This is a genomic window from Micromonospora sp. HUAS YX12, from assembly GCF_040215685.1.
Taxonomy (GTDB): domain Bacteria; phylum Actinomycetota; class Actinomycetes; order Mycobacteriales; family Micromonosporaceae; genus Micromonospora; species Micromonospora tulbaghiae.
This window is the reverse complement of record NZ_CP157974.1, coordinates 1972815-2030167: the sequence shown is the minus strand read 5'-3', so window position 1 is coordinate 2030167 and position 57353 is coordinate 1972815. Positions and strand designations below refer to the sequence as shown.

Sequence of the window (57353 nt, the reverse complement as noted above, 5' to 3'; positions counted from 1 at the left end):
GGGCGCGAACACCACGTCCACCCCGGCGCGGCGGCAGATCTCCAGGTCGGAGTCGAGCGTGCGCGGGTAGCGGTCGAAGTCCTCGTTCGGGCCGAACTGCAGCGGGTTCACGAAGATCGTGACGATGACGTGGCCGGCGCGCTCGCGGGCGGCCCGCAGCAGCGACTCGTGCCCGGCGTGCAGCGCGCCCATGGTCATCACCACGCCGACCGGGCCGGCCATCGCCTCGCGGGCCGCCGCCAGTTCCTTGCGCGTGTGCAGCACCTCGGCCATCAGGCCGCCACCTCGATTCCGTCGAGCACGTTCCGCAGCGCGGCCGCGTCCGCCGGGCGAAGGCGGCCGACCGCGACGGCGCGGTCCGCCGTCCGTCGTGCCAGCGCCAGATACGCGGGTACGGATTCCGGCGCGGTCCGCGCCAGCCGGTCCAGATGCCGGCGTACGGTGCCCGCGTCGCCGCGCGACACCGGGCCGGTCAACGCGTCGTCGCCGAGCCGCAGCGCGTTCTCCAGCGCGGCCCGCAGCAGCGGGGCGAGCACCTTCTCCGGCCGCTCCACGCCAGCGTCACGCAGCCGGTCGGCCGCCTCGTTGACGAGCGTCACGAGGTGGTTCGCGCCGTGCGCGAGCGCCGCGTGGTAGAGCGGCCGGTCGTTCTCACCGACCCACTCCGGTACGCCGCCCAGGTCGGCCACCAGCCGGGCCGCGAACGGGCGCAGCTCGGCCGGGGCGGTCACCCCGTAGGAGATGCCGGGCAGGCGGGACAGGTCGTCCGGCGTACCGGTGAAGGTCATCGCCGGGTGCAGCGCGAGCGGCCGCGCGCCCGCGTCGACGGCCGGGGCCAGCGCGGCGAGCCCGTGCGCGCCGGACGTGTGCGCCACCACTTGGCCGGGGCGCAGCGCGCCGCTCGCGGCCAGGTCCGCGACCACGCCCGCGAGCGCGTCGTCCGGGACCGCGACGATCAGCAGGTCGGTTGCGGCGCGCGCCACGGCGGGCGCGGAGCGGTGCGGGGTCTGCGGCAGCAGCAGCGCCAGCCGGGCCCCTGTCGCGCCCGAGGCGCCGGACGCGGCGACCACCCGGTGACCGGCGGCGGCGAGGGCCGCGCCCAGCACGGCGCCGACCCGGCCGGCGCCGAGGACGCCGACGGTGAGGGTACGCGGGAAGACGAGCGGGGCAGCGGTGGCCCGGGGGCGCAGCGGTGCGCTCATGGCAGCGATCCAGTCCTCGAAGGGGGTACCGGTCGATGGCAAGTATGCGCCCGGGTGACAGACCCGAAACAAGAAGGTGTGAAAACCTTCACCGACCGCCCGGAGCGGCCGCTGCGGTGGCGGGCAAACCGCCCGTTCGGGTACGTCCCGTAGGGTCGGCACGGTGACCTCCCCGCTGCGCTGGCGCGACGCGATGGAGCGGGCGCTGTACGGGCCGGACGGCTTCTTCGTCTCCGGCGCCGGGCCCGCCGCGCACTTCCGGACGAGCGTGCACGCCTCGCCCGTCTTCGCCGCCTGCCTGGTGCGGCAACTCGAGACGGTGGACGCGGCGCTGGGGCACCCGGCCCGGCTGGACGTGGTGGACGTGGGCGCGGGCCGGGGCGAACTGCTCCGGGCGCTGCTGGCACAGGCCGCACCCGAGCTGGCCGCCCGGCTCCACCCGGTAGCCGTGGAACGGTCGACCCGCCCACCGGACCTGCCGCCGGAGATCGACTGGCGGCCCGACATCCCCGAGGGCATCACCGGCCTGCTCCTGGCCACGGAATGGCTGGACAACGTCCCCGTCGACGTGGCGGTCCACATCCCCGAGGGATGGCGCCTGCTCCTGGTGGACCCGAAAACCGGCGAGGAGACAGTCGGACCGCCCCCTTCCCCCACCGACACCACCTGGCTGACCCACTGGTGGCCCCCGGCTCCCTCCCCGGTGATCAAGGAGTTTGCGGCCGCGGAGGGCCCGGATCAGGACACGAACTCCTTGATCACCGACGTCAGTCGGGGCGGTGGGAGGGCGGAGATCGGGGTGGGACGGGATCTGGCCTGGGCGGAGGCTGTGAGGAAGGTGGCGCGCGGGCTGGCGCTCGCCGTGGACTACGGGCATCTGCGGGACTCGCGTCCTCTCGACGGGACGCTGACCGGGTACCGGGGTGGACGGCAGGTGCCGCCGGTCCCGGACGGGTCCTGCGACGTGACGGCGCACGTCGCCATGGACTCGGTCGCCTCGGCCGGTGAGCGGGTCGCGCGGTGCGCGTACTCCCTGGTCTCTCAGCGGGAGGCGCTGCGGGCGCTCGGGGCCGACGGCGGGCGACCGCCGCTGAGCCTGGCCTCCCGCGACCCGGCCGGCTACCTGCGGGCGCTCGCAGCGGCGTCGGCGGCGGCCGAGCTGACCGACCCGGCCGGGCTCGGCGGGCACCTGTGGCTGCGGCAGCCGGTCGGCGTCGCGCTCGGCGCGGTCGTGGCACGATGACGGGCATGACCACGGACGCCGCCGACCTCCGCGAGCTCACAGTCGGTACCGGCGCCGGCGGTGAGCAGCTCGGCACCGACATGGTGCTCAACATCGGGCCGCAGCACCCCTCGACGCACGGCGTGCTGCGGCTGAAGCTGGTGCTCGACGGCGAGCGGGTGGTCGCCGCCGAGCCGATCGTCGGCTACATGCACCGGGGTGCGGAGAAGCTCTTCGAGGTACGCGACTACCGGCAGATCATCGTGCTGGCGAACCGGCACGACTGGCTGTCGGCGTTCTCGAACGAGCTGGGCGTGGTGCTCGCCGTCGAGCGGCTGATGGGCATGGAGGTGCCGGAGCGCGCCACCTGGCTGCGGATGGCGCTGGCCGAGCTGAACCGGGTGCTCAACCACCTGATGTTCCTCGGCTCGTACCCGCTGGAGATCGGCGCGATCACGCCGATGTTCTACGCGTTCCGGGAACGGGAGACCATCCAGGCGGTGATGGAGGAGGTCTCCGGCGGCCGGATCCACTACATGTTCAACCGGGTCGGCGGCCTGAAGGAGGAGGTGCCGGCCGGCTGGACCGGGCGCGCCCGCGCCGCCATCGCCGAGGTACGCCGCCGGATGCCGGACCTGGACAACCTGATCCGGCGCAACGAGATCTTCCTGGCCCGTACCGTCGGGGTCGGTGTGCTGTCCGCCGCCGACGCCGCCGCGTTCGGCGCGTCCGGGCCGGTCGCCCGCGCCTCCGGGCTCGACCTCGACCTGCGCCGCGACGAGCCGTACCTGGCCTACGACCAGCTCGACGTGCCCGTGGTGACGAAGACCGCCGGTGACTGTCACGCCCGTTTCGAGGTGCTGCTCGACCAGGTGTACGTCTCGCTCGACCTCGCCGAGCAGTGCCTGGACCGGGTGGACCGGATCAGCGGGCCGGTGAACACGCGGCTGCCGAAGGTGCTGAAGGCGCCCGAGGGGCACACGTACGCCTGGACCGAGAACCCGCTCGGCATCAACGGCTACTACCTGGTGTCCCGGGGCGAGAAGACGCCGTGGCGGCTCAAGCTGCGCACCGCCTCGTACGCGAACGTGCAGGCGCTGTCGTCGCTGCTGCCCGGCTGTCTGGTGCCGGACCTGATCGCCATTCTCGGCTCGATGTTCTTCGTGGTGGGCGACATCGACAAGTGATCGTGGGGGCTCAGCGCCAGCGGTCTGCGGTGTCCCGGTGTGGCCGACCGTGTCCACCGTGCTCCGGGCTGCGCCACTCCGGTTCCGCCGGCCGCCACTCCGGCTCGGGCCGACGCCACTGCTCCGGCTCGGGCTGACGCCATTCCGGCTCGGCCTGGCGCCACTCCGGCTCCGGCTGACGCCATTCCGGTTCGGGCTGACGCCATTCCGGGGGTGGCTGGCGCCATTCCGGCTGGCCGCTGCGCTGCGTCGGTGGCCGCCACTCGTCCGGCACCGGCACCCCACCGGCCGGCAGCGCCGGGTGGCTCTCCCCGGACCAGCGGGCGTCCGGTCCGTCCGGCCCGCTCGTGTCCGGCCCGCCGCCGCGTACCGAGGCCCACCGGTCCTCGACCCGGTACTCCGTGCCGCCACCGTCGGCATGCACGGCGGCCCGTCGTTCCCCGAGCCGGATCTCCCGGCCCGCACCGTCGTCGCGGACCGCGGCCCACCGGTTGCCGGCACGCATCTCGGACCACTGGTCGCCGTCGGTGCTCGCCCTGCCGGCCGGGGCGTCCGGTACGCCCGCCGCGGCCGAGGGCCAGGCGCTCGCCGCCCGGCCGGCCCGGTCGTCGCCGCCGGACCAGGGCCCCTGCTCCTCCTCCGCCGCCGTCCGGCTCTGGTCGCTCGACCAGCCGCCCTCAGACGTACGCCCCGACCAGCCCTGTTCCCCGGCGGTACGCCCCGACCAGCCCTGTTCCCCGTCGGCGGCCCGGCCGACACCCGCCCACGGATGCTCGGCACCAGGGCGCCCGGGGTCGGCCCACGAGTGCCCGTCGTCGCCCGGCCCGGCACCCCAGCCACCGTCGTCCGACCCGCCGCGGCGGCCTGACCGGTCGCCCGGGTCGCGGTGTCCCGCGCGCCAGTGGTCGGCCGCGTCCGCGCCCCGGGACCGGTCCTCGTCCGGCCAGCCGCCGGGGAATCCCCCGTACCGGGTGCCGGTCGGCTCACCACCGCCGACGATCGTGTGCCGCGTGGTGACGTGCACCGTCTCGGTGTGGTGGACCACGCCGACCGGGCGGCTCTCCGGCCGGGCGGCATGCTCGGACACCCGCGCCGCGCCGTACACCCCGCTCGCCGGCCGGTCCGGACGTACGGTGGCCCGCGCCGGCTCGGCGTCGTGCCGACCGGTCCACGCCGGTTCGGAGTCGTAGCGGCCGGTCCGGGACGGTTCGGCCTCGTAGTGGCCCGCCCGCGACGGCTCTGCGTCATAGCGGCCGGCCCGAGGCGGCTCGGAGTCGTAGCGGCCGGCCCGGGACGGCTCGGCCTCGTAGCGCCCCGTCCGGGGCGGGTCGGCGTCGTGGTGGCCGGCCCGAGGCGGGTCCGCGTCGTAGTCGGTTCCGTAGCGGCCGCCGGAGTACGCCGGCCGGGCCGGTTCGTCGTCGTCCCGTCCGGCCGGATGCGCCCGGCCGACGTCGGGCGTGCCGGTGACCGGCACCCGGGCCGCACCGCTCGGACGCTCCGGAGCGGACGCGAGGACGGGGGCGGGCGCGGGCGCGGAGGCCAGTCCGGCGGCGGCCGCGTCGAGCCGGTGCCGTACCGCCCCGGCCACCTCCTCGGCCCGTCGTGCCTGGTCGAGCGCCTGGTTGCCGCGCTGGGCGGCGGCCACGATCTCGGCCCGCAGCTCCCGCCGGAGCTGCGCCAACTCCTCGCGCATCTCCTCGGCGGCCGCGCCCCCGGAACCGCTCTCCGGCCGCAGCGCGATGGACAGACCGATGAACACGACGGCGAGGATCGCCAGGACGGCACCGAACCGGAGCGAGCCGTTGCCGTCGGCGATCAGCAGGATGAGCGCGGCCAGGGGCGCCAGCCCCACACCGACCCAGAACAGGACGGTGAGCAGGGTGGGCGTGCTCTTGTCGGCGGGCGCGACCGGGGCGGGCATGGCTGAGCAGAGTACCGAGAGTTCCACCGAAGGGGAACGGGTCGGCACCACTCGATGAGCGGCCCGTCGAACAGGGCAGCCGTGCCGCCGGCCGGCACGCGTGGCGCCGGCCGGCGGCAGTGCGTCAGCTCGTGGCCAGCGCGGCGTCGGAGGAGAAGACCAGGCCGACGCTCGCCGAGCCGGTCTTCAGCGCGTTCTTGGTCTGCGGGCCGCCCGCGTCCAGCGAGCTGAACGAGCCGGCCTTGAAGTCGTAGACCTCGACCAGACCGGCCTGGCACTTCGGCCGCTGCGGGCACTCCGGCGGCCCGGCGAGCACGGTGGCCTGCCCGGAGCACTTGGCGGCCAGCTCGGAGAGCGTGGACACGCCGTACTTGTCGGCGAACGCCTTGGTCACCGCGAACGCGTTCTGGTCCTGCGCCTGGGACGGCTGGCCGAAGACCAGGCCGGCCTTGTCACCCTCGGTCTTCAGCGCCGCGACCGTCTTGTCCAGCTCCGGCGAGGAGACGGGCTGGGCGTCCTTGCCGTTGGCCTTGGTGTTGAGGAACTCCGCCATGGTGGCGGCGTACTCCGGGACGACCTGGATCTGCCCCTTCTCCAGGGCCGGCTCGTAGAGCTCCCGGTTACCGATGGTCTGCACCTTGACCTGGTAGCCCGCCGCGGTGAGCGCGATCTTGTAGAGCTCGGCGATGGTCTGGCTCTCGCTGAAGTTGCCGGCGCCGACGGTGATCTGGCCGCCCGGGCCCTTCTCGATCCCGTCGGTCACGCCGTTGGCGGAGGCGAACTCCTGCGCCGCGACCTGAGGCGTCTTGCGGTCGACGTCGACCGCCCGGTTGAGCTGGATCAGCTTCGGGGTGTCGAGCTTCGCGGAGACCTTGTCCAGCGCGGCGACGAGCTGCGGCGTGGCCGCCTTCGCGTTGATCGCGGGAATGACGTTGTCGGTGTTCTGGAGCTTCTTGTCGTCGGTCAGGACGACGAGCTGGTCGCCCGCCACCGGAGCGCAGCCCGCCCCCGAGGCGCCCTGCTCCGGCGCGTCGGTGCCGGACGAGCCGGCGTCGCCGCAGCCGGTGAGGAGAACAGCCGCGGTGAGTGCGCCGAGCGCCCCCGCGGCCAGTGTCGTACGCGCGCGCATCAGTGCCCGCCTTCCGTGTCCCGGCGCGGCCCCCTCGGGCCGGCCGCGTGTCCGACGGGCGATCCAGACGGCCACCCGCGACTCCAGCCAATATCTTCCGGACCCGACCGACAAACTCGGAGCGGTTTTCGTCATCCGATCGTCACCGACGGCTCAACCGCCGGTCGTGGCAGCCGCCGCGCGGCGGTTCGCCCGCCGGCGTACGCGGCGCAGCGGGCGCGGCGTGACCATCCGCTCCACCAGCGCGAGCACCCCCTCGACGAGCAGCGCCAACCCGGCCACCAGCACCCCGCCGGCGATGATCTGGCCCCCGCCGGCGGCGATGTCGAGCCCGAACCCGGCCCGGATGATCTGGCCCAGCCCGCCGCCGTTGACGAAGGAGGCGAGCGCGGCGGTGGCCACCACCTGCACCGCCGCGGTGCGGAAGCCGGCCGCCAGGTAGGGCACCGCGAGCGGCAGCTCCACCCGGCGCAGCACCTGCCCGCCGGACAGGCCCATCCCCCGGGCCGCGTCCCGGGCCTCCGGATCGGCCTGCCGCACCCCGGTGTACGCGTTCGCCAGCAGCGGCGGCACCGCGAAGACGGCGAGCGCCACCACCACGGCCGGCCGGCCGAAGCCGAGGAACGTCAGCGGCAGGATGGTCAGCAGCGCCAGCGTCGGGATCGCCAGGGTGACGTTGGAGACCAGCAGGACCAGCCCGCCGCCCCGGCCGCTGTGCCCGAGCCAGAGCCCGATCGGCCAGGCCACCAGACAGCCCAGCAGCACCGCCAGCGCGGACATGCTCAGGTGCTCGCCGAGGCGGTCCAGCACGCCGCCGGGGTTGGTCCAGTTCAGCGGGTCGTTCAGCCAGACCACTGCCTGCTCGACGGGGTTCACCGGGCGGACCTCCCGCGCAGCCAGGGGGTGAGCAGGCGGCCCACGCCCGCGAGCACCAGGTCGAGCACCAGCGCCAGCAGCACGCACAGCACCGTGCCGGTCATGATCTGCGCCTTGTAGAAGTTGTTCTGGAAGCCCGCGAAGATGAGCTGGCCGAGCCCGCCCCGGCCGACCACCACCCCGACGGTGACGAGCGCGACAGTGGACACGGTCGCCAGCCGTACGCCGGTGAGGATGCCGGGTAGCGCCAGCGGCAGCTCGATCCGGAACAGCCGGCCCCACCTGCCGTACCCCATGCCCTCGGCGGCCTCGCGCACCTCGGGCGGCACCTGGGTCAGCCCGGCCAGCGCGTTGCGCACGATGACCAGCAACGCGTACAGCGCGACCACGGTGAGCACTGTGATCGCGCCGATGCCCAGGTACGGCGCCAGGAACGCGAACAACGCCAGCGACGGGACGGTGTAGAGCACGCCGGTCACCGCCAGGATGGGGGCCGACAGCGACCGGAACCAGTACGCGAGCACCGCGAGCGGCAGCGCCACCAGCGCGGCGATCACCACGGCTCGGGCGGTCAGCCAGGTGTGCTCCCGCAGCGCGGCGAGGATCGTGTCAGAGTTGTCCCGCACGTACTGCCAGGAGAACCACGGATTACCCGGGTCGGCCCGGTAGCTCAGGTGGAGGGACACAGGTGGACGGTACCCCGGGAGGCACCGCCGTAGGCGGCGCGGCGTCGATCACGCTGGAGCGCATCCGCAAGCGCTACCCGGACGGCACCGAAGCGGTACGCGAGCTGAGCCTGGAGGTCGCGGCCGGTGAGCTGGTGGTGCTGATCGGCCCGTCCGGCTGCGGCAAGTCGACGGTGCTGCGGATGATCAACCGGCTGATCGAGCCGACCGACGGGCGGATCCTGCTCGGCGACGACGACGTCACCCGGGTCGATCCGGTGGCGTTGCGCCGCCGTATCGGCTACGTCATCCAGAACGTCGGCCTGTTCCCGCACCAGACCGTCGCCGCGAACGTGGCGACCGTGCCGGGGCTGCTGGGCTGGCCGAAGCAGCGGACCCGGGACCGGGTCGGCGAGCTGCTGGAACTCGTCGGTCTCGACCCGGCGCAGTTCGGCGGGCGGTACCCGCACGAGCTGTCCGGCGGGCAGCGGCAGCGGGTGGGCGTGGCCCGGGCGCTCGCCGCCGATCCGGTGGTGCTGCTGATGGACGAGCCGTTCTCGGCCGTGGACCCGATCGTCCGGACCCGCCTGCAGGAGGAGTTCCTGCGGTTGCAGGCCGAGGTCCGCAAGACGATCGTGCTGGTCACCCACGACCTCGACGAGGCGGTCCGGCTGGGTGACCGGATCGCGGTGCTGTCCGAGGGCGGCCGGCTGGAGCAGTACGACACGCCCGCCGCGCTGCTCGGCTCGCCCGCCTCGGACTTCGTCCGCGAGTTCGTCGGCGCCGACCGGGGCATCCGGCGGCTCGCTGTCACCCCGGTGACCCGCGCGGTGCTCGACCCGCTCCCGGCCGACGGCGGCACCGGCCTGCCCACCGTGGCGCTCGGCGACTCGGCGTACGACGCGCTCGGCGCGCTGCTCACCTCCGGCGCGGAGCACGCGGTGGTGACCGAGGAGGGCCGGGCGGTGGGGCTGCTCGCCCGGAGCCGGGTGCTGACGCTGGGCGCCGTGGACTGAGCTCAGGCCCGGCCGCCGAGGCTGGCCAGTCCGACGATCCAGCCGGCGAAGAAGCCGTACGTGACGCCGGTGCTGGCCGCCTGGAACGCGGCGAACAGCGAGCCGTGCGGGCCGAGGAGCGTGGCGAGCAGGGCACTGAGCCCGCCCGCGAGCGCGTACGCGCCCCAGCCGGAGAGGAACTGGCTGCCCGAGGAGGTCACGCGGTCGACCTGCGGGCCGGGCAGCAGGTACAGCAGCACCGCGGCCAGCACGATCAGCAGGATCGCCCGCAGGTTGGTGGCGAACACGCCCTCGTCGGCGTGCCACCGCCAGGACGGCCAGGCGAGCAGCCGCAGGAACCAGCCACCGGCCCCGGTCGGGTCGGTGCCCCGCTGCGCCCAGTCCACGTACATCGGACTGCCGCCAACGGCGACGAGCAGGAACGCGGCGAGCGAGCCGGTGCCGGCGGCCGTGCCGTACCGGGAGACGGTGCGGGGGCGGTTGCTCAGAGCCATGCGGCGGTCAGTTCCCGGCCGGTCCCGCCGGGCAAACCTGCGCAACCGGTCGGCCGCCGTCGGCCGGCGGGCCGTCATCGACCTCAGTGCTTCATCAGGTAGTCGATGAAGGCGGCGCGCAGCAGCGGCGCGGTCTCCTCGTAGCCGTGCCCGGTCAGCTCACGCCAGAGCGCGTTCGCCTCGTCGATGGTCGGGCCGACCGAGTTCGGCGCGCCGTCCAGCGCGGCGGCCTCGTCCGCGTTCGGCAGGTGCCGCAGGACCGACCAGAAGAACCCCACGTCGCGGCGCTCGCGCGCCAGGTGGAACGCCTGCTCGCGCAGCTCCTCGGTGGAGAGCTTGTCGAGCTCGTCGAAGGTGCGGCCGCCGGGGGCGGGAGTATCGGTCATGCCGCCGAGCCTAACCGGAGAGATCAGTCCCGGCGCGCCGGACGCACGGCCGCCGCCGGGTCAGCGGTCGTCGGCGTCCCAGCGCCGGGGCTCGCTGTCCCAGCGCGGGGCCTCCCACGCCTCCACCGGGGTGTCGTGCTGGCGTACCGGCAGCACCGACGGCCAGGCGTCGGCCGGCTCGGGCGCCGGGGTCATCGTCCAGCCGCCGCTCAACGCGCCGTCCCGTGGCGGCCGGACCGGACCGGTCCCGGCCGTCGCCGCCGGGCGCGGCCGGCCGAACGTCTCGACCAGCCGGGTGACGAGCAGGCCCACGCCGAGCACGGCGCCGCCGAGCGCCCACCGGCTGACCGTCCAGCCGTACGGCACGGTCCAGGCCAGGAACACCACCACCAGGCAGACCGCGAACAGCGTGCCGAAGATGCCGCCGCGCCGCCCGTACGCGCTGGTGCCGGCGAGCATCACGGTGCCCACCGCCAGCACGGTCCAGTCCAGTCCGGTGCCGGGCGCGACCTGGCCGTCCCCGTTCGCCGCGATCAGCACGCCGCCGAGCATCGCCAGCACCGTGGACCCGACGAGCGCCAGCGCGGTCACCGTGGCGGCCACCGCGCCGCGCCGCCGGGCCGGGTCGGCGACCGGGCGGAAGCGGCCGATCAGCCGGCGTACGGGTTTCATCGCGGCGAACAGGCCACCGAGGACGGCCACCGCGGCGAAGCCGACGAAGAAGTAGAGCGCGCTGCGGCGGGGGTCGTAGTCACCCTGCACCGTCACCGGGCCGGTCCGCCGTTCCAGGTAGACGATCACGCCGGCCGCCCCGGCCAGGCTCGCCGCCCATCCGGGCACGTGCAGCACCACCACGGCCAGGGCGAGCGCCAGCCCGGCCGCCGCCGCCACCGCCAGCGCCGGCAGCAGCGCCTCCCGCATGCCCCGGTCGCCCTGCTCGGCGAAGTGCAGCGCGGCGGCCAGCGCGACCGGGCCGATCGCCAGGTTCACCGCGCCGGCCCGCAGACTCAGGCCGGCGGCGAGCGTGAGCAGGCCGAGCGCTGCGACGTCGACGAGCAGCGTCTTCAGCGCGCCGCCGCGCAGCGCGTCCGCGTCCTCCCGCCAGAGCAGCCAGGCCATCGCCACCAGCCCGGCGAGCAGCACGAACTCCCAGAGCACGTGCACCGCGATCCGGTCCCGGCCGGGTTCGCCGTGCACCGGATCGTCGAAGATGTTCTCCAGGACGGCAGCGGGCACCCCGGACGACGTCTCCGGCGGCGCTGTCCGGCCCGCATCGTCGTACGCCATTGGCTCGCGCCTCCCCAGGTGGCCGCGTCCAGCCCTCGGGCGGGCGGACCGGTGGCGGCCGTCGCTCTCCGGTCGCCAGGGACGGTACCTCCGGGCCGGGGTGTGGGGAACCCTCAGAGACGCCCGCGGGGCGTCTCCCGGTCACCCGGCTCGCGGTCCTCGTCGTCCTCCTGCTCCGGGACGCGGCAGGAGCGTTCCAGCCAGAGCGCGGCCGCGACCAGCGCCAGCGCGGCGATCAGGCCGCCGAGCGCGGCGGGCCGATCGTTCATGGCCGCGTTGGTCTGTTCCACGAAGAGCCAGCCGGTCAGGCCGGCGTAGAAGCCGGCGAAGATGGCCCCGGCCAGCGCGGACGCCTTGGCCAGCACCACGAACCGGGCGACCAGCAGCGGGTTCACCGGCTCCCGGCCGGGCCGCCGCTCGATCCGGCCCCGGGTGTTCACCGCCGCGTAGCCCTCCAGCACGGCCAGCCCGGCCAGCGTGATCACCGGCAGCCAGGGCAGGTCAGAACCGAGGTCTCCGTAGAAGCTGCTGATCAGCAGCCAGGCCACCGCGGCGGCGGCCAGGCCGGCCACCACGAGCGTGGAGGCCCGGGTCGGACCCATCCGGAAGCGGTCGGGCCCCTGCGGGGAGCGGGCGGTGCTCACCGCACCTCCTCAGCTCGCGACTGCGGGGCCAGGGTCCAGCGGGTCATGTGTCCGACTCTAGCGCCAGATCGGGTCGCGGGCTCAGTTCCAGGGCGTCCCCGGCGAGTGGCTCGGCGTTGAGCAGGTCGGTCAGCCAGCCGTGCCCGGGCAGCCGGCCGTGCGGCTCGATGTCGATCCACGGGCGCAGCACGAAGGCGCGCAGGTGGGCCCGGGGGTGCGGCAGGGTCAGCTCGGGATCCTCGCGGAGCACCGGCTCACCGGCGTCGTCCCAGACCGCGATCACGTCCACGTCCAGCGTGCGCGGCCCGTACCGTCGCTGCGGGTCGCGGGCGCGCCCGGCCGCCGCCTCCGCGGCCCGGGCGCGGGCCAGCCAGTCCTCCGGCGTCGCCGCCGGGTCCACGACCATCACCGCCGCGTTCAGGTACGCGGGCTGGTCGGCGTCCCCCCACGGTGGAGTCTCGTAGACACCGGAGACCAGCAGCACCCGGTCGCCGAGCGCGGCCACCGCGCCGCGCAGGTGGCCGAGGCGGTCGCCCAGGTTGCTGCCGACCGACAGCACGGCCCGGGTCATCGGGTACGCCGCATCGTGACGGCCACGTCCCGGAAGGCGTGCGGGATCGGGGCTTCCGGCTTGTGCACGGTCACCGTCGCGGCGGCCACCAGCGGTTCGGCCAGGCAGACCGCGAGCAGCCGGTCGGCGAGCGTCTCGATCAGGTTCACCGGCTCGCCGGTGACCACCGCGACCAGGCGTTCGGCCAGCTCGCCGTAGTGCACGGTGTCGGTCACCTCGTCCGAGCGCGCGGCCGGGCCCAGGTCCAGTTCGAGCACCGCGTCGACCACGAACTCCTGCCCCTGTGCGCGCTCGAAGTCGTAGACGCCGTGGCGGCCGTGCGCGCGCAGGCCGGTCAGCTCGATCCGGTCGGTCATCGGTCGCCTCCGCTCGTGCCGGTGGCCGCTTCCGCCGGCCGCCTGTCGATGGCCGTTTCCGTCGGGGACGTGCTCGCCCGCCGCGCGCCGGTCGCGGTGGCGAGCCGGGGGCTGCCGGTGGCACGCCAGACGGCGAGCGCGTCGGCGGTCGCGCGGACCTCGTGCACGCGTACCCCCCAGGCGCCGGCCGCGACGGCGAGCAGGCTCGTCGCGACGGTCGCGGCCTCCCGGGCGGCGGTGGGCCGGGGCTCGCCGGCCGCGTCGGCGAGCAGCCGGCCGAGGTAGGACTTGCGGCTGGCCCCGAACAGCACCGGGTAGCCCAGGTCGACCAGCTCGGGCAGGCGGGCGCTCAGTGCCCAGTTGTGGGCGGCGGTCTTCGCGAAGCCCAGGCCCGGGTCGATGATGATCCGGTCGGCGGCCACCCCGGCGGCGAGCGCGGCGTCGACGCGCCGGCTCAGCTCGTCCCGGACCTCGGTCACCACGTCGGTGTACGTGGCCAGCTCGCGCATCCCCCGGGAGTGTCCCCGCCAGTGCATGAGCACCCAGGGGCAGCCGGCGTCGCGGACCACGCGGGCCATGTCCGGGTCGGCGAGGCCGCCGGAGACGTCGTTGACCATGTACGCGCCGGCGGCGAGGACCGCCTCGGCGACCCGGGCGCGGCTGGTGTCGATGCTGACCCGGATGCCGGCGGCGCTCAGCTCGCGGACCACCGGCAGCACCCGGGCGGTCTCCGTCTCCGCGTCGACCCGGTCGGCGCCGGGGCGGGTGGACTCGCCGCCCACGTCGATCAGGTCGGCGCCGTCGGAGCGCAGTCGCACCCCGTGTGCGACGGCCGCGTCCAGATCGGCGTATCTGCCGCCGTCAGAGAAGGAGTCGGGCGTGACGTTGAGGACGCCCATCACCACCGGGGTCTCCGCCCGTACCAGATCGGTCACGGACCCGACAGTACCGTTCGCCGGCCGGGCTTCCGGCCACCGGACGAGCGGCGGACGCGACGCCCCTGACGTGCGCATTGGCACAGGTGTACGATCGGTCATCCGGGCCGCCGGAGGCCGAGTCTTCGCGGCTTGTCGCAAAGGTGGCCGGGCCGTACGCTTTGGAATTGCCCAGCATCGAGATGGCGAAGCCTGGAGGGAGGGCCGAAGCGGGAAGAATCCTCCCAAAACTCACCACTCTGCGTGGTGGGTGACGGACTCAGCGTTGACGGCGCTGTCTCTGACGAGCACCATCCCGCCAGGCTTGCCTACTTGCACCAACGCGGCGCCGCCGGCCGCGACCTTGGGGAGGTTTCCAGTGATCGCCATCGAGCTCATGGCAACGGCGTCCAGTGCCGTGGACCACGCGCTCCACACCCTGGCGTCGACTCCACTCGCCGAGCCGGCCCCGAAGGGCATCGACACCGACAACGTCGTCACCTTCTTCGCCAGCAAGATCGCGCCGATCCTGCTAGCGGTCCTCGGGGTCATCTTCATCGGCCGGGCCAGCCGGGGCGAGATCTCGAAGGTGCTGACCAGCTCGGCCATCGCCATCATCGGCCTGGCCTTCATCGCCGGAGCGGCCACACTCTTCTTCGTCGGCGACTACCTGATCAACCTGATCTTCGAGTAGGGCGTTGGGCGACGATGCGGCTGCGCACCGACGACGACATCTACCGGGCACGCCTCGTCTACCTGGGGCCGCCCGGGTACACCCTTCCCGTCCACCTGCCGTACGCCCAGTACGGCCTGTTCATGCTGCTCGTACCCCTCTACATGTTCATCCACTGGTTGTTCACGCTCCAGGTCGAACTGTTCCCCGCCTGGGAGATCTCGCTGGCGATCGTGACGACCTCGTTCATCTTCCGGTACGTCGACCCGGACCGGCCGGCGCGCATGGTCATCCGGACCGCGCTGACCGACTGGCGACGCACCCGGGAACCGGCCACCGAGCAGCGGGATCCGCGGCTCGTCGCGAGCCGGATCAGGATCCGGGAGGAACTGGCATGACCGGGCGTACGACAACCGTGCAGACGAACGACGCGGGTGAGGCGGTCGCATGAGTCGCTCTTCCACGCCGGGTTCCCCGGCCGGGCGCCCGGCCGGGCCCAACGGTAACCGTGCGCGATCGTTCGACTACCCACCGGACGAGGATCTGGACGAGGTCGTCCTCGACAGCGCGCTCGTCACCAGCCCCGGGCACAGCCGCGTCGGCGTCTTCCAGCCGCCGCGACCGCTCACCCCGCGCGAGCCGGTACGCCCCGACGGCGACATCGACTCGCCCTTCCTCGACCTGTTCGGCGGCGCGCAGCCCCGGCGGCGACCCGCCGCGTCCACGCCGGCCGCAGCGGTCGAGCCGGTGGTGGCGCCGCCCCGCCGCGGTGTCGGCCGTGAGCCCCTGCCGATCCCGCACCAGCCCGCCGTGCCGGTCGAGCCGGCGCCCCGGGCCGAACCGGAGCCACCGGCCCGCGAGCAGGCCCCTGGCGTACGCGCGGTCGGGCGCCCCCGGCCCGAGCCCGCACACGCCGCACCGCCGCCGGTCGAGCCGCCCCTCCCCGACCCGCCGGCCGCGCTCGCCCCGCCGCCGCCGTCGCGGAGCCGGGTGCCGCAGCAGGCCGGTGACCGGCTGCCCGCGATCCGGCCCCCGGCCGAGCCCGAGCCGGCGCTCCCGCCGCCCCCGCAGATCCCCGCGCCCGCGCCTGCTCCCGCCGACCACCGGGAGCCGGATCTCGCTCCGGCGGACCCGCTCGCGGCCGGCGCGGCGCCGTCGCGGGAGGTCGGCCGCCCGGCGCACCGCGAGGTGACGCCGCCCCGGCAGCGCACGCCGGAACGCCGGAACCGGCCGACCAAGCCGGTCCGGGTCCGCGCCCCGAAGATCAAGTTCGGCGACCGGGATCCGTCGGTCGAGCTGGCCATCACCGAGATCGCCGGCCACCTCACCTTCACCCCGAACACCGTCACCGCCTGGTACTGGCTGCCCGAGGTGCGGTGGGCCTTCCGGCCGGACGCCGAACGCGAGGCGCTGCTCTCGGCGATCTCCGAGCAGTACGCCGGACTCGCCGGGTTCCGGCTGCACCTGCGCCGCACCACCCGGCCCTTCCCGGCCGACGAGTGGGCCCGCACCATCGACGCGCACACCGCCGCCCCGCTGCCCGACGTACCGGGCACCACCGGCTGGGCCGACCACCTGGTCGCCGCCCAGCGGCACCTGATGGCGGTCAACCACGCCGAGGGCCAGACCTACCTCGGTGTCACGTTCGCCCGCCGGTCACTCGGCGACTCGCTCACCGAACGCCTGCTGCGCACGTTCGGCCGGGGCACCGCCGACGGCGAGCGGCGCCGGCTGAGCCGTACCGTCGAGCAGTTCGACGAGGTCCTCGGCGCGTTCGGCATGCGCGGGCGCCGGGTCACCGCCCCCGAGCTGGAATGGCTGCTCTACCGCTCGGTGGCGCTGTGCATGGCGCCGCCCGGCGTCCTGTCCCCGATCACCAACGGCCGGTGGGAACGCGGCGACCTGCTGGCCCTCACCGAACAGGTCGAGCGCTACCGCACCCCGTACGGCTCGACGGTGAAGCTGGTCAACCGGATGACCGGCGAGGAACGCCACGTCGCCGTGCTCGCGGTCGGCCGGATGGAGCCGCTGGAGATCCCCGAGCGGCACGAGCCCTGGCTGCACTTCCACGAGCGGCTGCCGTGGCCCATGGAGCTGTCCACCCGGGTCGACATCCTCGGCCCCAACGACTCCTTCCGGAACCTCGAACACCGGCTCCGGATGATCCGCTCGCAGCAGCTCGACTACGCCGAGCACGGCATCGACGCGCCGCCGGAGCTGGAACGGCTGGCCAAGCGCGCGCTGGTGATCGGCGACGAGATGACCACCGGCCTGCCCGTCGACTCGGCCCGGGCGCACGGCTGGCACCGGATCGCGGTCGGCGGCCGTACCCGGGAGGAGTGCCTGGAACGGGCCCGGCGGCTCATCCAGCTCTACTCCCGCGAGCTGCGGATCTCGCTCCAGCACCCGAAGAACCAGGACTGGCTGGCCCGCGAGTTCATCCCCGGCGAGCCGATCGCCAACACCGGCTACGTCCGGCGGATGCCGGTCAACCTGCTCGCCGCCGCGCTCCCGCAGGCCGCGTCCACAGTCGGCGACCGGCGCGGCGACCTGATCGGGCGGACCGCCGGCACCTGCCGCCGGCCGGTCTTCCTCGACCTGCACTTCCCGATGGAGGTACGCGAGCGCTCCGGCCTCGCCGTCTTCGTCGCCGAGCCCGGCGGTGGCAAGTCGACGCTGCTCGGCGCGCTCGGCTACCTGGCCGCCCGCCGCGGTGTGCAGGTGACGCTGCTCGACCCGTCCGGCCCGCTGGCCCGGCTCTGCGCCATGCCGGAACTGGCCCCGTACTCCCGGGTGCTCAACCTGACCGGTTCGGAGCAGGGCACGCTGGCGCCGTACGCGCTGATCCCGACGCCGCTGCGCAGCGAGTTCGGCGCCGGCGCGGCGGGCGACCGCGAGTTCGAGATCGCCGTGTCGAACGCCCGCGCCGAGCGCCGGATGCTGGTGCAGGACATCTGCATGATGCTGGTGCCGCCGCAGGTGGCCCGGGAGGCGTCCACCGCCACGCTGTTCCGGCACGCGGTACGCCAGGTGCCCGCCGAGGAGACCTCCACGCTCGACGACGTGGTCACCTGCCTCCAGGGGCTCGACGACGACGCCGGGCGCGAACTGGCCCACCTGCTGCTCGACACCGCCGAGATGCCGCTGGCCATGCTCTTCTTCGGCCGGCCGCCGGAAGGGCTGCTCGGCGCCGACGCCGCGCTCACCGTCATCACCATGGCCGGCCTGCGGCTCCCCGACCTCAAGATCGAGCGGGAGTACTGGTCGGCCGAGGAGGCGCTCGCGCTGCCGATGCTGCACACCGCGCACCGGCTGGCGGTACGCCGCTGCTACGGCGGGTCGATGTCCTCCCGGAAACTGGTCGGTCTCGACGAGGCGCACTTCATGGAGGGCTGGCGGTCCGGGCGGTCGTTCCTGGTCCGGCTCGCCCGCGACTCCCGCAAGTGGAACCTCGCCGCACTAGTCGCCTCGCAGAACCCGAAGGACATCCTCGGCCTCGACGTGCAGAACCTCGTCTCCACCGTCTTCGTCGGCCGGATCGCCGAGGACAGCGAGATCGCCTCCGAGGCGCTGCGCCTGCTGCGGGTGCCGGTCGACGACGGTTACGAGGCCACACTCGCCTCGCTCTCCCAGGCCGACAGCGGATCGGCCAACCGGCTCGGCTTCCGCGAGTTCGTCATGCGCGACGTCGACGGGCGCGTGCAGAAGGTCCGGGTCGACGTGTCGTACGTCGACGGGCTGCTGGAGCACCTGGACACCACCCCCGCCGCGGTCGCCCAGGCCGCCGGGATACTGCCGACCGTCCTGGCTGACCTGGAGGCGTGACATGGCGCGGGCACGGATCGCGGCGCTCCTCCTCGCGCTCGGCGTACTCGCCGGGGCCACGATCTCCTGGCCGGTGATCGGGGCGGCCACACCCGCGTACGCGGCCGCGCCGGTCACCCAGGCGCGTGCCGAGCTGTGCAGCACCAAGGAGTGGCAGGCCGACTTCCGGTCCTGCGTCGGCAAGCTCAAGGCCGTCAGCGAGGACCAGGTCGAGTGCCGCAACGCCCCGGTGCCCGCCGCGCCGGACTCGGGCCTGGCCGGCTGGTTCGCGTCCCGGCCCGACTCGGCGAAGGAGCCCGGCCCGAAGGGCCTCTACAGCGACTACGGGTACGCCGGATACAGCTACAACACGTACGACATCGACGGCGGCTGCGCCTCCTCGGTGCTGCATCCGGACTACCGGTTCACCACGATGGTCGCCAACGGCGAGTTCATGTTCGCCAACGCGGTGATCGGTGCCTCGAACGCGCTGCGCGAGCGCGCCTGGGATCCGCGGACGATGTGGAGCTGGGCCGATCCGCTGGTGGAGCAGGCCACCAAGGCCGTCTACCAGAAGGTGTTCAGCGTCTTCGGCATCATCACCGTCTGCGTGGTCGGCCTCTACCTGCTCTGGCGGTCCCGCCAGTCGGACATGAGCAACGCGATGACCACGGCCGGGTGGGCGCTGCTGGTGATGGTGGCGGTGACCGCGCTGGCCGCCTGGCCGGTCAAGTCCGCGAACATCGCCGACAACACGCTGATCACCACGCTGGGCGTGGTGCACGACGCGGTCGGTCCTTCCTCCAAGACCGTCCCGCCGGACAAGTGCGCTCTGCCGAACCCGAGCGCCTGTGTCGACAAGCGTCCCCCCGCCGTACGCGCCAGCGACACGGCGACCGAGACGATGCTCTACCGGAACTGGCTGCGCGGTGTGCTCGGCTCGGCGGACAGCGAGACCGCGAAGAAGTACGGTCCGGCCCTGTACGACGCCAAGTCCTTGACCTGGGGCGAGGCGGAGGCCATCCGGACTAAGCCCGCCACTCGCGACGTGGTCATCAAGGGCAAGCAACAGCAGTGGGCCAAGGTCGCCGAGCAGATCAAGACCGAGGACCCCGAGGCGTACGAGTATCTCCAGGGCACCCGGGACATGGACCGGATCGGCGCCGGGTTCATCGCGGTGCTCGCCTCGGTGCTGTTCGCCATGTTCGACCTCACCGCGTCGCTGCTGGTGCTGCTCGGCTTCCTGATCTTCCGCTGGGCGGTGATCGCCGCGCCGATCCTCGGCACGGTCGGCCTGATGCGCCCGGCCAGCGCCGGCCTCCGGCGGCTGGCGAACGCGGTGGTCGCCGCGGTCTTCAACATCGCCATCTTCGGCACCGGCGCGGCCATCTACCTCTTCGCCGTCGACCTGATCATGAACACCGCCACGCTGCCCGGCTGGCTCCAGGTGGTCCTGGTCTGGCTCTGCGGGGTGGTCGGCTGGTTGCTGCTGCGGCCGTACCGCCGGATCACCCAGCTCGGCGGCAAGGACAGCAGCGAGGCGATCAGCTCGGCCGGCTCCTGGCACCGGCGGTTCTTCCGGGACATGCGGATCGCCGCCCGGCTGGACGTGGCGGAGCCCGGTGGCACCAACGAACCGGCGATCGGCAAGCGCCGCACCGTCACGGCCGACCAGCGCAGCCTCCGGCCGGAGGCCCGGCACGAGGATCCGGCGCACAGCGCCACACCCGCCGAACGGGAGCGGCCGGACGGGCGGGAACGGCCGGAGGAGGCGCCCGCGACCGGACGTCCGGGCGGGCGTCCCGCCGCCACACCCCGGCCCCGGCGAGCGCCGTCGACCTGGACCGAGCCGGATGTACCGGAGGAATCACCCTCCTACGCCGTCTACCGGCCGGACTCGGCGGGCCGCGGCACCTCCCCCGCCCGGCCGGCGCCGCGCATCCGCTCCGAGGCACGGTGAGTCCGGTGCGACGCGCGCTGGAATTCCTCTTCACCCGGGTCCTCCGGTCCCGGATCGGTGTCGCTCTGGTGATCGCCGTGCTGGTCTTCGGGGTGATCGGCGCGGCCCGCCTCGTCGCCGGTCCCGGCAATCCGGGCCTCGGCCTGACCAGCCGCCCCACCCAGCCGATCAGCACCGCGGACCCGGAGGCCGGTGACGACGGCCTGCTGGCCAGCCCACCGGCCGCGGTCGCCCCGAAGACCCGGCCGGGCGAGGACACGCCGGAGCAGGTCGCCGGACGGTTCACCACCGCGTGGTTGAGTGGCCCGGGCAGCAGCGGCGACGCCTGGCAGGCCCGCCTGCGGCCGCTCTCCACCCCGGCGCTGGCCGAGAAGATGACGGGCGCCGACCCGGAGACCGTGCCCGCACGGAGGACGACAGGCGCTCCGACGCTCCGGCCCCGCACCGAGTCCTTCGTGGAGGCGCTGGTTCCGCTGGACAACGGCACGCTCCGGCTCGAACTCGTCGCACCGGACGGGCCCTGGCTGGTGGACGCGATCGACTGGGAGCGGTCGTGACCGCCGGCCCGGCCGTCGCGGGACAGGTCCGCCGGAAGCTGCGCCTGGGCGTGATCGCCACCGCCGTCACGAGCGTGCTCGCGCTGCTCTGCTGCGTCGGCGGCTCCGGCGCCTTCCTCCTCACCGAACTGGGCGGCGACGAGGACGACCCGAAGCTCGCGGCCCTGAACTGCGACCCGGCCTACCAGGTGAACCTGACCGGCGACATGCCGCGCTTCGCCGAGTACGGCGAGCGCCAGCTGCGCAATGCCGCGGTCATCATCAAGGTCGGCCAGGACATGAAGCTCCCCGCTCGCGGCTGGGTGATCGCGCTGGCCACCGCGATGCAGGAATCAGCGCTGCGCAACCTCGCCAACAGCACAGTCCCGGCGTCGCTCGCGTTGCCGCACGAGGGAGTGGGCGCCGACCACGACTCGCTCGGCCTGTTCCAGCAGCGGCCCGGGTGGGGCAGCATCGAGCAGCGGATGACGCCCTCGTACGCGGCCCGCAAGTTCTACCAGAAGATGGAGAAGGTGCCGAACTGGCAGCAGCGCCCGCTCACGGTCGTGGCCCAGCGGGTCCAGGTCAGCGCCTACCCAGACGCCTACGCCAAGCACGAGGAACTGGCCGGGCGCATCGTCGACGCGCTCGCCGGCGGTGCCGCCCGGACCGTGGAGATCGCCGGCAAGGCGGTGTGCGACGCCGCCGCCGGAGACCGGATCGCCGCCTCCGGCTGGACCGCGCCGCTGCCCGGCGGTGTGGTCTCCGGCTTCCGCACCACGGCCCGGCCCAGCCACCACGGCGTGGACCTGGCCGCCTCGAAGGGCACGCCGATCCACGCCGCCTCGGCGGGCCGGGTGCTGGTGGCCCGCTGCGACCCGGACCGCTCCGGGCGCCGGGACTGCGACCGGGACGGCTGGCCGAACAAGGGTGGCTGCGGATGGTTCGTGGACATCCTGCACGCCGGCGGGTTCATCACCCGCTACTGCCACATGGTCGAACGACCCCGCGTGGTACCGGGTCAGGCGGTCGAGGCGGGCGAGGTCATCGGGCTCTCCGGCAGCAGCGGCAACTCGTCCGGTCCGCACCTGCACTTCGAGGTGCACAAGGACGGCGACCGGTCCAGCAACGGGGCGGAGAACCCGGTGCCCTTCATGCGTAAGCGGGGCGCGCCCCTCGGCGAGACCGGGTGAGGCCGGACGGATGAGCAATCCCCTGCCCGACCCGTTCGCCGACCGGCCGGACTGGGCGCCGCTGCCGCCCCGGCCGGTGGAGACCGTGCCCGCCACCGGCGGGACCGAGCTGCGCGGCCGACGCGTGCTCGTCGGCCTGCCCGGTCTCGGCTGGCGCGGCGACCTGCGGGCCGACGAGCGGGTGGTGCAGGGCAGCCGCACCTACGTGCCGGTGATCCCGGAACACGAGTGGTACCGGGCCGAGGCCGAGCAGGTGGAGGTGTTCGCGCCGCTGGTGCCTGTGGAACGGGTCTGGGTGGAGACCATCGGCGAGCGGCGACCGGCGACCGGGGCGACCGGGGCGACCGCCCCGGCACTCCGGCTGGTGTCACTGGACGTACCCGAACGCCGGCCGCCCACGCCGGTGTTCGAGGCCGACGCGGTGACCGGGCGGCGCGTGGTGCACGTGGACAACGGTGTGGAACGGCGCGACCTGCGTGCCGTCACCGAGACCTACTCCGGCGCGGACGGCGACATCTGCGTGCGGGTGGCCCCCGAGCTGGAGTGGTACCGGTGGGCCTGGCGCGGGCAGGCACCGACCACGTTGGAGGTGCCGGTGCACCTGCTCTGGCTGGAATAGCCGGAAGTCAGTCGGCGCGCTGCGCCGAGCAGACGCCCCAGCCGTCCTGGTCCTTCGTCTCAAAAACCCAAGTCTGGCGATCACTCTGGCGAACCTCGTCCACCACCGCTGAGATCACCAGGTCTACTCGCACCTGAGCCTTGGCACCCGCCTGCTCGACGCTGAGGTTCTCCCAGCTCACGGAAATCGTCGTGTTGAACCGTTGCTCCCGTGCGACGAGGTCATCGCGAAGTGAGCGCAGATCGTCAAGGTCGACGTCGTTACGGCACTCAAACTCCGCGGCCTTGACATCATTGCGTTGGTCGACGGAGTACTGGATGTAACTCGCTACGACAACCTCGGGAGACCCGCGGTCCGGGGCGGTCGCGCGGTCGTACAGCACGAACCCGACCACCCCGCCGACAGTGCACAGCACCGCCACCACCCCCGCGACGACCGCGAGCACTGTGCGCACCGGACGCTTGGGGCGCACCGGTGCGGGAGCGGGCGCGGGGGGCGCCAACTGCTCCGGCGGGGTCCGCTGCGCCGGTACTCGGGACACCTGGGAACCGGCGGGGGGCTGCACTGATTCCACCTCCTGAGGCTATCGGCTGCGCCTCGCGTACCCAATGCTTGGAACCGGCGGATCGTGGCGAACCGCCGGGCGGACCCCGTCCGGCGGCGGGGTGAGGCTGCTCACCGCCGACCAGCTCACCGCGCCGACCGACATCCCGGTGGACGGCCCCCGCCTGGGTTACCGTCACACCTCGGGGAGGACATGTCGGCCTCGGAAAGAGAGGTGGACGCGGTGGCGACTCCGAAGGCGCGCGCCGGCCGGGCCGCCGCGCTGCACCGCCGGGCCGAGGCCGCCGCGACGGCGGCGGCGGGCATCCTGGACGAGATCCGGCCCGCGCCGGCCGACCACCACCGGCAGTACGAACTGGCCGAGCGCCTGCGGGCGGCGGCCGATCTGGCGGCGCCCGGTTGGGCCGGCGGGCCGCTGGAATCGCTGAGCGCGACGACGCCTCCCGGTGACGGTCTGCCGCCGCTGGTCCGGGTGGGCACCGCGGCGCCGCTCGACGACGCCCGCTTCCCCGCGCTGGTGCCGTTGCTCGGCAGCGGCCACCTCAGCCTCGACGCCGACGCCTCGGACGCCCGGGTGGCCGGGCTGCTCCGCGCGCTGCTGCTGCGCGTCTTCGCCGCCACTCCGGCGGGCGCGCTGCTGGCGCGTGCGGTCGACGGCGGTTCCGGTGAGACCTTCGCCGGGTACGCGCCGCTCGCCGACGCCGGGCTGCTGCCCCCGCCCGCCACCGACCTCGCCGGGATGCGCGCCGTGCTGGCCGAGGCGGAGCAGTGGGTGACCGCCGGGACGGCCCGGCAGCGCGGGCACGACCGGACGCTGCTGTTCGTGGTCGCGGCGCTGCCCGACGGTACGACCACCGCCGACCTGGACCGGCTCGCCGCGCTGGCCGAGGGCGGGCCGCGCGCCGGGCTGCATCTGGTGCTCGCCGGGTGGCCGGACGGCAGCCCGCTGCCGCGCGCCACAGCGGTCACCGTCCGCACCGCGTACGCGCTGGTCGGTGACCCGCCCGGCGCCGGCTTCAGCAGTCCCGGCGCCGAGCCGCCGGGCGGGTTGAACTCGCCCGTGTTCCTCGACGAGGATCCGCCCGCCGATCTGGTCGCCGCTGTGTGCGCGCGGCTGGCCCGGCAGATCGAGGACGGCTCCCGTCTGTCCCTGCGTGACCTGCTGCCGGCGGACGGTTTCTGGACGGCGGGCTCGGCCGACGGGCTGAGCACCACGGTCGGTGACGCCGCCGGGCGTCCGGTCAGCCTCGGCTTCACCGAGCTGACCCCGCACTGGCTGGTCAGCGGCCGGGGTCAGGCGGGCCGGTCGGCGTTCCTGACCGACGCGTTGTTCGGCCTCGCCGCCCGGTACGGCCCGGACGAGCTGGCGCTCTACCTGGCCGACCTGGCCGACGGCGAGTCGTTCGTGGAGTTCCTCCAGACCGAGCGGGACCGCTCCTGGGTGCCGCAGGTGCGTGCCGCCGGGATGGCGGCCGACCGGGAGTACGTGGCCGACCTGTTCGGCGAACTGGAGGCGGAGCTGCGCCGCCGCGAGGAGGCGTCCCGGCGGGCCGGCGGGCAGCGTTACGCCGAGCTGCGGCAGCACCAGCCGCTGCCCCGGATCGTCTGCGTGGTCGACGACTTCCCGCTGGCGTTGCGCGAGCGGGACCGGCTCGCCGCCGACCTGCTGGCCCGGTTGGACGCGCTCGCCCGCGCCGGCCGGGCGTACGGGATCCACCTGGTGCTGGCCGGCGAGGGTGACCTGGGCATCGGCGGCCCGCGCGACCCGCTGCTCGGCCAGTTCCCGGTGCGGGTGGCGCTGCCCGGCGGCTCGGCGGTGCTGGAGCCGGCAAACGACTCCGCGGCCGGGCTGCCGGTGGGCAGCGCGGTGGTGAACACGGCCGGCGGTCTGGGTGGTCCGCGCGGCGCGACCCGGGGACACGAGCGGATGATCCGTTTCCCTGATCCGTACGAGGATCCCGACGTCCTGACCGGCCTGCGGCGACGGCTCTGGGAGGCGCGGGGCGATTCGGCGACGCCGCCGGTGGTCTTCGCCGGGTACGCCCGCCCGCTGCTCGCCAACGATCCGCGGCACCGGGCCGCGCTCGCCGGCCGGGCCCACGCGCCCGCCGCGCTGCTCGGCCGGGCGGTGGACGTCCGGCGGTCCACGGTGACGGTGCCGCTGGGGCCGGGCGCGGGACGGAACCTGGCCGTCCTGGGGCGGGACGAGGAGGCCGAGCGCCTGCTGGTCACGGCGGTACGCAGCGCGGCGGCGGCGCATCCGGGCGCGGCCCGGTTCGTGCTGGCGCCGCTGGCGAACGGGTCGGCCGAGCCGGCCGGGGTGCTCGCCGCCGAGCTAACCGGAGGCCACCGGGTGGAGACCGTCGACGCGGCCGGGCTGCGGACCGCCATGGAGTCGGACGAGCCGGGTTACCTGGTGGTGTTCGGGCTGGACGTGCCGGACGCCACCGAGCTGCCGCCCGGCCTGCTGCGGACGCTGCTGCTGGAGGGGCCGCCGGCCGGCCGGCACCTGCTCGGCTGGTGGCGGACACCGGCTCCGCTGGCCGGGCTGCTCGGCCCGGAGGGCGAGGTGGACAAGCTCACCGCCGTGGCGGTCACCGACGTGCCGGGTGGCCGGCTGGAGCAGCTCTTCGACCGTCCGGTCTGGTGGCGGCCCCGCCCGGGTCGCGCGGTGCTCTGGGACGGCCCGGACGAGCAGGGCACCGTCTTCGTGCCGTTCGGCACGGCCGAGGTGGCGACCGCGCGGGTCGAGCCGGGCCCGCAGGTGACGGGCCGCGCCGGGGAGGGGGCCGCATGAGTGAGACCGGCACGGCCGTACCGGGGCCCCGCTCGGGTGGGCCGACCATTGTGGCGGACCCCGCCGAGTCGGCCTGGGCGGAGTACGTCGCGGGCGCGCGGGCGCTCGACGGCGTACGCCGGGCGGCGGCCACCGCTGCCGGGGAGCAGGCGCGGTCGGTGGCCGCGGCCCGCGAGGAGCTGACCGCGGTACGCGAACGGCTGGCGCCGCAGCAGTCCCGGCTGCGTGATCTGGGCGTACCGGCGATGTCGCTGGTCCCGACGCCGCCGGAGGTGACCGAGGCGGCCCGGTCGATGGCGGGCGGCCCGTCGGCGGTGCTCGCGGCGCTGCGCGCGGCCGGGGACTGGGCGGACGCCGCGGACGACACGCTGAGCGCGCGTGGCCTGCCGCGGCTGGCCCGGTGGCCGGCCCGGCCCCGCAACCTGCTCGTGTACGGGCCGCTGGCGCTCGTGGTGCCGCTGCTCCAGCTGCTGCTGTACGCGGTCGCCGGTCCGGGGCCGGTGACGGTGCTGGCGCTGCTCGTGGGGCTGCCGCTGCCGGCTGTCGCGTTCATGCTGGGCTGGCTCGCGGTGGGGCGCGTCTTCCGCCCGCGGCCCACCGATCGGGTGGACCGGACGCCCCGCTTCGGCGCCCTCGTCTGCCTGGTCCCGGCGGTGCTCACCGCGGCCGGCCTGCTGCTCGCCATGCTGCCCGGCTGACGACGGCCGCGCCCTCCCGGGCGGGAGTACGCGGCCGTCGGTGCCGGTCGAGGCTCAGCGGGCCATGATCAGTGCCATCGCCTCGGCCCGCGACTTCGCGTCGTTCTGGAGGCCGCCGCGCACGGCGGAGGTGATGGTCTTCGCGCCCGACTTCTGGATGCCGCGCATCGCCATGCACATGTGCTCGCACTCCAGCACCACGATCACGCCGCGCGGGGCGAGGCTGGACATCAGCAGGTCGGCGATCTGCGAGGTGAGCCGCTCCTGCACCTGCGGCCGGCGGGCGAACACCTCGACCAGCCGGGCCAGCTTCGACAGGCCGGTGATCCGGCCGTCCGGGCCGGGGATGTAGCCGATGTGGGCGCTCCCCCGGAACGGCAGCAGGTGGTGCTCGCAGAGGCTCATCACGTCGATGTCCCGGACGAGCACCAGTTCCTCGTGGTTGGCCTCGAACGTGGTGCGGAGCACCTGCGCCGGGTCGACACGCAGACCGGCGAAGAGTTCGGCGTACGCGCGGGCGACCCGGGCCGGCGTCTGCTGGAGGCCGTCGCGGTCCGGATCCTCGCCGACCGCGATGAGGATCTCGCGGACCGCCTTCTCGATCCGGGCGAGGTCGACGCTGTCCTCCACCGGGCCACCGGTCAGCTTGCCGCTGATCAGGCGCGCGGCCACGTAGTCGAGCGCGTCGTCCCCGTCGGGCTCGGTTGCGGAGACGGCCGGCTCCCTGTGCGGGGAGCCGGCCGTCGTCGGATCGCTGTTCAGTGCGTACCGTCCGAGTTGTTGCTGGAACCACCGATCGAGGCGGCGGCGTCGGCGCGGGACTGCGCCGCCAGCGCCTCCTTCTCGGCCGGCGTGAGCACCGGCGGCTCGGTGGAGGGCTGACGCTTGCCGAAGCCGTGGTACGGCGCCATCGGCGGGCGCTTGACGACGCGCGCGCAGATCCGGGCCATGTCGGCGGTGGACAGCGTCTCCTTCTCCATCAGCTCCAGGACCATGTTGTCCAGGACGTCCCGGTACTCCACCAGGATCTCCCAGGCCTCGTCGTGGGCCAGCTCGATCAGCGCGCGCATCTCGCCGTCGATCTCGGCGGCCACCGCGTCGGAGTAGTCCCGCTCGTGGCCCATGTTGCGGCCGAGGAACGGCTCGTCGCCGCTGGTGCCGTACTTGATCGCACCGAGCTTGGAGCTCATGCCGTACTGCGTGATCATCGCGCGGGCCAGCTGGGTGGCCTTCTCGATGTCGTTGCCGGCGCCGGTGGTCGGCTCGTGGAAGACGAGTTCCTCGGCCGCCCGGCCACCCAGCGCGTACGCCAGGGTGTCGATCATCTCGGCCCGGGTCTGGGTGTACTTGTCCTCCGTCGGGAGGACGAGCGTGTGACCCAGCGAGCGACCCCGGGACAGGATGGTCACCTTGTGCACCGGCGCGGCGTGCGGCAGCGCCCAGGCGACCAGCGCGTGCCCACCCTCGTGGTACGCGGTGATCTTCTTCTCCTGGTCGCTCATCACCCGGGTCCGGCGCTGCGGGCCGGCGATCACCCGGTCGATCGACTCCTCCAGGGAGTCGTTGGTGATCGCCCGCTGCTCCTTACGAGCGGTGAGCAGCGCGGCCTCGTTGATCACGTTGGCCAGGTCGGCGCCGCTGAAGCCCGGGGTACGCCGGGCGACCGCGTCGAGGTCGACGTCGGGCGTGAACGGCTTGCCCTTGGCGTGCACCCGCAGGATGGCCTTGCGACCCTCCATGTCGGGGGCGTCGACCGGGATCTGCCTGTCGAACCGGCCCGGGCGCAGCAGCGCCGGGTCGAGGATGTCCGGCCGGTTGGTGGCGGCGATCAGGATGACGCCGCCCTTGGTGTCGAAGCCGTCCATCTCGACCAGGAGCTGGTTGAGCGTCTGCTCCCGCTCGTCGTGGCCGCCGCCCATGCCGGCGCCACGGTGGCGGCCGACCGCGTCGATCTCGTCGACGAAGACGATCGCCGGGGCGTTCGACTTGGCCTGCTCGAACAGGTCGCGGACGCGGCTGGCGCCGACACCGACGAACATCTCGACGAAGTCGGAGCCGGAGATGGAGTAGAAGGGCACCCCGGCCTCGCCGGCGACCGCGCGGGCCAGCAGCGTCTTACCGGTACCGGGCGGGCCGAACAGCAGCACGCCCTTCGGGATCTTGGCGCCCAGGGCCTGGTACTTCGCCGGGTTCTGCAGGAAGTCCTTGATCTCGTGCAGTTCCTCGACGGCCTCGTCCGCACCCGCGACGTCCGCGAAGGTGGTCTTCGGCGTGTCCTTGGTGATCATCTTTGCCTTGGACTTGCCGAAGTTGAGCACCCGGGAGCCGCCGCCCTGCATCTGCGACATGAAGAACAGCAGCAGGAGCACGAGCAGCGCGATGGGAAGCAGGTTGACCAGCAGGCTGACCCAGATGCTGTCCGACGACACCTTGGTGTCGACCGGGCCGGTGATGCGGTCCGCCGCCTCGGCCTCGCGTACCTGGTTCCAGACCTGGCCGCCGACCTCGTACGGGAACTGCGCCTCGATCTTGTCAGTGGTGGTGTCGCCGTCGAACTTGGCCTTGTCCTTCAGGTCGAGCTGGAGCGTCTGCTCCTTGTCCTGGAAGACGACCTTCTCGATGCCGCCCTTGTTGAGCTGGTCGAGCGCGACGGACGTGTCCACCCGGTGGTAGCTGGGACCAGCGGTGAACAGTTGACTGAGCACAACGGCGCCGAGGATGACCAGGATGATCCAGACCACCGGTCGGCGGAAGAAACGCGTACGTTCCATGCTGTAGTCGGGTGCCGAGGCGCCCGCATCCTCCTGATCGACGTCCTGACCGTCTGAATGGTGTCGCCGCCTTGAGCGGCGGCCGGGGCCGCCGTGCGGGCCGGCCCGACCCCCGGGGCACGCAAACTGCCGCACCACGGTCATTCGACGGTACACCGTGCGCGCGAGGAGTGAGCTTGCGAGCCCCGCAGTCGCGCACATTCGAAACCTCGGCGCGGGCGACGAGTGAGCTTGCGAGCCCGGCACTTACGCGTAGGGCGAACCGGGGTGTTGAGCCGGCGTGGCGGGGAGCTCCCACCCGGCCCGCCCACACCGCACGGTCACGCGGTTCGAGGGGCCGGGCGTGGAGGGTGCCTCCACGTCACCGGTCCCTACCGTAGACCGGAAGACTGAGAACCCGCTGAATGTCAGCTGACGAAGGGCTCGGCGAACCCTCAGGCTCGCGCGTACACCTCGGGCTTGAGCACCCCGACGTAGGGCACCTCGCGGTACCGCTCGCCGAAGTCGAGCCCGTAGCCCACGACGAACTCGGTCGGGATGTCGAACCCGACGTACTTGACCGGGACCTGCACCTTGACCGCGTCCGGCTTGCGGAACAGCGCGACCACCTCGACGCTCGCCGCGGAACGCGACTCCAGGTAGCGCAGCAGCCAGGACAGCGTCAGGCCGGAGTCGACGATGTCCTCGACGACCACCACGTGGCGGCCGGCGATGTCCCGGTCCAGGTCCTTGAGGATGCGGACCACGCCGGACGAGGTGGTGCCCTGGCCGTAGGACGAGACGGCCATGAACTCCAGCTCGGCGGGCGGGCCCTGGCGGCCCAGCGCGCGGGCGAAGTCGGCCATGAACATGACCGCTCCCTTGAGCACACACACGAGCAGCAGGCCGTCCTCGACGTGGGCGTAGTCCGCCGAGACCTGCTTGGCCAGCTCCGCGGTCTTGTCGCGGATCTGCGCCTCCGAGATGATCACGTGGTCGATGTCGGCGTCGTACCAGGAGCCGTCAGCCATGCTCCTAGCCTGCCGTACGCCCCGGTGCCGCCGTCGGCGGGGCCGCCCCTTTTGGCGCGGTCCCGCCGGGGATTTTCGGCGCGAACTGAATAAATCACCTCAGCAGGTGCGGGAGCGCCAGCGCTGCCCGTCGTCGCTCGGCTTCCAGTCGGCCGAGTCGCGGGTGTCGGCGGTGAGCCCGAAGGCGCTGGCACCGACGAGGAGGAGCAGGAAGAGCAGGAGCAGCAGAACGGTCATGGCGGCGCTCACTTTCACACGGTTGAGACTGTTTTCGCCGCCGGTGCGCACCGGACACCATCGATTCTGCGGGCCACCGACCGATCCGGACAGTGGCAGGAATGTCAGCTGGCATCGATTTACTGCCACCTGTCGGGTTACCCTCGTCACATGCTCCGCTCGGTCGCCGTCATCGCCATGGACCAGGTCGCCGCGTTCGAACTCGGCGTGCTCGCCGAGGTCTTCGGCACCGACCGCACCGCCGACGGCTTCCCCGGGTGCCGGTTCGACGTCTGCACCGCCGACGGCGGCGCGGTCCGCAGCCGCTCCGGCTTCCTGCTCACCCCCACCGCCGACCTGAGCCCGGTCGAGGACGCCGACCTGGTGGCGGTGCCCGCGCACGCCGACGGCACCCCGCTCCCCGAGCCGGTGCTCGCCGCGCTGCGCCGCGCCGCCGACCGGGGCGCCTGGCTGCTCAGCGTCTGCGCCGGCGCGTTCGTCCTCGGTGAGGCGGGCGTGCTCGACGGGCGCGACTGCACCACCCACTGGCGGTACACCGACGAACTCCAGCAGCGCTTCCCGGCCGCCCGGGTCCAGTGCGACTCGCTCTACGTGCAGGACGGCCGGCTGCTCACCAGCGCCGGCACCGCCGCCGGCATCGACGCCTGCCTGCATCTGGTACGCCAGGAGCACGGCTCCGCGGTGGCGACCCGGCTGGCCCGCCGGATGGTGGTGCCGCCGCACCGCGACGGCGGCCAGTCGCAGTACGTCGAGGCGCCGATCCCCAAGGCGCCGGAGGCACCCACACTGGAACCGGTGCTGGAATGGCTGATGGGACACCTGCGCCGGCCGGTGACGGTGGACGAGCTGGCGGCCCGCGCCGGGATGGCCCCGCGCACGTTCGCCCGCCGGTTCCGCGCCGAGACCGGCACCACCCCGCACGACTGGGTGACCAACCAGCGGGTGCTGCTGGCCCGGCACCTGCTGGAGGACACCTCACTGAGCGTGGAGAGCGTCGCCGAGCAGGCGGGCTTCGGTGACTCGGCGGCCCTGCGGCACCACTTCACCCGCCGGGTGGGCACCACCCCCCTGGCCTACCGCACCACCTTCCGAGACCGCCAGACCACCTGACCGCCCCGCCCCACACCCGCGGCGGTGATCAAGGAGTTCGGGGCCTGGGGCGGGCCGGAACGGGACCAGAAGTCCTTGATCAACGGGGTGGGGGGTGAAGCGGGGGCGCGGCGTCAGGGCAGGAGGTGGCCGGCGTGGCGGCGTACCTGGTGGCCGCCGGGGAGGTGCACCGGGCCCTGGCCGCGCCACGCCGTCACCAGGGCGTCCAGTGCCGCCACGTGACTGTGGGACAGCGCGGCCGGCGTCGCGCCCAGCTCGCGGGCCCAGGTGTGCAGCACCCGGGTACGGACGGCGGCCGGCAACCCGGCCAGCCCGGCGACGGACAGCCCGCCCCCCTCGGTCCGGACGTCGGCGAGCGCGGCGTCGGCGAGCGCGTCGAGCGCGGCGTTGTCGGCCGCGAGCAGCCCGGCGGTACGGGCGAGGTTCGCCACCACCCCCGGCCCCAGCGCGTCGACGAGTGCCGGCAGCACGTCGGCCCGGACCCGCGCCCGGGCGTACGCGGGGTCGGCGTTGTGCGGGTCCGCCCACGGATCGAGTCCGAGCGCGGCGCAGGCGGCCCGGGTGCCGGCGCGCGGGACGTCGAGCAGCGGGCGCAGCAGGGGCACCGCGTCGACGTCGCGCCGCTCCGGCATCCCGGACAGCCCTCGCGGTCCGGCGCCCCGGGCCAGCGCCAGCAGGACGGTCTCGGCCTGGTCGTCGCGCGTGTGCCCGAGCAGCACCCCGGCTGCGTCGTACCGGTGTGCGGCGGCGATGAGCGCCTCGTACCGGGCCTCGCGGGCGGCCGCCTCCGGGCCACCGGGCCGGCCGTCCACGCGTACCGGAATCACCTCGACCGGGTCGAGCCCTTCGGCGCGGGCCCAGCCGGCGACCGCCTCGGCCCGTTCGGCGGACCCGGCCTGCAGGCCGTGGTCGACCGTCACCAGGCCGGCCGGGCGCCCGAGCCGGGGGGCCACGAACGCGGTGGCCGCGGCGAGCGCGAGCGAGTCGGCACCGCCGGAGCAGGCCACCAGCACCGGGCCGGCGCCCGGCAGACAGGTCAGCACCCGGCGGACGGCGAGCCGCACCGCGGCGACGGCGGGGGCGGGCGACGGAGAGCGGCGCGCGCCGGAACCAGCCGAGCCGGGCGGATCAGCCGACGGGCGGGGTGGCACCGGCGGGCCCGTGTACGCGGGACACCCAGGCGTCCGGGTCGCCCAGCTCGTCGAGGCGGGGCAGCGTCAGCGGGGACGAGAAGATCTTGTTGAAGCCCGGCATCCCCACCCGGTCGACCACGCCGTGCACGAACTTGCGGCCCTCGGCGTACTGGCGCATCTTGACCTCGATGCCGAGCAGCCGCCGGATCGCCTTCTCCAGCGGGTTGCCGGACTCGCGGCGGCGGTTGAACGCCGCCCGGATCGAATCGACGCTGGGGATGACCTGGGGGCCCACGCCGTCCATCACGAACTCGGCGTGGCCCTCCAGCAGCGTCATCAGCGCGGTCAGCCGGTCCAGCACCGCGCGCTGGGCCGGGGTCTGCACGATGTCCAGCACGCTGGCCCGGCTCTCCGGATCCTTGACCGCGTCGGAGAGCGTCGCGACGCCGCGGCGGAGCCGTTCCAGCAGGTGCTCGCCGCCCTGGGAGGCATCCACGAACGCCTGCACCTCACCGAGGAAGTACGCGCGCATCCACGGCACGGCGGTGAACTGCGTGCGGTGGGTGACCTCGTGCAGGCACACCCAGAGCCGGAAGTCCCGCGAGTCGGCGCCGAGCTTCCGCTCGACCTCGAGGATGTTCGGCGCCACCAGCAGCAGCTGGCCGGGGTCGCCGGCGAAGACCTCGTACTGGCCGAGCACGCGGCCGGAGAGGTACGCCAGCACGGTGCCGGCCTGCACACCGGTCACCCGGGAGCCGATCGCCTCGGTGAGCGCACCCGGCCGCTTGTCGCCGGAGAGGCGCTCGACCAGCGGGGAGACCACCTCACGCAGCCCGGCGATGTTCGCCGCCGCCCAGTCCCGGCGGTCGACCACGCGCACCGGCGGGTGCGCGACCTGCGCACGCAGGCCGGTGTAGTCGGCGACGTGACCGGCCGCCTCCTCGGTCAGCCGGCGCAGGTCGCCGACCACGTCGGTGGCCTCGGCGTACGACACCCGGGGGCCCGACTTGCTCAGCGCCCCCGCGGTAGCGGCGGCCAGATCCCAGTCCACGAACTGCGCCATGAACCCACCGTACCCGCGCCGCAACACCCCCACCCGGGCTCGCGCCGGCCGATCGACGCCCGTCGGTCAGCGGCAGCCGCACCCGGCCAGCGCGGAGCTGATCCGGTCCAGCGCCGCCCGGGTCTCGTCCAGCGAGCCCTGCGTGCGGTCGGTGAGCACGGCGAACGTGAGCAGCCGGCCGTCGGCTGTGGTCACCGTGCCGGCGATGGCGTTGACGCCGCTCAGCGTGCCGGTCTTGGCCCGGACGACGCCCGCTCCGGCTCGGGTCGCCGCCGCCCGGTAGCGCTCGTCGAGCGTGCCGGACCAGCCGCCGACCGGCAGGCCGCCGAAGATCGCGGCGAGTTCGGGGTGGCTGCCGTTGCCGGCGAGCGTGATCAGGTCGGTGAGCAGCGAGGGACTGATCCGGTTGGTGCGGGACAGCCCGCTGCCGTCGGCGAGGCTGATCTCGCCCGCGGGCAGGCCCAGCTCGCCGAGCACCTGGTCGGTGGCCGCCGCGCCGCCGGCGAACGAGCCGGGCTTGCCCTTGGCGAGCGCCACCTGGCGGGCCATCGCCTCGGCGATCACGTTGTCGCTGTCGCTGATCATGATGTCGACCAGCCGGATCATCGGCAGGGACTCGACAGTGCCGAGTTCGGCGCCGGGGGCCGTACCCGTGGCGCCGGACGCGGCCGGCGCGGTGCCCCGGGTCACCTGGGCGGCACCGCCGGTCAGGCCGAGCAGCTTGGCGAACTGCCGGCCGGCGGTCAGGTCGGGCTGCGGCACCCGCTCGGCGGCGTGGTTGGTCTGCTCGGCGGTGCGCCGCGCCTCCGCCGCGTTCTTCCGGGCGCCATCGGTCATCAACGCGGTGATCGCCGCGCCGAAGCCGCCGGTGGGAATGTCGGGATCCCAGCCGGGCTCGAAGACCGGGCCGCTGAACAGCGACGAGTCGACGATCACCTTGGTCGGGGCGGTGCCGCCGAGCGCGTCGCGCACCTGGGCGGCGAGGTCGTCCAGCCGGGCCGCGCCGGGGTAGAAGCCGTTCTTGTCCACGGCGAGCGTGGGGTCACCGCCGCCGACCAGGACCACCTCGCCCGGGTTGGCCCCGGCCACCGCCCGGGTCGGGATCCGGTACGCCGGGCCGCGCGCCGCGAGCACCGCCACACCGGTCGCCAGCTTGGTCACCGAGGCGGGCACGGTGGGGGTGTCCTGGCCGCTGCCGTAGAGCGCCTGGCCGGTGCTCACGTCGGCCACCGCCACGTGCACCCGGTCGCCGAGCGCGGCGGCGCGGACCAGCGGGTCCAGGGCGGAACGGATGCCGGACCCGGTGGGCAGCGGGGCGTTGCCGTCCGGGCCGGCCAGCACGGCCTGCGGGGAGGGCTCGGGCGACGGGGCGACCGCCGTACCCGTGCTGTCGTCGTCGCCCAGCCACCCGGCGACCGGGCCGGGGCGCAGCACGGCGAGCCCGGCCACCGCCAGGGCCAGCACGAGCACGCAGGCGAGCGCCGCGACGAGCCGCAGGCGGCGTCGCGGCCGAGCCGGGGGCGGCCCGGAGGGTACGGGCGGCGCGGCACCGACCGGCGGGACCGGCGGGCTGACCGGGATCGGGTCCGGCGCGCCGGGCCAGTTCAGCCCAGCCGTCGGGTCGTGCGGCGGGCCGACGCGGGCCGAGCCGCCCGCCGGGCCGGAGCCGTGGTGCGGCGGGCCGACGCGGGCGGACCCGGTGGCCGGAGAGGGACGATGGGGGACGTTCGCCCCCGGGACGGACACCCGCCCGGTGGCCCCGCCGGAAGCGGAACCGGCGGACCCGCGCCCGTCAACCCTCTCGGGGCGGTAGTGTGAATCTTCCCTCCCCACGGCCCCCTCCTCCCCGCTCGAAATCGCCTTGGGCGACACTACTTCGGTCCGAACACTATGCGGCGGCCGGAGCCGACGGGGGGCGTTCACCCCGCGCGGGGGGTGAGCCGCTGGTTTCCGTTAGCCAGCGTGGGCAAACGAGGGAGCGTGGAAGATGGATTTCGACGTCACGGTTGAGATCCCCAAGGGTCACCGCAACAAGTACGAGGTAGACCACGCGACCGGCCGCATCCGGCTGGACCGCACCCTCTTCACCTCCACGCAGTACCCGGCCGACTACGGGTTCATCGAGGGCACCCTGGGCGAGGACGGCGACCCGCTGGACGCGCTGGTGCTGGTGCCGGAGCCGACGTTCCCGGGCTGCCTGATCCGCTGCCGCACCATCGGCATGTTCCGGATGACGGACGAGAAGGGCGGCGACGACAAGGTCCTCTGCGTGCCCTACGAGGACCCGCGTCAGGAGCACCTGCGCGACATCCACCACCTGGGCGAGTTCGACCGGCTGGAGATCCAGCACTTCTTCGAGGTCTACAAGGACCTGGAGCCGGGCAAGTCGGTCGAGGGCGCGACCTGGGTGGGCCGGGTCGAGGCCGAGGCGGAGATCGCCGCCTCGTACCGGCGCGCCAAGGAGGCCGAGGAGCGCGGCGAGACGCTGCACTGACGATCATGCTTGCCGGGGGCCCGGGTCGCGCTTCGCGACCCGGGCCTCCGCGTGTTCAGGCGAGCAGGTCGCGGGCCCGGTCGTAGAGGCCGAGCACCGCGCAGGCCACCGGCACCACAGCGACCACGAGCGCGGTGTCGGTCAGGTCGGCCAGCCGGCCGAGGTACGGGGAGACCGGGCGCCGGGCGTACGTGGCGCCGGCGGTGACCGCCGTCAGGGCCAGGGCCAGCCCGCCCACTGTCAGCACGAGCCGGCCACCCGGACCGGCCCGGCCGGCCAGCACCACGCCGAGCAGGGCGAACCCGGCCAGCCCGGCGACGATCGCGGGCACCCGGTGCCGTACCGCCACGAACAGGCGGGAGCGCAGCAGCAGCACCCCACAGGCGACGGCGGCGAGCAGCAGCCCGGCGGTCCGGCCGACGGAGACGAGCACCGCGACCGCGCCGACCGCGAGCACCGCGTGGCCGAGCAGCATCCCCGTGAGCACCTCCTCGGCGCGGGCCACCGCCGCGTGCACCCGGCCCCGGTCCGGCAGGTCGCGGGTGCCGGCCGGGGTGGGCAGGGTGAGCGGCGGCAGCGGCAGCTTGCCGACCCGGATGGCCAGCAGCGGCAGCCCGCCGAGCGCGAACACCAGCACGGCGAGCAGGACCGCGGCGGTGCCGTCCGGGTCGAGCAGCAGCCCGCCGAGCGCTGCCGCCACGCCGGCCACGCCGGCCGTCACGCCGGCCACGGAGACGCGGGACCGGCTGGCCACGCCGAGCAGGCCGAGCACCGCCGCCAGCAGCAGCGTCACCGAGCCGACCAGTAGTTCGGGGGCGCCCACCCAGCGCAGGCCGGGGACCGGGCCGACCGGATCGCCGGAGGTGACAGCCAGCGCTCCGGCCGCCGCGGCCCAGGGCAGCGCGTACCCGCCGAGCGTGGCGCCTACCGGGCCGTCCCCGTACGCCCGGGACGCGGCGGTGGCGGTGAGCACCAGGATCAGGGCGACCGCCGCGGCGACCGGCCAGCCGCGCGCACCCGGACCGGCCGCGACCACGGCGACCAGCCCGACCGCAAGGGGTACGGCGGCGCCGGCGAGCGCGGCGGCCCGGGTGGCCGGGCCCGACCAGGCGGCGCCCCGGCGCCGGGCGCCGTCCACGATCGCCTCGACCACGTCGTCGTACTCCAGTTCGGGCCACTGGGCGCGGGCCGGCACCAGGTGCAGCACCTCGCCGTCGCGGACGCCCTGCGGCAGCAGTGCCTGGGCGGTGGCCAGCACCGCGCCGTCGGTGCGGCGCAGCACCCACCCGCCGTGCCGTTCCCCGTCGTCGGCCAGCCCCTCACCGGCGTGCCGGAGCACCTCGGGCAGCAGCTCGGCCAGGGGGACCTGCTCCGGTAGGGCCACGTCGACCCGCCGCCTGGGCGCGCTGATCGTGACCCGGGCGAGCCCGCTTGTCATCGAGGCATCTCCATATCGGGCGGAGGGAGTGGGCTGACGGACGAGAGGACTTTACCTACGATGAGCCAGGCTCGGGTTACCCAGAGCCACTTCCGGGGAGGTCGAGTGTCCACTGTCGTCATCAAGCGGCCGCCACGCCGCCCGGCGCCGGAGATCCCGGTCGGTGAGCTGCCCGTCGAGGCGCCGCCGGAGATCCCCGCCGCGGCCGGTGGGCGCTGGCAGCAGGCGCTGATGGTGCTGCCGATGCTCGGCGGGACGGTGGCCATGGCGATGATGTTCGGCCGCGGCGGCGGGGCCTACTCGTACGTGGTGGGCGGCATGTTCGGCCTCTCCTCGCTGGCGATGCTGGTGACCACCTGGGGCAGCGCCGGGCCGAAGAAGTCCGAGCTGATGGCCGCCCGCCGGGAGTACCTGCGCCACCTGGCCACGCTCCGGCGCCGGGTGCGGGAGACCGCCGGGGCCCAGCGGGCCGGGCTGTCCTACCGCCATCCCGAGCCGGGGCGGCTCTGGTCGACAGTCGACAGTCACCGGGTCTGGGAACGCCGGCCGGGCGACCCGGACTTCGCCGTGGTCCGGGTCGGCGTGGGTCCGCAGACGCTGGCCACCCCGCTGGTCCCGCCGGTCACCCGCCCGCTGGAGGAGCTGGAGCCGATGACGGCCGGGGCGCTGCGGCGCTTCCTGGACGCGTACTCGGTGGTGCCGGACCTGCCGGTGGCGTTGTCGCTGCGCAGCTTCGCCCGGGTCTTCGTGCGCGGGCCGGCCGGCCCGGTACGCGGCGCCGGGTCGCCCGCCGCGCAGGCGCTGGCCCGGGCGGTGCTCACCCAGCTCGCCGTCTTCCACGCGCCGGACGAGCTGCTGATCGCGGTCTGCGCCGGGCCGGAACGCCGGACGGCCTGGGAGTGGGTGAAGTGGCTGCCGCACGCCCACCATCCGGCGCGCACCGACGCGCTGGGCCCGGTGCGGCTGGTCACCAGTTCCGCCGCCGACCTGGAACGGCTGCTCGACGACGTGCTCGGCGCCCGGTCCCGGTTCAGCCCGCACGGCACCGCGACCGACGGGCCGCACGTCGTGGTGGTGCTCGACGGCGGCGACCTGACCGGCGCGACCGACCTGGCCGGTGACGGCGGCATCGACGCGGTCACCGTGCTCGACCTGGACACCCCGCCGCCCCGGCTGCTCGACCGGTACGCGCTCCTGCTCGACCTGGTCGACGGCCGGCTGCACTCGCACTCCGCCGAGGGGCATGCCGAGGTGGGCGCCGCCGACGCGCTGGCGCCCACCGACGCCGAGGCGGTGGCCCGGCGGCTCGCGCCGCTGCGGCTCGCCGGCACGGTACGCGGACCGGACGCGCCGCCCGGCGCCGAGCTGGGCCTGCCCGAGCTGCTGGGTCTCGGCGACCCGGAGAGCTTCACCGCCGAGCAGGGCTGGGCGCCCCGGGCCGCGCGGGACCGGCTGCGGGTGCCGATCGGGGTGGGCGCCGACGGCGGGGCGATCGACCTCGACCTGAAGGAGTCGGCGCAGGACGGCATGGGCCCGCACGGCCTGCTGATCGGCGCGACCGGCTCGGGCAAGTCGGAGCTGCTGCGCACGCTGGTGCTCGGGCTGGCCGCCACGCACAGCTCGGAGCAGCTCAACTTCGTGCTCGTCGACTTCAAGGGCGGCGCCACGTTCGCGCCGTTCGAGCGGCTGCCGCACACCGCCGCCGTGATCACCAACCTGGCCGACGCGCTGCCGCTGGTCGACCGGATGGTGGACGCGATCAACGGTGAGCTGATGCGCCGGCAGGAGCTGCTGCGCCGGGCCGGCAACTTCGCGAGCGTGCGCGACTACGAGCGGGCCCGGGCGGCCGGCTCGCCGCTGGCCCCGCTGCCGTCGCTGCTGCTGATCTGCGACGAGTTCTCCGAGCTGCTGTCCGCCAAGCCCGACTTCATCGACCTGTTCGTGCAGATCGGGCGGCTGGGCCGGTCGCTCGGCGTGCACCTGCTGCTGGCCAGCCAGCGGCTGGAGGAGGGGCGGCTGCGCGGGCTGGACACGCACCTGTCGTACCGGATCGGGTTGCGGACGTTCTCGGCGCTGGAGTCCCGGACGGTGCTGGGCGTGCCGGACGCGCACGAGCTGCCACGCAGCCCGGGGCACGGTTACCTGCGCTCGGGCACCGACCCGCTGGTCCGGTTCAAGGCCGCGTACGTCTCCGGCGCGGTCCGCCGCCGCGGCGGTGCGGCGGGCGCGTCCGGCACCGGTGAGGCGCGCGTGCTCGCGTTCTCCACCCACCTGGTCCCGGTGCCCGAGCCGCCCGAGCCCGTCGCACCGCCCGCCGAGGACGACAGCGGCGAGACGCTCCTCGACCTGCTCGTGGACCGGCTGGCCGGGCAGGGCCCGCCGGCGCACCAGGTGTGGCTGCCGCCGCTGGACGCCTCGCCCGCCCTGGACGAGCTGCTCGGCCCGGTCGGCGCCGACCCGGCACGCGGGCTCACCGTGGCCAATCCGGAGCTGCACGGGGCGCTCCAGGTGCCGGTGGCGGTGGTGGACAAGCCGTTCGAGCAGCGGCGTGACCTGCTCTGGCTGGCGCTGGACGGCGCGGCCGGGCACGTCGCGGTGGTCGGCACCACCCGTAGCGGCCGGTCCAGCCTGCTGCGGACGCTGGTCTGCGCGCTCGCGCTCACCCACACCCCGGCCGAGGTGCAGGTCTACTGCCTCGACTTCGGCAGCGGGACGCTCGGCACGCTGCGCGACCTGCCGCACGTGGGCGGCGTCAGCGGGCGGACCGACGGGACCGCCGTGCGCCGTACCTTCGGCGAGGTCGCCGGCCTGCTGGCCGAGCGGGAACGGCGTTTCGCCGAGGCCGGTGTGGAGTCGATGGCCGCGTGGCGACGGCGGCGGGCGGCGGGCGCGCCGGACCCGTTCGGGGACGTGTTCCTGGTGGTGGACGGCTGGAACACGCTACGCGGCGAGTACGAGGATCTGGAACCGCTGGTCACCGAACTCGCCGTCCGGGGCCTGGCGTACGGGGTGCACGTGGTGGCGAGCGCCCTGCGCTGGTCGGACTTCCGCCCGGCGATCCGTGACCTGTTCGGCTCCCGGCTGGAGTTGCGCCTCGGCGACCCGGCCGACTCGGTGGTGGTCAAGCGGGCGCTGGCGGCCACCGTGCCGGAGGAGCGTCCGGGACGCGGCATCACGTCGGGCGGACTGCACTTCCTCACCGCCGAACCCCGTGTCGAGGCACTGGGCGCGGAGACCGCCGATCTGGTGAAGGCGGTGGCCGGCGCGTGGACCGGCCCGTCCGCGCCCCGGGTGCGGCTGCTTCCGCCGGTGCTGCCGTACGCCGAGCTGGATCAGAGCGCGACGAGCGGGCTGGCGTTCCCGATCGGCGTGGCCGAGGCGGACCTGTCCCAGGTGGTGCTGGACTTCGCCACCGAGCCGAACTTCGTGGTCTTCGGCGACCCCGAGTGCGGCAAGTCGTCGTTCCTGCGGGCGCTCGCCACCTCGATCGTCGACCGGTTCACCCCGGAGCAGGCCCGGGTGATGCTTGTGGACTACCGGCGCAGCCTGATGGGCGTGATCGAGACGCCGCACCTGATCGGGTACGGCACCGCCGCGCCGCACACCGCCGAGCTGATCGAGTCGGCCGCCGGCTATCTCCAGGGCCGGCAGCCGGGGCCGGAGGTGACCCCGGCGCAGCTGCGCAGCCGGTCGTGGTGGAAGGGGCCGGAGCTGTTCGTGCTCGTCGACGACTACGACCTGGTGGCCGGCGGGCCGACGAACCCGTTGCGGGCGCTGGAGGAGCACCTGCCGCACGCGCGGGACGTCGGGCTGCACCTGGTGCTGGCGCGGCGTACCGGCGGTGCCGGGCGGACCGCGTACGAGCCGATCGTGCAGCGGCTGCGCGAGCTGTCCACGGCCGGGCTGGTGATGTCGGGCGGCCCGGAGGAGGGTGCGCTCGTCGGTCAGGTGAAGGCCGGGCCGCTGCCCCCGGGCCGGGCGCGTCTGGTCACTCGCCGGGAGGGGGTGCGCCTGGTGCAGTTGGCGCATCTCCCGCCCGGGTGATCCGCCTCGCGGAGTTGCCCCGTGACGGTCGGGACAACCGGTAATCTCCGTGCAGCATGTGTCTGACGCGACCGAACGGCTGGGGAATGTGACAGGGGATCGGCAGGGACCGCACGGTGTGCCGCCCCGGCGTCTCGCCGGACGCGCGCTGCTCGCCGCCGTGTCGGCACTGGTCACCGTGGCCGGTCCGCTGGCGCCGCCGGCCCATGCCGCCCCCGCCCCGGCCGCACTGGCGCGGCCGTGGGTGGCCCCCGACCGCCCGCTGCGCACCGACCAGGTACGCGACGAGCAGTGGCAGTTGGAGGAGTTGCGGGCGAAGACCGCGTGGCGCACCTCGACCGGGCGCGGCGTGGTGGTCGCGGTGATCGACTCCGGTGTGGACGGCACCCACCCCGACCTGGCCGGTCAGGTGCTGCCCGGCCTGGATCTGGTGACGCCGGACGGCTCGGACGGGCCGGATCCGGTGGGGCACGGCACCACGGTGGCCGGGCTGATCGCCGGGCGGTCCGACGACGACCGGGGCGTGCTGGGGCTGGCACCGGACGCCAAGATCCTCCCGGTCCGGGTTCTCGACGCCGAGAACCGCTACGACGACGCGCTGATCATCGCCAAGGCGGTGCGCTGGGCCGTCGACAACGGCGCCCGGGTGGTCAACCTGTCGCTCGGCGGCAGCATCGACAACCCGGCCCTGGCCGCGGCGCTCGACTACGCGTTCGCCCGGGACGTGGTGGTGGTCGCCTGCACCGGCAACCTGGCCACCTCGACGACCACCGAGGTCTGGTACCCGGCCCGGGAGCCGGGTGTGCTCGCGGTCGCCGGGCTGGAGCGGACGGGCGAGAACCTCTGGTCCGGCTCGATCACGGGTCACGAGACGGTGCTCAGCGCTCCGGCCACCGGGCTCTACGGCGCCCGGCCGGAGGGCTACTGGCGGGTGCAGGGGACGAGCTTCGCCGCGCCGCTCGTCGCCGCGACCGCTGCTCTGGTCCGCGCCCGTTATCCGAAGATGTCGGCCGGGGACGTGGTCAACCGGCTGGTCACCACCGCTCGGGATCTCGGTCCGACCGGGCGGGACGACCGGTTCGGCTACGGCCTGGTCGACCCGGTGGCCGCGCTCACCGCCGACGTGCCGCCGGTGGGCCACAACCCGCTCGACGACAACGCCTCCCCCGGCGTGGTGGGCTTCGGGCCCGCGCCCGGCGACGGGCGGGACACCCGGGCCGCCGCGGCGGGCCGGGGCGGCGATCCGCTCGGGCGTACGGCGGAGGGCTGGAACGCCCGGCCGGCGGGCCAGACGGACGTCTCCGCCCCGGAGCGGCTCTGGACCGGCCTGGCCCTGTTCGTCGCGCTCGTCACCGGCACCGCGTTGATGGTTCGCCGGTTCCGGCAGACCCGTCGCTGAACCGGTCTGATCCCGCCCCTGGATGGGTAGGGGAAACCTCATGGAGACCACCGGGGCGACGGTCACGCACCGGTCGTGGCGGAGTCGCCGCCTCGACCCCGAGCACTCGCTGGGCCTGCGGCTCACCCTGACCGTGGCCGCGGCGTTCCTGGTGCTGGTGCCGTTCGCCCTGCTGGCGCTGCTGGTGCTCGGCGCCTGGCCGCCCCTGCTGCGGCTGGACGCCTCGATCACCGACGCGTTCCACGGGTACGCGCAGGACCATCCCGCCTGGGCCGGTGTGATGACGGTCTGGACGCACGTGTTCGGGCCCGGCCCGCTGCGGGTGGCCGCGGTCGCGGTGGTGGTGTGGCTGGTCCGGCGCGGCGCGCCCCGGCTCGCGGTCTGGGTGGTGGTAACCATGGTCGCCGGCGGGCTGCTCGGCGCGCTGCTCAAGCTGCTCGTCGGCCGGGACCGGCCGGATCTGCTGGATCCGGTGGCCCGGACCGCCGGCTACTCCTTCCCGTCCGGTCACGCGCTCAACGCCACGCTGGCGGCGGGTGTGCTGCTGCTGGTGTTCCTGCCGTTCGTGCGGGACAGCCGCCGGGGCCGGGTCGCGCTGTGGGCCGCCGCCCTGCTGGTCACAGTGGTGACCGGGCTCAGCCGGATCGCGCTCGGCGTGCACTGGACCAGCGACGTGGTGGGCGGCTGGGTGCTCGGGGTGGCGGTGGTGGCCGCGACCTCGGCCGCGTTCGCGACGTGGCGCAGCGAATCCGGACGGCCGTCCGCCCGCCCGCTCCGCGAGGGGGTCGAGCCCGAACTGGCCGACCAGCGGCCGGAGGGCGGCCGGGCGTAGCCGGATCCCTGCCGGGGTACAGGCGAGCCCATGTCCGATGTCGTGATCCGAGCCACCCGGCGTGTCCTGCTGCCGCTGGCCCTGCTCTTCGCGCTGATGGTGGGCCTGGGCCTGCTGGTGACCCGGGTGCTGGCCCGCACCTGGCCGTTCACGGTGGAGGACACGGTCAACCGTGAGCTGGCCGGCGACCGGACGCCGGGTTGGAACGACGTATCGCTGGTGTTCAGCACGCTCGCCAGCACCCAGATGATCGTCGTGGTGACGGTGCTGGCGGCGCTGGTGCTGCGGCTGGTGCTGCACCGCTGGCGGGAACCGCTGTTCCTGTGCGCGGCGGTGACCGCGCAGGCGCTGATCTTCCTGTTCACCACGATGGCCATCGACCGGAACCGCCCGGCCGTCGCGCACATGGACGCCTCCCCGCCCACGTCCAGCTTCCCGTCCGGGCACACCTCGGCGGCGACCGCGCTCTACGTCGGTCTCGCGGTGCTGCTGGCGCTGCGGGCGCGCAGCACCCCGGCGAAGGTCGGCTGGTGGACGCTGCTGGTGCTGGTGCCGCTCGGCGTGGCGCTCACCCGGATGTACCGGGGCATGCACCACCCCAGCGACGTGGTCGCCTCGTTCCTCAACGGCGGCGCCTGCGTGGCGATCATGGCTCGGGCGGTACTCGACCGCACGCTCACCTGGGGCCGCGCCCGGCTGCCGCTGTCCCGCTCCGGCGACGAGGCGACACCGGCGGGAGCACCGGCGGGTGGCTGAGCGCCGTCGGCCGGCTCAGGTGCAGTCGCCGGTGGCCACTCCCCGGGTACGCTCCGCGCCCGCCAGCGCCACCGGTCGCGCCTCGGCCGCGGTCACCGCGAAGCCGGTGTTCGGGTCGTCCGCCGCCGCCGCGAAGATCACGCCGAGCACCAGACCGTTCGAGGAGACCAGCGGGCCGCCGGAGTTGCCGCTGCGCACCAGCGCCCGGATCGTGTAGATCTCCCGGTTGACGTCACCGGTCGAGTAGATGTCCGGGCCGGTGATCCGGTCGACGTCCCTGATCCGGGCCGGGCGGGCGTCGTACGGGCCGTCGAGCGGGAAGCCGAGCACGATCGCGTCGGCGCCGGTGGCAGCCGGACCGGCGGCGAAGCGCAGCGACGGTCCGGGCAGCCCGGGTACGTAGAGCACGGCGAGATCCCGGTCCGGGTCGTAGACGACGACCTCGCCGTCGTACCGCTCGCCGCGCAGTTCCACAGCCACCGAGCGGGTGCCGGCCACCACGTGCGCGTTGGTCATCACCCGGTCGTCGGCGTACACGAAGCCGGAGCCCTCGATACGGCGCGAGCAGCTCGGCGCGGAGCCGAGCACCTTCACCACCGACCGCCTGCTGTTCTGCACCACCTGTGAGTTGGCCAGCGCCGGGTCGGGCGGCGCGACCTGCCGGGCCCGGGTCGGCGCGAGGTCGCCGAACACGTCCGGGAAGCCGTTGGTGTCGACAGTGTCGCGCAGCGCGGTGGACAGATCCTGCGCCTTGTCCGGCAGCACCTGGTCGACGACGGTGAGCAGTGCGCTGTTGCGGACCGAGGAGGCCAGCCACGGCACCGAGGAGGAGCCGAGCGGCACGGCGACCAGCCACGCCACGAGCATGACCGCGATGACCGAGATGAACGCGCCGCCGACGTCGTCGACCTTCCGCCCGGCCGGCCCTGTGATGGCGGCCCGAAGATTGGAGCCGAGCCAGCCGGCCAGCGCCTGCCCCAGCACCGCGAGCCCGAAGATCGCCACCAGGGAGATCAGCACGCGTGTCCCGCTCGTCGCGAACTGCTGCGCGATCAGCGGCCCCACCTGGAGGCCGAGCAGCGCGCCCAGGAAGAAGCCGGAGAACGACAGGGCCCCGATGACGAAGCCCTGACGGTATCCGCTGATCGCGAACACGAGCATGAGCAGAAGGAGGACGAGATCCACGGCGGACACGCCCCAAGGGTACGGGCACCGGGCCCGCGCCCGGCTCAGCGCTCGCGGAACGTGACCCGAGGATGCGTACGGGTGATCACCGCACCGGGCTCTCGTCGGCCGGCTCGGTGCCCGCCGACGGAGCGGGCGTGGCGTCCACCGGCGGCAGCTCCACCACGCGCGAGTGCGGCCAGGGCCGGGACCAGCCGCCCATCTCCAGCAGCCGGTCGATCACGCCCGCGGTGAAGCCCCAGACGAGCATGCCGCGCACCGAGAAGGCGGGACCGATCCAGCCGCTCGGGTGGCGTACCCGCATGCGGTTGTCCGGGTCGACCAGCTCGGTGACCGGAAGCCGGGCGACGTGCGCGACCTCGGCCGGCTCGCGCGGGTGCACCGGGTGCGGGTCGTGCCACCAGGCGAGCACCGGGGTGACCACGAAGTCGCTGACCGGGATCCAGAGCCGGGGCAGCTCGGCCAGCACGGTGACGCTGCCGGGGTCGAGGCCGACCTCCTCGTTCGCCTCGCGCAGCGCGGTGGCGCGGGCGTCCGCGTCCTCCGGGTCGGCCGCCCCGCCCGGGAAGGCCGGCTGCCCGGCGTGGTTGCGCAGCGTCGCGGCGCGTTGGAGGACCAGCACGTCCGGCCCGGCGCCGGGCTCCTCGCCGAGCAGCACCAGCACGGCGCTCTCCCGGCCGCCGCTGGACGGCGTGACGATGCGGGTGAAGTCCTCGGCCCGCGCGGTGCCGAGCCGGCCCAGCAGCGGGTCGAACCACAGCGGCGGCCGTCGGGTCATACCCGCACCCCGAGGTGGCGCTGGAGCAGCGCGGCGAGGCGGGCGTCGTCGAGAGCGCCGGTCGCGTCGGTGTGCCGGATCCGCCCGTCGGCGTCGACGAGCACCGTCAGCGGGAACGCGTTGCGTTCGAGCGCGCGCTGGAACGCGTCGCCCTGGTCGAGCAGCATCGGGAAGTCGACGCCGAAGTCCTCGCCGATGGACTGCGCGCCGCCGCGGCTGTCCCGGCTGTTCACGCCGATCACCTGGAACCGGCCGTCGGCCCGCTCGCTGAGCCGCTGGAACGCGGGCAGCTCCTTGCGGCACGGCGGGCACCAGGACGCCCACACGTTGATCACCGCCGGACCCTTGACGTCGCGCAGGTTCACCGGCGTGCCGCCGGTGAAGCAGTTGAGCGTCAGGTCGGGCAGTTGGTCCCCGGCCTTTCCGGCCGGCGCGGGGGACGCCGAGGCGGGCGCGACCGTCAGCGGGGCGCAGTCGGCGAACGGCGAGGGGCGCTCGGCCCGGGTCGCGGGCGCGGGACGTGCCGGCTCCTCGGCCGTGGCGGTGCAGCCCGCCGCCGCGAGCAGCAGCGGGACGAGAAGGTACGCGAACCGGCGCATCACGGCACGTCCGCCGCCGCGGCCTGCTGCGGCACCAGGTCGGGATCGAGGCCGACGGCCACCGCCAGGTCACGGGCGCGGGGCCCCTTGAGCAGCTTGGCCGCGGCGGCCGGCTCGGCCGGCCCGGTGCCGTACGCGGGGCACAGCTTCGCCAGCGTGCACGCGCCGCAGGCCGGCTTACGGGCGTGGCAGACCCGGCGGCCGTGGAAGATCACCCGGTGCGACAGCATCGTCCAGTCGCGCTTGGGGTAGAGCGCGCCGATCGCGTGCTCGATCTTCACCGGGTCGGTCTCGGTGGTGAGCTGCCACCGCTGCACCAGCCGCTGGAAGTGGGTGTCGACGCTGATGCCGGGGACGCCGAAGGCGTTGCCGAGGATGACGTTGGCGGTCTTGCGGCCGATGCCCGGCAGGGTCACCAGGTCGTCCAGCCGCCCGGGCACCTCGCCGTCGTACCGCTCGCAGAGCGCCCGCCCGAGGTTGATCAGGGAGCTGGTCTTGTTGCGGTAGAACCCGGTGGGCCGGATCAGCTCCTCCAGCTCGGCGCGGTCCGCCCCGGCGTAGTCGGCGGCGGTGCGGTAGCGGGCGAACAGCTTCGGCGTGACCTCGTTGACCTTCTTGTCGGTGCACTGGGCGGACAGGATCGTCGCGACTGCCAGCTCCAGCGCGTTGGAGTGGTCGAGTTCACAGTGCGCGTCGGGGTGCGTCTCGGTCAGCACGCGGCCGATGCGCCGGGCGCGGCGCGTACGGCCGAGGTCGGTCTCGGGGGAGCGCGTGGTCACGTCGGCCAGCCTACGTCGCGGGGCCGACGCTCCGGCGGCTCGGCGCGGCCGGGGTGCGCTCAGCCACCCGCCGGTGCGGTGATCTTGCCGGTCCCGTCGAGCTTGGCGCCGGTGTCCGGGAAGTCGGCCCGGTTCAGCTCGCGGACCAGCCCGAGGCCACGGTTCTGCCGGTCGACCGACGGACGGCCCACGCCGTTCATCACGGTGGAGGTGAACGTGCCGCCGGCGAACTTCCCCTCGGCGGTGAGCGACACCTTGAGCACGCCGCCCCAGCCGAGCCGGCCCGAGCTGTTCAGCGACTTGCCGCCACCGGCGAAGTTGCCGAGGCTGTACGCGATCAGCCGCCCCTTGTAGAACTCCATCCCGCGCAGCACGTGCGGGCCGTGGCCGATGACCAGGTCGGCGCCGGCGTCGATGACGGTCCGGGAGAATCGGATCGGGTCGCCGCGGTTCTCGCCGACGTACATCTCCGTACCCGGCTTCACCCGGGTCTTGTCCGCCCCCTCGGCGCCCATGTGCACCTGCACCACCACGATCTGGGCCGACTCCTTGGCCATCTCGACCACCTGCTTGGCGGCGGCGAGGTCGACCAGGCTGTTGGACCAGGGGTACGACGAGAAGCCCACCACGGCGACCTTGATGCCCTTGACGTCCACCACGGTGATCTCGCCCGGCGCACCGGTGTGCTTGAGCCCGTGCGCCTCCAGCGCCGACTGGGTGTTCTCGTAGCCCTGGCGGCCGTAGTCGTAGCCGTGGTTGTTGGCCTGGTTGAGCAGCTGGAACCCGGCCGACCGCAGGTGGGCGGCGTAGCCGGGCGGCGCGCGGAACTGGTAGCAGTTCTTCGGCTCCGGGCCGCACTTGCCGGCGCCGGTGTCGTCGGTGAGCGGCTCCTCCAGGTTGCCCATGACCAGGTCACCCTTGAGCGCCGACTTGACGTCGTCGAAGAAGCCCTTGCCACCGTTGGGCGGCAGCCGGTCCGGCGCGTTTCCCATGATCACGTCACCGGTGGCGGTGAGCGAGATCGACGGCTCCTTCGACGCATCCGGCGCCGCCGGCTGGTCACCCGTCTGGGGCCCGGCCGAGCCGGGTGATCCGCCGCCCTGTCCCGCCTGCCACCTGGGGTCGCCGCCGGACCCGCCGGTGTCGCCGCCGCAGCCGGCGACGAACAGGACGGCGACGAGCGCGGCGAACGCGGCCAGGCGCCGGCCGAGCACCGCGCGACGCGGGCCGGTAACGGCGGCGGGCGGTCCGGCGACGGCGGCGCGGAGGGTACGGGGCACAGAGCGGGCGGGAGCGTACATCGTCGGCGACGCTACCGTCCCCGAGACGCCGCGACGAGGGCCGATCGGTCGGAAAACCCGGCGCGTCGAATATGACGAGCCCATGTCAGCCCGCCCGCCGGTCGGACCAGGGCACGACGGTACCGGCGCCGCCGGAGCGCACGGCGGCGTGCACGGCCCGGGCCAGCGGCGCGCCCCAGGCCGACCGGGGACCGCCGTACGGGGCCGGGTCGCCGTCGGCCGGGCAGAGCACCGTCACCGCGTCGGTGGGGGTGCCGGTGGCGGGTAGTCCCAGTTCCCAGATCGCCTGCGCCTTCGCCTCGGTGGCGGTGGCCACGGCGTTGACCAGGGCGGCGTCGCCGAGCCGCACCGGCACGTACGCGACGATGTTGACGGTGCCGACGCGCTGCGCGGGCCGGGCCGGCTCGCTCACGGCGGGCGGCGCCGGCTCGGGCGCGGCGGCCCACACCGGCGTGCCCAGGCCCACCGTCGCCCAGACCCGGACGCCGCCGTCGGTACGGCGGACCACCTCGCTCACGTCCACGCCGGTCAGCAGCCCGACCCCGGGGCCGTCCAGGTCGAGGCCGCGCGCCAGCTCGGCCAGGTGCGCGGCGGGGTCGTCCCGGTCGTACGACATCGGCACCGTCGCGTTCAGCACCCACCCGCGGACGCCGATCCCCCCGCCCAGCGGCGCGGAACCGACCGCCAGCAGCGGCGCGTCGGCCCGCCAGGCCAGCATCGGGATGTCCCACCCGGATTCGGACCGGCTGGTCAGGAACGGCTCACACAGCACGCCGGTCACCCTACGATCACAGGTGGGAACGGGTGGCTCCGGCCCGGGCCGGAGGCGGGATCTTAGCCGCTCCCCGGGTCGGGTGGGTTACGCCCAACGATCAAGATTCCAGGGGTGCACCTCTGATTCCTGCTCATGTGCGCCTAGACTGGCGGCGCGCGAGGGATCAGCGGACGGCGGACCCGGCCGACGGACGGCACGCGCAGGCGGAGGTGCGCGATGGACGAGGTACTGGCCCGCAGCGGGATCTTCCAGGGTGTCGACCCGGAGGCTGCCGAGGCGCTCGCCAAGGAGATGGAGACGATCGAGGTCCGCAAGGGCGAGATCGTGTTCAACGAGGGCGAGCCCGGTGACAGTCTCTACATCCTCCTGTCCGGCAAGATCAAGGTGGGTCGCCGCGCGGCGGACGGCCGGCAGAACCTGATCGCCGTGATGGGCCCGTCGGACATGGTCGGCGAGCTGTCGCTCTTCGACCCCGGTCCGCGTACGGCGACGGCCACGGCGGTCACCGACACCCGCCTGGTCCGGCTGCGCAAGCAGGCGCTGCGGCCCTGGCTGAACAACCGGCCCGAGATCGCCGAGCAGCTGCTGCGGGTGCTCGCCCGCCGGCTGCGCCGGACCAACGACTCGCTCGCCGACCTGATCTTCACCGACGTGCCGGGCCGGGTCGCCAAGAACCTGCTCCAGATGGCCGGCCGGTTCGGCACCCGCGACGGCGGCGTGCTGCGCGTGACGCACGACCTCACCCAGGAGGAGATCGCCCAGCTCGTCGGCGCCTCCCGGGAGACCGTCAACAAGGCGCTGGCCGACTTCGCCTCGCGCGGCTGGCTGCGGCTGGACGGCAAGAGCATCATCATCCTCGACCCGGAGCGCCTGGCCCGCCGCGCGCGGGTCTGACCCTCCGTACCGGCTTCCGGCCCGGCCCGCCTCCGCGCGGTCCGGGCCGGTGCCGTCTCTGCCCGCCGCAGAATCGCTTGGTCCTCCCGGGCCGGTGCCGCAGGCTGGGACGATGCCTGATCGCGTCGCTGTCCTCTCCGACATCCACGGTGTGCTGCCCGCGCTGGAGGCAGTCCTGGCCGAGCCGGACGTGGCAGCCGCCGACCTGATCGTCCTCACCGGTGACCTGGCGGCCGGTCCGCAGCCGGTCGAGGTGCTGGACCGGCTGGCCGCGCTCGGTGACCGGGCCTGCTGGGTCGGCGGGAACGCCGACCGGGAACTGGTGCAGGCACGGGCCGGCAGGTCCTCCCCGATCGAGGTCTCCAACTGGGCCGCCGGTCAGCTCCGCGACGACCAGGTGGCCCGGCTGGCGGCGCTGCCGCCGTCCGTCACGCTGCCGGTCACCGGTCTGGGCGAGGTGCTGTTCTGCCACGCGACGCCCCGCGACGACGAGGAGGTCGTGCTCGTCGACTCGCGGCTCGACCGCTGGGCCGAGGTCTTCGCCGGCCTGCCGGCCGAGGTCGGCACCGTGGTCTGCGGGCACACGCACATGCCGTTCACCCGGCTGGCCGACCGCCGCCTGGTGGTGAACCCGGGCAGCGTCGGCATGCCGTACGGGGGCGCGGGCGCCTGGTGGGCGCTGCTCGGTCCGGGCGTGCAGTTGCGCCGCACGCGCTTCGACGTGGACGCCGCCTGCGTCCGGATCGCCGCCGAGTCCACCTTCCCGGACGCGGCGGCCTGGGCCGACGAGTACGTCCGCTCCCGCCATTCCGACGCCGACGCCCTCACCGTCTTCGCCCCCCGAGACGGCCGCTGAGGCGTTAACAAGGGGCCCTTCCTCTACCGGAGGCGTTAATAAGGGCCCCCTCCTTTCAAAAAAAGTCAGGCTTGACTGTTTGTTTTGGGCGGGGGAGGCTGGCTGCGTGTCGAGCCGGGTTCCGCAGCAGGAACGCAGCCGTGCCACCCAGGCCCGGCTGCTGGAGGCGACTGTCGAGTGCCTGGTGGAGCACGGCTGGTCCGGCACCACGACGACGGTGGTGGCGGCCCACGCCGGTGTCTCCCGGGGCGCCCAGCTGCACCACTACCCCACCAGGACCGCGCTGGTGACCGCCGCCGTCACGCACCTGACCGAGCGCCGGGCGGCCGAGTTGCGCGCCGAGGCCGCGACCCTGCCCTCCGGCCCGCAGCGGCTCGACGGGGTGGTCGACCTGCTCGCCGCCTCCTTCACCGGCCCGCTGTTCGTGGCCGCGCTGGAGCTGTGGGTGGCCGCCCGCACCGACGCCGAACTGCGCGCCGCGCTGGTGCCGCTGGAGGCGCGGATCGGCCGTGAGATGCACCGGCTCACCGTCGAGCTGCTCGGCGTGGACGAACGCAGGCCGGGCGTACGCGAGTCGGTCCAGGCCACCCTCGACCTGCTGCGCGGCCTCGGCGTGGCCAATCTGCTCAGCGACGACTCGCCCCGCCGCGCCGCCCTGCTGCACACCTGGAAACGCCAGCTCGCCGCGCTGCTCACCCCCGAGAGCGAGCGGCGCTGATCCCCTGACGTCCACCCCCGCCCGGAGGCACAATGGTCGACCTGACAGCTCTGCTCGCGGACCTGGCCGCCGAGTCCGAACAGCTCGACGCGCTCGTCGCGGAACTGCCGCCGGAGGGATGGGAGCGGCCGACACCGGCCCCGGGCTGGACCGTCGCGCACCAGGTCGCGCACCTGGCCTGGACGGACCACGTCGCCTACCTGGCGGCCACCGACGAGGCGGCGTTCTTCGCCTCCGTCATGGCCGCGCCGGACCTGTCACGCCTGGTCGAGGACGGCGCCGAGTCCTTCCTCGCGCCACCGCCCGCGCTGCTGGCCCGCTGGCGTGCCGGCCGGTCGGCGCTCGCCGGGGCGCTCACCGCCGTCCCGGCCGGGCAGAAGATCCCCTGGTACGGCACCAGCATGTCGCCCACGTCGATGGTGACCGCACGGCTGATGGAGACGTGGGCGCACAGCGAGGACGTGGCCGACGCGCTCGGCGTCAGCCGTACCCCGACCGAGCGCCTGCGGCACATCGCGCACCTCGGCTTCCGTACCCTCGGGCACGGCTTCGCGGCCCACGGCCGTGAGGTGCCCACGGCGCCGGTGCGGGTCGAGCTGACCCCACCCGCGGGCGGCGACGTGTGGGAGTTCGGTCCGGCGGACGCGACCGACCGGGTGACCGGCCCGGCGCTCGACTTCTGCCTGCTCGTCACGCAGCGCCGGCACCGCGCGGACCTGGCCCTGGCCGCCACCGGACCGGTGGCCGACGAGTGGCTGGACGTGGCACAGGCGTTCGCGGGCCCGCCCGGCGGCAAGCGTGAGCCGGACGGAGCCTCCTCGTGAGCGTGCTGCGGATCGGGAACGCGTCGGGCTTCTACGGCGACCGCTTCACCGCCTGGCGGGAGATGCTCGACGGCGGCGAGCTGGACGTGCTGACCGGCGACTACCTGGCCGAGCTGACCATGCTCATCCTCGGCCGGGACCGGATGCGCGACCCGTCGCTCGGCTACGCGAAGACGTTCCTGCGCCAGGCGGAGGGCGTGCTCGGCACCGCGCTGGAGCGCGGCGTCACGCTGGTCACCAACGCGGGCGGCCTCAACCCGGCGGGGCTGGCCGACGCGATCCGGTCGCTCGGCGACCGGCTCGGCCTCCAGGTCCGGGTCGGGTACGTCGAGGGCGACGCGCTCCAGCGGCCGGACGCGCTGACGGCGAACGCGTACCTGGGCGCGTTCGGGATCGCGGCCTGCCTCGACGCGGGCGCGGACGTGGTGGTCACCGGGCGGGTCACCGACGCCTCCCTGGCGGTCGGCCCGGCCATCGCCCGCTTCGGGTGGACCCGCGACGACCTCGACGCGCTGGCCGGCGCCACGGTGGCCGGGCACCTGATCGAGTGCGGCGCGCAGGTCACCGGCGGCAACTTCAGCTTCTTCACCGAGCTGCCGGACGGCGGGCACCGCCCCGGCTTCCCGATCGCCGAGCTGCACCCGGACGGCTCGTCGGTGCTCACCAAACACCCCGGCACCGGCGGCGCGGTGACGGTCGAGACCGTCACCGCCCAGCTGCTGTACGAGGTGGGCGGGCCTGACTATCTCGGGCCGGACGTGGTGACCCGGCTGGACACCGTACGGCTGGAGCAGGAGGGCCCGGACCGGGTACGCGTGTCCGGGGTGCGCGGCACGCCACCGCCGGACACGCTCAAGGTGGGCGTCAACAACCTGGGCGGCTTCCGCAACTCGATGACGTTCGTGCTGTGCGGGCTGGACATCCCGGCCAAGGCGGCACTGGTCCGGGGCCAGATCGAGGAGTCGGTCGGCACGGAGGGGCTGGAGTTCACGCTGGCCCGTACCGACCACCCGGACACCGGCGACACCGAGGCGGCGAGCGCGCTGCTGCACGTACACCTGCGCGACGGCGACAAGTCGCGGGCCGGGCGGGCGTTCTCGGCGGCGGCGGTGGAGCTGGCGCTGGCCTCGTACCCGGGTTGCACGCTCACCACGCTGCCCGGTGACGCGACGCCGTACGGGGTGTTCACCGCCGACACGATCGCGCAGGACGAGGTCGAGCACGTCGCGGTGCTGCCCTCCGGCGAGCGGGTGCCGATCGCGCCGCCGACGGTGACGGGCGGTTTGCAGGGGGCCCCTGTACAACACGAGGCGTTAAGAGGGGGCCCTTCCTTGCAGGCCACCCGGCGCGGGCCGCTCGGTGAGCTGGCCGGCGCGCGGTCCGGCGACAAGGGCGGCGACGCCAACCTGGGCGTCTGGGCCCGCACCGACGCGACCTGGCCCTGGCTGCGCGACTGGCTGACGGTGGAGCGGCTGGCCGGGCTGCTGCCGGAGACGGCGGCGCTCACAGTCGAGCGGTACGAGCTGCCGAACCTGCGCGCGGTCAACTTCGTGATCCGAGGGCTGCTCGGGCAGGGCGTGGCCGCCTCCACCCGGTTCGACCCCCAGGCCAAGGCGCTCGGCGAGCTGCTGCGCTCGCGAGTGGTCGACCTACCGACGGAGGTTCCGGCATGACCATCGTGGACACGCCGGAACGCCGGCAACTGCGCGAGCTGACCCGCTCGTTCGTCACCCGGGAGGTGCTGCCGCACCTGTCCGACTGGGAGCGGGCGGGCGAGGTGCCCCGGTCGCTGCACGAGACCGCCGCGAAGATCGGCCTGCTCGGCATCGGCTTCCCGGAGTCGGCCGGCGGCAGCGGCGGCGACCTGCTCGACTCGATGGTGGTCACCGAGGAGATCATCCGGTCGGGCGGGTCGTCCGGGCTGGTCGCCGCGCTGTTCACGCACGGGATCGCGCTGCCGCACATCGTCGCGGCCCAGGACGAGGCACTCATCGAGAGGTACGTCCGGCCCGCGCTCGCCGGGACGACGATCGGCGCGCTGGCGATCACCGAGCCGGACGGCGGCTCCGACGTGGCGGGCATCCGCACCTGCGCGGTCCGCGACGGCGACCACTACGTCGTCAACGGCTCCAAGACGTACATCACCAGCGGGGTCCGCGCCGACTTCGTCACCACTGCGGTCTGCACCGGCTTCCCCGGCTCGGGCTCGGTCAGCCTGCTCGTGATCGACAAGGGCTCGCCCGGGTTCACCGTGGGGCGGCGGCTGGAGAAGCTGGGCTGGCACTGCTCGGACACCGCCGAGCTGTCCTTCGTCGACGTCCGGGTGCCGGTTACGAACCGGGTCGGCCCGGAGGACACCGGATTCCTCGCCATCATGCAGCAGTTCGCCAACGAGCGGCTCTCGCTCGCCACCCAGGCCTACGCCACCGCGCAGCGCTGCGTGGACCTGGCCGTGCGGTGGTGCCGGGACCGGCAGACGTTCGGCCGCCCGCTCGTCGGGCGCCAGGTCGTCCGGCACAAGCTGGCCGAGATGCACAGCCGCACCGACGCGGCGCGGGCGTACGTGCACGACGTCGCCGAGCGGGTCGCCGCGGGGCAGCCGGTGGTGACCGAGGTGGCGATCGCGAAGAACGTGGCGGTGTCCGCGTGCGACTTCGTCGTCGACGCCGCGCTGCAACTGCACGGCGGCTTCGGCTACATGCGCGACGCCGAGGTGGAGCGGCACTACCGCGACGCCCGTCTGCTCGGCATCGGCGGTGGCACCACCGAGATCATGAACGAGATCATCGCGAAGGGCATGGGCCTGTGAGCACGACAGTCCTGCAGAGCACGATCGACCCGTCCGCGCCCGCCTTCACCGCCAACCGGGAGGCGCTGCTGGAGCGCCTCGCCGAGCTGGAGGAGGCGCTCGATCAGGCCCGGGGTGGTGGCGGCGAGAAGTACGTGACCCGCCACCACGGTCGCGGCAAGCTGCTCCCCCGGGAGCGCATCGAGCTGCTCCTCGACCCGGACAGCCCGTTCCTGGAGCTGTCGTCGGTGGCCGCGTACGGCACGGACTTCCCGGTCGGCGCCAGCACCGTGACCGGCATCGGCGTGGTCGAGGGCGTCGAGTGCCTGATCGTGGCGAACGACCCGACCGTACGCGGCGGCGCGATCAACCCGTGGTCGCTGGCGAAGACCCGGCGGGCGGGTGAGATCGCGGCGGCCAACCGGCTGCCGATGGTGAACCTGGTCGAGTCGGCCGGCGCGGACCTGCCCACCCAGGCGGAGATCTTCATTCCCGGCGGCCGGGTGTTCCGTGACCTGACCCGGCTCTCCGCGCAGGGGATCCCGACCGTGAGCGTGGTCTTCGGCAACGCCACAGCCGGTGGGGCGTACGTGCCCGGCATGTCGGACTTCACCATCATGATCCGCGACCGGTCGCAGGTCTACCTGGCCGGGCCGCCGCTGGTGAAGATGGCCACCGGCGAGGTCACCGACGACGAGTCACTGGGCGGCGCGTCGATGCACGCCACCACGTCCGGCCTGGCCGACTTCCTCGCCTCCGACGAGCGCGACGGGATCCGGCTGGCCCGGCAGTGCGTCCGCCGGCTCAACTGGCGCAAGCACGGTCCCCCGCCACGCAACCCGTCCCCGCTGCCAC

At 74.3% G+C, this 57353-nt stretch carries 53 protein-coding genes (2 of these 53 cut by a window edge); 25 read left to right on the top strand and 28 right to left on the bottom strand.

Annotated features, from left to right (window positions below; all coding sequences use genetic code 11):
- Positions 1–273, bottom strand: the 5' portion of a protein-coding gene (gene panC / locus ABIH81_RS09975; RefSeq protein WP_349880018.1) for a pantoate--beta-alanine ligase. 570 nt of this gene lie to the left of the window's left edge; only the first 273 of its 843 coding nucleotides appear in the window; the start codon lies at positions 271–273; the stop codon falls past the left edge of the window.
- Positions 273–1202 carry a Rossmann-like and DUF2520 domain-containing protein gene (locus ABIH81_RS09970; RefSeq protein ID WP_349880017.1) on the bottom strand — a complete coding sequence of 310 codons (930 nt, stop codon included), beginning with the start codon at positions 1200–1202 and terminating at the stop codon, positions 273–275. The genes panC and ABIH81_RS09970 overlap by 1 nt, the downstream gene beginning before the upstream one ends.
- A gap of 193 nt (positions 1203–1395) precedes the next feature.
- On the opposite strand from ABIH81_RS09970, the gene ABIH81_RS09965 reads away from it, so the two are divergent.
- The gene (locus ABIH81_RS09965; protein WP_349881060.1) at positions 1396–2445 is read left to right on the top strand and encodes an SAM-dependent methyltransferase; all 1050 of its coding nucleotides are present in this window, start codon (positions 1396–1398) and stop codon (positions 2443–2445) included.
- A complete protein-coding gene (locus tag ABIH81_RS09960; protein WP_181726781.1) occupies positions 2442–3611 on the top strand; it encodes an NADH-quinone oxidoreductase subunit D in 1170 nt (389 codons plus the stop codon). Before ABIH81_RS09965 ends, ABIH81_RS09960 begins: the two co-directional genes overlap by 4 nt.
- A 10-nt stretch (positions 3612–3621) precedes the next feature.
- Here the strand turns inward: ABIH81_RS09960 and ABIH81_RS09955 are convergent, their stop codons facing one another.
- The 4 genes from ABIH81_RS09955 to ABIH81_RS09940 form a co-directional block, all read right to left on the bottom strand.
- A complete protein-coding gene (locus ABIH81_RS09955) occupies positions 3622–5532 on the bottom strand; it encodes a hypothetical protein (RefSeq protein WP_349880016.1) in 1911 nt (636 codons plus the stop codon).
- 124 nt (positions 5533–5656) lie between these two features.
- Complete coding sequence (locus ABIH81_RS09950) at positions 5657–6661, bottom strand: glycine betaine ABC transporter substrate-binding protein (protein ID WP_091425701.1); 1005 nt, start codon at positions 6659–6661, stop codon at positions 5657–5659.
- A gap of 153 nt (positions 6662–6814) precedes the next feature.
- Positions 6815–7537, bottom strand: a complete 723-nt coding sequence (locus ABIH81_RS09945) for an ABC transporter permease subunit (protein WP_349880015.1) — start codon at positions 7535–7537, stop codon at positions 6815–6817.
- On the bottom strand, positions 7534–8223 hold the full coding sequence (locus tag ABIH81_RS09940) for an ABC transporter permease (protein ID WP_349880014.1): 690 nt from the start codon (positions 8221–8223) through the stop codon (positions 7534–7536). Before ABIH81_RS09940 ends, ABIH81_RS09945 begins: the two co-directional genes overlap by 4 nt.
- Before the next feature lie 2 nt (positions 8224–8225).
- Between ABIH81_RS09940 and ABIH81_RS09935 the strand changes: the two genes are divergently transcribed.
- Positions 8226–9218, top strand: coding sequence for an ATP-binding cassette domain-containing protein (locus tag ABIH81_RS09935; RefSeq protein WP_349880013.1), 993 nt, complete (start codon positions 8226–8228; stop codon positions 9216–9218).
- A gap of 2 nt (positions 9219–9220) precedes the next feature.
- Here ABIH81_RS09935 and ABIH81_RS09930 read toward each other — a convergent pair whose 3' ends face one another.
- From ABIH81_RS09930 to folP, 7 genes are all read right to left on the bottom strand, one after another.
- The gene (locus tag ABIH81_RS09930; RefSeq protein WP_349880012.1) at positions 9221–9712 is read right to left on the bottom strand and encodes a hypothetical protein; all 492 of its coding nucleotides are present in this window, start codon (positions 9710–9712) and stop codon (positions 9221–9223) included.
- A gap of 83 nt (positions 9713–9795) precedes the next feature.
- A complete protein-coding gene (locus tag ABIH81_RS09925; protein ID WP_349880010.1) occupies positions 9796–10098 on the bottom strand; it encodes a hypothetical protein in 303 nt (100 codons plus the stop codon).
- Between the two features lie 60 nt (positions 10099–10158).
- A complete protein-coding gene (locus tag ABIH81_RS09920; RefSeq protein ID WP_349880009.1) occupies positions 10159–11385 on the bottom strand; it encodes an ABC transporter permease in 1227 nt (408 codons plus the stop codon).
- Positions 11386–11498: 113 nt separating this feature from the next.
- Positions 11499–11987: a DUF3180 domain-containing protein gene (locus ABIH81_RS09915; protein WP_085983675.1), complete on the bottom strand. Its 489-nt coding sequence runs from the start codon at positions 11985–11987 to the stop codon at positions 11499–11501.
- A gap of 85 nt (positions 11988–12072) precedes the next feature.
- Entirely contained in the window at positions 12073–12600 is a 528-nt protein-coding gene (gene folK, locus ABIH81_RS09910) for a 2-amino-4-hydroxy-6-hydroxymethyldihydropteridine diphosphokinase (protein ID WP_349880007.1), read from the bottom strand.
- Positions 12597–12956, bottom strand: a complete 360-nt coding sequence (folB, locus tag ABIH81_RS09905) for a dihydroneopterin aldolase (RefSeq protein ID WP_174537366.1) — start codon at positions 12954–12956, stop codon at positions 12597–12599. Before folB ends, folK begins: the two co-directional genes overlap by 4 nt.
- The gene (folP, locus tag ABIH81_RS09900; protein ID WP_349880004.1) at positions 12953–13891 is read right to left on the bottom strand and encodes a dihydropteroate synthase; all 939 of its coding nucleotides are present in this window, start codon (positions 13889–13891) and stop codon (positions 12953–12955) included. Before folP ends, folB begins: the two co-directional genes overlap by 4 nt.
- A gap of 358 nt (positions 13892–14249) precedes the next feature.
- Between folP and ABIH81_RS09895 the strand changes: the two genes are divergently transcribed.
- From ABIH81_RS09895 to ABIH81_RS09865, 7 genes are read left to right on the top strand one after another with little or no spacing between them, the layout of a single operon-like run.
- Positions 14250–14564, top strand: coding sequence for a hypothetical protein (locus ABIH81_RS09895; protein WP_013288976.1), 315 nt, complete (start codon positions 14250–14252; stop codon positions 14562–14564).
- Positions 14565–14578: 14 nt separating this feature from the next.
- Positions 14579–14941, top strand: coding sequence for a hypothetical protein (locus ABIH81_RS09890; protein WP_013288977.1), 363 nt, complete (start codon positions 14579–14581; stop codon positions 14939–14941).
- Between the two features lie 49 nt (positions 14942–14990).
- Positions 14991–18368 carry an ATP-binding protein gene (locus ABIH81_RS09885; protein WP_349880002.1) on the top strand — a complete coding sequence of 1126 codons (3378 nt, stop codon included), beginning with the start codon at positions 14991–14993 and terminating at the stop codon, positions 18366–18368.
- A gap of 1 nt (position 18369) precedes the next feature.
- Positions 18370–20307, top strand: coding sequence for an MFS transporter (locus tag ABIH81_RS09880; RefSeq protein WP_349880000.1), 1938 nt, complete (start codon positions 18370–18372; stop codon positions 20305–20307).
- Positions 20304–20864, top strand: a complete 561-nt coding sequence (locus ABIH81_RS09875) for a hypothetical protein (RefSeq protein WP_349879998.1) — start codon at positions 20304–20306, stop codon at positions 20862–20864. Before ABIH81_RS09880 ends, ABIH81_RS09875 begins: the two co-directional genes overlap by 4 nt.
- Positions 20861–22036, top strand: coding sequence for a M23 family metallopeptidase (locus ABIH81_RS09870; protein WP_349879997.1), 1176 nt, complete (start codon positions 20861–20863; stop codon positions 22034–22036). Before ABIH81_RS09875 ends, ABIH81_RS09870 begins: the two co-directional genes overlap by 4 nt.
- Positions 22037–22046: 10 nt before the next feature.
- The gene (locus ABIH81_RS09865) at positions 22047–22655 is read left to right on the top strand and encodes a hypothetical protein (RefSeq protein WP_349879996.1); all 609 of its coding nucleotides are present in this window, start codon (positions 22047–22049) and stop codon (positions 22653–22655) included.
- A gap of 7 nt (positions 22656–22662) precedes the next feature.
- On the opposite strand, the gene ABIH81_RS09860 is transcribed toward ABIH81_RS09865, so the two are convergent.
- Entirely contained in the window at positions 22663–23220 is a 558-nt protein-coding gene (locus ABIH81_RS09860; RefSeq protein WP_349881059.1) for a hypothetical protein, read from the bottom strand.
- A 213-nt stretch (positions 23221–23433) separates the two neighbouring features.
- Here ABIH81_RS09860 and ABIH81_RS09855 point away from each other — a divergent pair, with 213 nt between their 5' ends.
- Entirely contained in the window at positions 23434–26016 is a 2583-nt protein-coding gene (locus ABIH81_RS09855; protein WP_349881058.1) for an FtsK/SpoIIIE domain-containing protein, read from the top strand.
- Positions 26013–26714, top strand: coding sequence for a hypothetical protein (locus ABIH81_RS09850; RefSeq protein ID WP_349879995.1), 702 nt, complete (start codon positions 26013–26015; stop codon positions 26712–26714). The genes ABIH81_RS09855 and ABIH81_RS09850 overlap by 4 nt, the downstream gene beginning before the upstream one ends.
- A 54-nt stretch (positions 26715–26768) precedes the next feature.
- Here the strand turns inward: ABIH81_RS09850 and folE are convergent, their stop codons facing one another.
- The 4 genes from folE to ABIH81_RS09830 form a co-directional block, all read right to left on the bottom strand.
- Positions 26769–27386 carry a GTP cyclohydrolase I FolE gene (folE, locus tag ABIH81_RS09845; RefSeq protein ID WP_013288986.1) on the bottom strand — a complete coding sequence of 206 codons (618 nt, stop codon included), beginning with the start codon at positions 27384–27386 and terminating at the stop codon, positions 26769–26771.
- 86 nt (positions 27387–27472) lie between these two features.
- Complete coding sequence (gene ftsH, locus ABIH81_RS09840) at positions 27473–29485, bottom strand: ATP-dependent zinc metalloprotease FtsH (protein WP_120572785.1); 2013 nt, start codon at positions 29483–29485, stop codon at positions 27473–27475.
- Between the two features lie 434 nt (positions 29486–29919).
- On the bottom strand, positions 29920–30495 hold the full coding sequence (gene hpt, locus ABIH81_RS09835; protein ID WP_013288988.1) for a hypoxanthine phosphoribosyltransferase: 576 nt from the start codon (positions 30493–30495) through the stop codon (positions 29920–29922).
- Positions 30496–30594: 99 nt separating this feature from the next.
- Positions 30595–30732: a hypothetical protein gene (locus ABIH81_RS09830; RefSeq protein WP_281579563.1), complete on the bottom strand. Its 138-nt coding sequence runs from the start codon at positions 30730–30732 to the stop codon at positions 30595–30597.
- 150 nt (positions 30733–30882) lie between these two features.
- On the opposite strand from ABIH81_RS09830, the gene ABIH81_RS09825 reads away from it, so the two are divergent.
- Positions 30883–31842 (top strand): helix-turn-helix domain-containing protein, encoded by a 960-nt coding sequence (locus ABIH81_RS09825; RefSeq protein WP_349879994.1) that lies wholly within the window; start codon positions 30883–30885, stop codon positions 31840–31842.
- 113 nt (positions 31843–31955) lie between these two features.
- Here the strand turns inward: ABIH81_RS09825 and tilS are convergent, their stop codons facing one another.
- The 3 genes from tilS to dacB form a co-directional block, all read right to left on the bottom strand.
- A complete protein-coding gene (gene tilS, locus ABIH81_RS09820; RefSeq protein WP_349879993.1) occupies positions 31956–32906 on the bottom strand; it encodes a tRNA lysidine(34) synthetase TilS in 951 nt (316 codons plus the stop codon).
- Between the two features lie 64 nt (positions 32907–32970).
- The gene (locus tag ABIH81_RS09815; protein ID WP_349879992.1) at positions 32971–34038 is read right to left on the bottom strand and encodes a zinc-dependent metalloprotease; all 1068 of its coding nucleotides are present in this window, start codon (positions 34036–34038) and stop codon (positions 32971–32973) included.
- Between the two features lie 66 nt (positions 34039–34104).
- A complete protein-coding gene (dacB, locus tag ABIH81_RS09810; protein ID WP_349881057.1) occupies positions 34105–35535 on the bottom strand; it encodes a D-alanyl-D-alanine carboxypeptidase/D-alanyl-D-alanine-endopeptidase in 1431 nt (476 codons plus the stop codon).
- A gap of 490 nt (positions 35536–36025) precedes the next feature.
- Here dacB and ABIH81_RS09805 point away from each other — a divergent pair, with 490 nt between their 5' ends.
- Positions 36026–36532, top strand: coding sequence for an inorganic diphosphatase (locus ABIH81_RS09805; RefSeq protein WP_013288994.1), 507 nt, complete (start codon positions 36026–36028; stop codon positions 36530–36532).
- 55 nt (positions 36533–36587) lie between these two features.
- Here the strand turns inward: ABIH81_RS09805 and eccD are convergent, their stop codons facing one another.
- Positions 36588–37970, bottom strand: coding sequence for a type VII secretion integral membrane protein EccD (gene eccD, locus ABIH81_RS09800; RefSeq protein ID WP_349879990.1), 1383 nt, complete (start codon positions 37968–37970; stop codon positions 36588–36590).
- Between the two features lie 105 nt (positions 37971–38075).
- On the opposite strand from eccD, the gene eccCa reads away from it, so the two are divergent.
- From eccCa to ABIH81_RS09780, 4 genes are all read left to right on the top strand, one after another.
- Entirely contained in the window at positions 38076–42014 is a 3939-nt protein-coding gene (gene eccCa, locus ABIH81_RS09795; protein ID WP_349879989.1) for a type VII secretion protein EccCa, read from the top strand.
- Between the two features lie 88 nt (positions 42015–42102).
- Positions 42103–43413, top strand: coding sequence for a type VII secretion-associated serine protease mycosin (mycP, locus tag ABIH81_RS09790; protein WP_349879988.1), 1311 nt, complete (start codon positions 42103–42105; stop codon positions 43411–43413).
- A gap of 40 nt (positions 43414–43453) precedes the next feature.
- The gene (locus tag ABIH81_RS09785; protein WP_349879987.1) at positions 43454–44245 is read left to right on the top strand and encodes a phosphatase PAP2 family protein; all 792 of its coding nucleotides are present in this window, start codon (positions 43454–43456) and stop codon (positions 44243–44245) included.
- Between the two features lie 30 nt (positions 44246–44275).
- On the top strand, positions 44276–45001 hold the full coding sequence (locus tag ABIH81_RS09780; RefSeq protein WP_349879986.1) for a phosphatase PAP2 family protein: 726 nt from the start codon (positions 44276–44278) through the stop codon (positions 44999–45001).
- A gap of 15 nt (positions 45002–45016) precedes the next feature.
- Here ABIH81_RS09780 and ABIH81_RS09775 read toward each other — a convergent pair whose 3' ends face one another.
- The 6 genes from ABIH81_RS09775 to ABIH81_RS09750 all read right to left on the bottom strand — a co-directional run bounded on the left by ABIH81_RS09775 (position 45017) and on the right by ABIH81_RS09750 (position 50415).
- Positions 45017–46195 carry a MarP family serine protease gene (locus tag ABIH81_RS09775; protein WP_349879985.1) on the bottom strand — a complete coding sequence of 393 codons (1179 nt, stop codon included), beginning with the start codon at positions 46193–46195 and terminating at the stop codon, positions 45017–45019.
- 76 nt (positions 46196–46271) lie between these two features.
- Positions 46272–46964, bottom strand: a complete 693-nt coding sequence (locus ABIH81_RS09770; protein ID WP_252448232.1) for a CoA pyrophosphatase — start codon at positions 46962–46964, stop codon at positions 46272–46274.
- Positions 46961–47563: a TlpA disulfide reductase family protein gene (locus ABIH81_RS09765; RefSeq protein WP_349879983.1), complete on the bottom strand. Its 603-nt coding sequence runs from the start codon at positions 47561–47563 to the stop codon at positions 46961–46963. Before ABIH81_RS09765 ends, ABIH81_RS09770 begins: the two co-directional genes overlap by 4 nt.
- On the bottom strand, positions 47563–48342 hold the full coding sequence (gene nth / locus ABIH81_RS09760; protein WP_349879982.1) for an endonuclease III: 780 nt from the start codon (positions 48340–48342) through the stop codon (positions 47563–47565). Before nth ends, ABIH81_RS09765 begins: the two co-directional genes overlap by 1 nt.
- Before the next feature lie 59 nt (positions 48343–48401).
- The gene (locus ABIH81_RS09755; protein ID WP_349879980.1) at positions 48402–49622 is read right to left on the bottom strand and encodes a CapA family protein; all 1221 of its coding nucleotides are present in this window, start codon (positions 49620–49622) and stop codon (positions 48402–48404) included.
- A gap of 106 nt (positions 49623–49728) precedes the next feature.
- Positions 49729–50415 carry an adenosylcobinamide amidohydrolase gene (locus tag ABIH81_RS09750; protein ID WP_349881056.1) on the bottom strand — a complete coding sequence of 229 codons (687 nt, stop codon included), beginning with the start codon at positions 50413–50415 and terminating at the stop codon, positions 49729–49731.
- A 219-nt stretch (positions 50416–50634) separates the two neighbouring features.
- Here ABIH81_RS09750 and ABIH81_RS09745 point away from each other — a divergent pair, with 219 nt between their 5' ends.
- The 7 genes from ABIH81_RS09745 to ABIH81_RS09715 form a co-directional block, all read left to right on the top strand.
- Entirely contained in the window at positions 50635–51312 is a 678-nt protein-coding gene (locus tag ABIH81_RS09745; RefSeq protein ID WP_007466162.1) for a Crp/Fnr family transcriptional regulator, read from the top strand.
- A 112-nt stretch (positions 51313–51424) separates the two neighbouring features.
- Positions 51425–52168 carry a metallophosphoesterase family protein gene (locus ABIH81_RS09740; RefSeq protein WP_349879979.1) on the top strand — a complete coding sequence of 248 codons (744 nt, stop codon included), beginning with the start codon at positions 51425–51427 and terminating at the stop codon, positions 52166–52168.
- A gap of 106 nt (positions 52169–52274) precedes the next feature.
- The gene (locus ABIH81_RS09735) at positions 52275–52886 is read left to right on the top strand and encodes a TetR/AcrR family transcriptional regulator (protein WP_349879978.1); all 612 of its coding nucleotides are present in this window, start codon (positions 52275–52277) and stop codon (positions 52884–52886) included.
- Between the two features lie 32 nt (positions 52887–52918).
- Positions 52919–53710 carry a TIGR03084 family metal-binding protein gene (locus ABIH81_RS09730; protein ID WP_349879977.1) on the top strand — a complete coding sequence of 264 codons (792 nt, stop codon included), beginning with the start codon at positions 52919–52921 and terminating at the stop codon, positions 53708–53710.
- Complete coding sequence (locus tag ABIH81_RS09725) at positions 53707–55383, top strand: acyclic terpene utilization AtuA family protein (RefSeq protein WP_349879976.1); 1677 nt, start codon at positions 53707–53709, stop codon at positions 55381–55383. The genes ABIH81_RS09730 and ABIH81_RS09725 overlap by 4 nt, the downstream gene beginning before the upstream one ends.
- Complete coding sequence (locus ABIH81_RS09720) at positions 55380–56519, top strand: acyl-CoA dehydrogenase family protein (RefSeq protein WP_349879974.1); 1140 nt, start codon at positions 55380–55382, stop codon at positions 56517–56519. Before ABIH81_RS09725 ends, ABIH81_RS09720 begins: the two co-directional genes overlap by 4 nt.
- Positions 56516–57353 carry the 5' portion of a carboxyl transferase domain-containing protein gene (locus ABIH81_RS09715; RefSeq protein WP_349879972.1) on the top strand. Its footprint extends 770 nt past the window's final position, so only the first 838 of its 1608 coding nucleotides appear in the window; it begins with the start codon at positions 56516–56518; its stop codon lies off the right edge, out of view. Before ABIH81_RS09720 ends, ABIH81_RS09715 begins: the two co-directional genes overlap by 4 nt.

Coding starts and splice junctions, on each gene's coding strand:
- ABIH81_RS09970 (WP_349880017.1), bottom strand. CDS start 1,202: ATGAGCGCACCGCTGCGCCCCCGGGCCACCGCTGCCCCGCTCGTCTTC.
- ABIH81_RS09965 (WP_349881060.1), top strand. CDS start 1,396: ATGGAGCGGGCGCTGTACGGGCCGGACGGCTTCTTCGTCTCCGGCGCC.
- ABIH81_RS09960 (WP_181726781.1), top strand. CDS start 2,442: ATGACGGGCATGACCACGGACGCCGCCGACCTCCGCGAGCTCACAGTC.
- ABIH81_RS09955 (WP_349880016.1), bottom strand. CDS start 5,532: ATGCCCGCCCCGGTCGCGCCCGCCGACAAGAGCACGCCCACCCTGCTC.
- ABIH81_RS09950 (WP_091425701.1), bottom strand. CDS start 6,661: ATGCGCGCGCGTACGACACTGGCCGCGGGGGCGCTCGGCGCACTCACC.
- ABIH81_RS09930 (WP_349880012.1), bottom strand. CDS start 9,712: ATGGCTCTGAGCAACCGCCCCCGCACCGTCTCCCGGTACGGCACGGCC.
- ABIH81_RS09925 (WP_349880010.1), bottom strand. CDS start 10,098: ATGACCGATACTCCCGCCCCCGGCGGCCGCACCTTCGACGAGCTCGAC.
- ABIH81_RS09920 (WP_349880009.1), bottom strand. CDS start 11,385: ATGGCGTACGACGATGCGGGCCGGACAGCGCCGCCGGAGACGTCGTCC.
- ABIH81_RS09915 (WP_085983675.1), bottom strand. CDS start 11,987: ATGGGTCCGACCCGGGCCTCCACGCTCGTGGTGGCCGGCCTGGCCGCC.
- folK (WP_349880007.1), bottom strand. CDS start 12,600: ATGACCCGGGCCGTGCTGTCGGTCGGCAGCAACCTGGGCGACCGCCTC.
- folB (WP_174537366.1), bottom strand. CDS start 12,956: ATGACCGACCGGATCGAGCTGACCGGCCTGCGCGCGCACGGCCGCCAC.
- ABIH81_RS09890 (WP_013288977.1), top strand. CDS start 14,579: ATGCGGCTGCGCACCGACGACGACATCTACCGGGCACGCCTCGTCTAC.
- ABIH81_RS09885 (WP_349880002.1), top strand. CDS start 14,991: ATGAGTCGCTCTTCCACGCCGGGTTCCCCGGCCGGGCGCCCGGCCGGG.
- ABIH81_RS09880 (WP_349880000.1), top strand. CDS start 18,370: ATGGCGCGGGCACGGATCGCGGCGCTCCTCCTCGCGCTCGGCGTACTC.
- ABIH81_RS09865 (WP_349879996.1), top strand. CDS start 22,047: ATGAGCAATCCCCTGCCCGACCCGTTCGCCGACCGGCCGGACTGGGCG.
- ABIH81_RS09850 (WP_349879995.1), top strand. CDS start 26,013: ATGAGTGAGACCGGCACGGCCGTACCGGGGCCCCGCTCGGGTGGGCCG.
- ftsH (WP_120572785.1), bottom strand. CDS start 29,485: ATGGAACGTACGCGTTTCTTCCGCCGACCGGTGGTCTGGATCATCCTG.
- hpt (WP_013288988.1), bottom strand. CDS start 30,495: ATGGCTGACGGCTCCTGGTACGACGCCGACATCGACCACGTGATCATC.
- ABIH81_RS09830 (WP_281579563.1), bottom strand. CDS start 30,732: ATGACCGTTCTGCTGCTCCTGCTCTTCCTGCTCCTCCTCGTCGGTGCC.
- ABIH81_RS09825 (WP_349879994.1), top strand. CDS start 30,883: ATGCTCCGCTCGGTCGCCGTCATCGCCATGGACCAGGTCGCCGCGTTC.
- ABIH81_RS09815 (WP_349879992.1), bottom strand. CDS start 34,038: ATGGCGCAGTTCGTGGACTGGGATCTGGCCGCCGCTACCGCGGGGGCG.
- ABIH81_RS09805 (WP_013288994.1), top strand. CDS start 36,026: ATGGATTTCGACGTCACGGTTGAGATCCCCAAGGGTCACCGCAACAAG.
- eccD (WP_349879990.1), bottom strand. CDS start 37,970: ATGACAAGCGGGCTCGCCCGGGTCACGATCAGCGCGCCCAGGCGGCGG.
- ABIH81_RS09785 (WP_349879987.1), top strand. CDS start 43,454: ATGGAGACCACCGGGGCGACGGTCACGCACCGGTCGTGGCGGAGTCGC.
- ABIH81_RS09780 (WP_349879986.1), top strand. CDS start 44,276: ATGTCCGATGTCGTGATCCGAGCCACCCGGCGTGTCCTGCTGCCGCTG.
- ABIH81_RS09770 (WP_252448232.1), bottom strand. CDS start 46,964: ATGACCCGACGGCCGCCGCTGTGGTTCGACCCGCTGCTGGGCCGGCTC.
- ABIH81_RS09765 (WP_349879983.1), bottom strand. CDS start 47,563: ATGCGCCGGTTCGCGTACCTTCTCGTCCCGCTGCTGCTCGCGGCGGCG.
- ABIH81_RS09745 (WP_007466162.1), top strand. CDS start 50,635: ATGGACGAGGTACTGGCCCGCAGCGGGATCTTCCAGGGTGTCGACCCG.
- ABIH81_RS09740 (WP_349879979.1), top strand. CDS start 51,425: ATGCCTGATCGCGTCGCTGTCCTCTCCGACATCCACGGTGTGCTGCCC.
- ABIH81_RS09730 (WP_349879977.1), top strand. CDS start 52,919: ATGGTCGACCTGACAGCTCTGCTCGCGGACCTGGCCGCCGAGTCCGAA.
- ABIH81_RS09720 (WP_349879974.1), top strand. CDS start 55,380: ATGACCATCGTGGACACGCCGGAACGCCGGCAACTGCGCGAGCTGACC.